This window comes from Bradyrhizobium sp. sBnM-33 (assembly GCF_032917945.1).
Taxonomy (GTDB): Bacteria; Pseudomonadota; Alphaproteobacteria; order Rhizobiales; family Xanthobacteraceae; genus Bradyrhizobium.
In genome coordinates this window covers 7,536,720-7,591,929 of the sequence record NZ_CP136624.1, presented here as the reverse complement: position 1 = coordinate 7,591,929, position 55,210 = coordinate 7,536,720, and the positions used below count along the sequence as shown (strand labels likewise).

The following is a 55,210-nucleotide window of genomic DNA, read 5'->3' as shown; positions in this document are numbered from 1 at the left end:
CTCTTTGGCAAGGACTGTACGTCGCTCCAGACAGTACAAACGCCCCAAACCCAATTCGACGCGCGCTTTCAATATTCCACGCTCGCTGAACTGATTGTTCTCGCCCGCTTTCTGAAGCAGGCGTTTGATCCGTGCCCGTCCAGAAAATCTGACACGTAGCAGAAAGACTGCGTTTCTTAGAATTATTTGGAGTGGCGGCCTCTGCTCACTCGATAGCGTCTCCAAATAAACTTCAGCCAGATTGATCCTTCCCCAGTCCGCGGCCATTTGATAGCCGGCAGCCTCTTGCTCACGGACGTATTTTTCGCAGAGCCGTTCACCTCGGCTGAATGCCCCGGCCAAAATAGTTGCCATGCTCAGAGCCAGATCTGTTCCGCTGAGATTGTAGCGCCAGTCGTTTGCAAGAAAATCATTGCGGAGCGGACGGAGTATCGCCAATCCCTCGTCAAGCTTGCCAGTGAGCACCAAGGCAACTCCTTTGACCTGCATCCCGATACTTCGATCCATGGGCGTCAGAGCAGTGCGAATAGATTCATCGGCATGCGCCACAGCGAGGCCATGCCGCTCGTCAACGATATCCACCCAACCGAGGAGCCATAGGCCCAGCGCGGTAGCTCTGGGATCGTCATGATTCCGCGCGGCAGTTAGGAGCCGGTCGCCGTATTGCCGGGCCTCGCGCGTCAGGCCCCGCATGAGGTAATCCCATGCCAGGACAAAGAGCACCCAGGCTCGTAGGTAAGTGTCATCGATCTTGTCGCTAAGCTCCAATGCCTCCTGCCCCAGCTTCTCGAAGGCTTGAAGCGGCAACGGTGCCACAACGCTCGAGGTCTGAATAAAGCCAGATTGACCGTAGGCCATTGAGCGATTGTCGCTCAGTCGCTCTGCCACTTCCATACAGCGACGGCCGACCTCGTGCGCAGCTCGAAATTGCGCCCTGGTCAACAGGGCCCACGAATAGTGGTGCAAAACGAGAACCAAACAACCGGTATCACCGGCGGCCTCAATCCGCGACAAGTGACGCTCCAGTACGTCGGTCAGCTCTTTGACCCGCGCATCTAAATTGAGAAGCCGAGCGAAGTCGACCAGCATGTCGGCAAATTCCAGGTCCGATACACAGCCCGCGTCCGCTTCCGCGAGCTGGAGGGCTCTTTGAAAATACCGCTCGGCCTCCTCGAGGGCATAGATGTCGAGGCTTTTCTTGGCTGCCATTGCGAGGTAACGAAAGGCTTTATCGGCCGACGCTGTGCATCCGTAATGATACGCGAGGGTCTCTGCCACCTCGACAAGCCGATTGGCGCTGCGCCGCTCGACTTCGGCCGCGACCTTCTGATGCAGCGCCATGCGTGGCCCGCTCAACAGGCTGTCGTACAGTGCATCTCGCACCAGCGCATGCTTGAAGACGAGCTCCCCGGATTTCTTATCCTCGTATACCAAATCTAACGCCTGCATCGCCAAGAGCTGTGCGCCAACATCTGGGCTTGTTCCACTTATTGCGGACAACAGGTCGGGAGCAAATGAACGTCCCACGACGGCTGCTGCTTGCAGCAACGCTCTATCCGGTGGTGCAAGGCCGTCAACGCGGGCGGTCAGGAGGGCCTGAATGCTCCCCGGGAGTGCCGCCGCGACCGTTGCGGCATTGTACTCCACCACGCCGGCGCGGGCTCGCACCATTCCGTGCTCATTGAGATAGCTTGCAATCTCCTCTGCAAACAGGGGATTCCCTTCAGCCCTGTTCGTCACCAGCTGGTTGAGCGTGGTTGGCAGGTCCGCCACCCCAAGCCGCTCTCGAACGATAAGCGAGGTATCCGCTGCCGATAGCGGCCCAAGCAGAATCTCCGTGACGCTGTTCGGCTCCATCCCCGGCAGCCGGTACTCTGGACGACGTGTGTAGACAATCAGAAGCGGGATTTTCTCCTCATTATTGACCAATCTCGCGATCAGCTCCTCGGAGACACTATCGATCCAGTGAAGATCCTCGAGGATCATGACCGCAGGTGTAATTCGGCAGCGTTCCTGGAGGAGGCGGATCAGGAGGTCACGCGTACGCAAGCCGATGAGCACGCCATCCAATCCCTTCAAGGCTCCTTCTTTCGTCTTAAGTCCCAGCAGGTTCAGCAGCAATGCCAGGTTCTGCTCGCTAACAAGACCGAGCACTTCCAGTCCCTTCTCCAGCTTTCGCGTTATGTCGTCTTCAGTTTCCTCCTCAACGAGTCGAAACGAGCCGCGCACAATATCAATGAATGGCAAAAACGGCGTCTGCTGGCCGTCCGGCGTGCAACTTCCGGACAGCACGAACAGCCGTTCATCTGCCAGGTGACTTCGAAACTCGTGGACCAACCTAGACTTGCCGATACCCGGTTCCCCGACCACGTCGACCACCACCATAGCGTCTGTCGCTCTTTCAAGAGCTCGATTCAGGGCTTTCAGCTCACTGCTGCGCCCGACATAATTCGTGAGCCCTCGGCTCAATGCTGCATCGAAGCGTGCCGCGCGTTGCCGAATCCTGTCTAAGGGAAAGGCCTTTTGCCTCTCGGTCTTGCCTTTAATCTCGTACTCGCCCGCGGGCCCGCACCGCACCAGCCCTTGCACCAGGCGATGCGTCGCCTCGCTTAGTAGCACGCTCCCTGGCTCGGCAAGTGATTGCAAACGCGAAGCGAGGTTCACGGTATCCCCAATCGCGGTCACGCTGGTACTCGCGCCGCTGCGCATTTCGCCCACGATCATTGGCCCGGTGTTGATGCCGATCCTCATTAAAGGCCGCAGCCCGTACTTCGTCTCGATTTCGGCGGCGGCCGAGCTAATTCGCCGTTGGATGTCTAGTGCTGCCCGGCAGGCTCTCAGCGGAGCGTCTTCCAGTGCAATCGGCACTCCAAAGAGCGCCATTATACCGTCGCCCGTGAAGCTCCTCACGGTGCCGCCCTCCTCATGGATGGCATCGGTCATCAGCGCTGAAATGTGCTGCATCAGGGAGTAGGCTGCTTCTTCGCCGGATCGCTCCGAAAACGCAGTAAAGCCTACCAAATCTGCAAACAGCACAGTTGCCTGTCGGCGCTCACCCAGCCCGCCATAGCGATCGGATGGGGTGCTGGATGAAATGTTGTCCGCTGGCCGTTCCACCTTCTCGGGCATCCTGGTTCCCCACAATGTCCCTTAGCGGCAGGCGAGCATCATAGGCTTCGAGTGCCATCCTTGGTAGTTGGTTCAGCGGGGCGAAGGGAAAATCTTTCAATGTCCGGATGCTTTTAGTTCGCCCCCGAACGCGCGCAACGGCTCTCGCGCGTCCTAGCAGTGCTGGGACCTTGCCCCATATCCGTACCGCCGCTGGCAAGGAACTGCTTGTCGTCGAAGCGATCGAATGAAGTCGACCGACCTCCGCTCGTGGCACTTTTCGGAAGTGATGGTCCAGAAGCGTGATGTCCGCAGTTGGGGGAAGACCGGAAGTAGTCGGCCGACGACCAAGATGACGCGATTGACCCACAGCGGAAGTGTCTCGTTGAGCGCGGTTTCAAAGATACGGATTATGCTACACTTTCCATCGGACCGCGCCTGATGTTGTTCGCGAGGTAACGAATGAAAGCGTATTTGGTGCTTGACCTATCGGTAGATGACTTTGGCGGCTTCAAAAAATACATCGCTGAAATTCCTGCATTCATCGAAAAGCATTCCGGGAAATACATAGTTCAGGGGGTGCGACCAACGACAATCGAAGGTGATTGGAAACCCGAACGCATGGTCATCATCGAATTTCCAGGACGTGAAAAAGCAGAAGCATTTCTAAGTGACCCTGAAGCTCAAGTCCTGTTCAAGGTGCGCCATGATACCACGACGGGTAACTTGGATTGTCGATGGGTGCACGTGATCGCTTGCCTGCTTCTGGCACCTTTGAGACACGCCCGCCTATCCTGAGAATGTCCGTTCACCGGGGTAGACCGGAAGTCGTCGTGGTCCGGTCAAACTGACGCGAATGACCCCGGAGCGAACATTCTCGGAGCGGAAGCAAGCCGATGCGCCGACGCTTCAGACAAAAACTGGCGGCGGATCCACTTGCCGGCGTTGACGTGCGCGTGTGGTTCCCAATGAAAAAGGGCGCGAGGCGTCAGCGATTGAGTGTCATGGTCGGGGCCATGGTTGCGGAGTTGTCGTTTTGAAGGCCATTGAGCAGCACATAACCGCCGAATAGGATGACGGCCAACAAGCCATATACAAGGTAGGAAGGCCGTCCGGACCTGAGAGCGCTCATTTAGCTGGATCCTATCCTGGCGAACCGACCGCTCAGCTCTTTGTGGCCGTCTTTGAGAGTTCAGCTTCTACGCCGACTGCGCACGCCCTGGCGAATGAATAGTCCATACTCGTGGAGGCAACGGTCTTCACAAATTCGCCGATGACGTTGTCCCTAGAATATGAGCCCGCCGCCTTGAACTTGGCGACGGCGCCGTCAGCCGCCGTGAACTGCGCGACGCACATCGGGACCAGGACAGACATCCGACCGCTGCTTTCTGCTATTGTGCTCATAGTTCTGGCAGTGCCGCCGGTGACCCAGCCGCCCCACGTAAATCCGATCGCCATCACCGCAACAGCGCCGAAAGCGATACCTTGGAGGAAGCGGGTTCGCGCCTCACCCTGCAAAATTGCGGGTATTCTCATGATGGTCTCCCTTGTTTGCACATAAGCGCGTTCGCAGCCGCAGACGCCGTTTGCATCCGCGCTTGGTGAAAGTATCCAGCCTGTGAGATTGCGCCTACCGATGGCACTCTAGCTGCCGCTACGACGAAGAGCAGCGACTTCGGACATCGCCGCTTCATGGACAGCTTCAAGGTGAGCAACTGCTCTCTGTAGTTAGACGGTAGACTGTTGTCCTGCTGCTGTACAGCATGTTCTTAGTCCAGTCCGAAGGTAGCAGGGCCGTCGTCTCGGAGGCGCGGTCTCAGGCCGTGATCGCAGCTATCAGCGGCTGAACCGAAATGCTTCCGTCCACTGCTGGCACAATGAGAAAAGCCCCACCGTGAGAGAGCGACTTTCTGCATTTGGCAATCTTTGAGCGCTACAGCAGGAAGCCCGGGGATTGCTTTGTCCCGCAACGCCACCAAGCATTATTTGGCTTGGCGGCGTTTGCGTTTAGTTGTCCTGATTTGCCAGAGTGGATGTCGGGTAGGACAGCACCGCTCGACCCGCAACGGCCTGCTCCGCAGGCCAGGAAAGTCGGCACTGAACTCATATCCATGACATCCTCCAGGTGGTGATGGCTTGCAGTTTCTGTTCGCGACGAACGAGCACCTGCGCCCGGTCTGCCACGTCGTCTCGGTTGATCAGATCAAAGTGTTCGTCTCAAAAATTTGCGGCAACCAGATCGTAAGAGCCCCGGCTTCCACGGACGTAAACCTTCGCAGCCGCCGCGCATATCGCATCACGGTTGCAATCGAACGCGTTCAGGAAACTGGACTCGTCGGGACGGGCATCTGGTTGAATTCGCCTCAATGCGCCTTCGTCTATGAAGAATGTCGCTTCCAGCGCGCTGTCGTGGCCCCAGAACCGCACGGCTCGCCGGGTCTGGTCATATGAGCGGCTATGATTTGGAAACTCAATCATGGGTTACCACCGATCGGACTGTCAGCCGACAAACCTTGCGTCTCACCGGCTTTCACACGACCTCTGTCGAGGCCTGGCTCAAAGGCCGCGGGACGCGCACATCGAAGCGTTGTGCGGTTGGTCAATATCGTTGACGAGATTTGGCGTGGCTAAGCTTCGCGCTGCCGTAAGGGCGATGCTGAAGCAATACGATTGCGCTGCCTTCCAAGTGGCTACTTGGTGTCGCATTACAAGCCTGCCAGGCGGCCCCAGAAAACAAATTGCGATTATCCTCGCTATTCGGCAGATAGTCGCTATATCTAGGACATCACCGCGCGCCCCGGGCTGTTATCGGTGACTGAGAGCGTTATATGCTCCCGCCTCAACCAAAAGGGCGGTCATATGTCAAAATTCCCCGCGTTCAATCTTCGTGAGTGGCTGGTGCCTCCGGTATTGATGCCGATCTTTCTTGTGCTGCTGGTCGCCGCTGCGATGGTTATTCAATGGTGATCGAGCGTAGCGCGGTTTCACTGCAGGACGGGCTATCTTCGATTAAACAATCGCAATCGCCACTGGCGCACCATCTGGACGCCAGGGCGGTGATTGCCCTGGACGAGGCTCGCGAGATGCCGCCGGGGGATGAGCGCACCGAGGCTACTCACAAAGCAATCGTCCTTCGAAATGCCGTTGAGATTTATGAACTGCTCTGCGGCAAGCGCGGCGTGCCGGCCGCATGACGGCGGCTTATCTCCGCAGAGTTATTGTGTGATTTAAACCAGCGGGGGATCATATGGGCCGCGAGGCGCTTGTCCCAGATCGAACGCTTTCCCGATCGACGGCCGTTGCCCGCAAGCGTCGCTCTAATGATGGTACTTGATAATTCAAGCATTCCCGCCGTCGTTCTCATTGTCGAGGACGAGATGTTGGTCCGCATGCGCGCGGTCGACATGGTGGAAGACGCCGGATACACGCCACTCGAGGCGCTGGATGCCGCCGAAGCCGTCGCCATCCTGGATCCCGATCCGACGTCGCGCTGATGTGCACCGATATCCAGATGCCTGGCCAAATGGACGGCATCGGACTTGCGCATGCCGTGCATGAGCGTTGGCCTAGGATCAGGTCATCGTGGTATCGGGGCAATTGGACCTGCCGCACCTCGATCTTCCCCCCGCAGCAGGTTTCTCGGCAAGCCGCTCAATGCCGCGGAAGTGATAGCCGAAATGCGCGACATGATCGGCTATGCCTGAGACGTCAGCAATTTTGACGCCGAGTACAGCCCAAATCGCGTGATGGCATAAACTGAGCCACCGGAGATCAGTGCGGTACCCAATTCATGATGATACGATCAATAATGTCTGAAGGCGATCGCCGGACGGAACCGCGTCCCGCAAGCAGCACATCCCCATACCAAGACGAACTGGCGGCAGTCAGCCTGCGGCTTCTGCTCGCGCAGGCCGAGATCAATGCGCAGAGTTTGCTGGCCGCGGCCGGCATCGACGCCAGGGAACGGGAGGCGGCCGACAAGCTGCAGAAGCTGATGCTCGAGGAATTGGCACCACCGCATCAAGAATACGCTCGCAACCGTCGCAGCGCCTGGAATTACCGGACTGGGCGAGCGATTGCCGGGCGCCCTTGTTCCACTGTCGCCGATGCAACGCTGGCCGGAGACGGTGCCGTGCTGCTACGGGCAGACGAGGGCATGATTCTGACGGCCGATTAACGAAAGCCACGAAGGACAATCGCGTGCGTATCGCCATGCTAGCTCCGATCTCCTGGCGCACGCCGCCGCGCCATTATGGTCCATGGGAGTTCGTGACGAGCCTGTTGACCGAGGCGCTGGTGGCGCGCGGCATCGACGTCACCTTGTTCGCCACGAAGGATAGCCGGACGGCCGGCAACCTGGCCGGTGTCTGCCCGGCGCCCTATTCCGAGGACCCCACGATCGACGCCAAGGTATGGGAGATTCTCCACATAGCCCATGTATTCGAGCGCGCCGGTGAGTTCGACCTCATTCACAACCAGGCTGATTTCGTGCCGCTCGCATTCTCGCGGTTGGTGAAGACGCCGGTGGTGACGACGATCCATGGCTTCTCCTCGGAACGCATCCTGCCCGCCTTCAAGGCATACGAGCATCGCGTCCATTATGTCGCGATCAGCGATGCCGATCGCCATCCGGACCTGCGCTATGCAGCAACAATCCACCACGGCATTAGGCTGGAGGACTTTCCCTTCGACCCGCACGGCAGCGAAGACCTGCTCTTCTTCGGCCGCATCCACCCGGACAAGGGGGCGGCCGAGGCGATTGCGGCGGCACGTCGCGCGGGGCGGCGGCTGATCATGGCCGGCATCGTCCAGGATCAGGAGTATTATAACGAGCAGGTCGTGCCCGCGCTGGACGAGCGTTCCGTGGTCTATCGCGGCCCGGTGGGCGGAGTGGCCCGCACCAACGCCCTCGGCTCGGCGCGCGCGCTGCTCCATCTTATCAATTTCGACGAACCGTTCGGACTATCGGTCGTGGAGGCACTCGCCTGCGGCACGCCGGTGATCGCCTGCAACCGCGGATCGATGCCCGAGCTGATCGACGATGGCGTGACTGGCTTCTTAGTCAACAACGTCGATGAAGCCATAAAGGCGATCAGCCGTGTCGGCGAAATTGATCGCGCCGTATGCCGAGCAGCGGTGTCCGAGCGTTTTACGGTCGACCGGATGGCTGATCGATATCTGGACTTGTACCGATCGCTCCTTGGCTGAGGACCTTCTCGGCTTCATTGCCTAGCTTCGTCTGCGTGTGGCACCTTCGAGACTTGCCGACCGGCTCTGGGAATGTCCGCTTGTCGTGGAAGACCGGAAGTGAGCGGCGCACCGTCAGAACGGCGCGAAGACCCAAAGCGGTCATCAGTGCCACACAGCGGCACGGCGCTCACGAGCTTCCTCAGAACTTGCCGATCTGGCGCTCGGTCCAACTGCCGATAAAGAAGATTTCATCTGCGATCGGGTGGAAGCGCCCGGCGATGAAACCCTTACGTCCAACCGCGCTCTGATCGAGTCCACCGCCGCATGAGGTCGGCTCGGCATGGACTTGGACGATCTGTCCGTCCGCAGTGCCTCGGACTGATTGCAGGACGTGTGCACGAGCCACATGAAAGGGTCGCAGTCCCGGTAATTCGCGGATGTGCACCTCGACGATTTCGACCCTGGCGATGACTTCGCTCCCTTCCGCTGCCGGTGGGATCGCATCGAGTAGGATCGTCCGATGGAATTGGCGGCCGCGGCAAGCCAGGACCGGCGCAGTGAGAACTAGCAGCGCAAGAACGGCGCCCGCGGCTGCACGGATGCTTACTGCGAGACCTGCGCCAAGGGCCATAGGTACCACCTCCAGCTTGATCCTGAGATTGGCGGAGGTGTGTTAAGGAAAATACGAAGTTAAACGTAAAATTGAAGGCTCGATGTCGCCTTTTGGCACTTCTGAGACTTGCCGACCCGCTCCGAAGATCTCTGCCATTCGGTGAAGAGCGGAAGTGGCCAGCCTTCGGCCAAAACGTTGCGATTGGACCCAGAGCGGAAATCGGCGCGCCCGGCGGGCACGCGCCGTTGCTAGTCAACATAAGCCTGGCACTCGATCTCGACTTTCATTCGCGGATCGACCAATCCCTTCACCTCGACGAGCGTCGAGACCGGCAGATTTTCGCCGAAATACGCGATGCGGCGGGGGTTGATTTTCGGTCGTTCCGTGATGTCGGTCATGAAAACTTGCACCTTGACGACATGCTCGGGCCCAGCGCCAGCCGCCTTCAGGCACTTGTCCATCACGGCGATGGCGATGTCGAATTGGGCAACAACGTCGGACGGTATGCTGCCGTCCTGCGCCTGGCCAACGACGCCAGCGACCCAGACGTGGGGGCCTGCGCGGGTCACGTGGCAATAGTGGCTGACAGGCTTTGGGATGTCGGGAACAATGATGCGCTGGATTTTTGGCATGCCTGGCTCGCGAATTGGGATCGACGCCCAGAGGCTAGCTGCAGTTTGCCCTGTCGGCCAGCACATCCTCTGCCGCTCTCCGTGGTTTCGCGGTTTCGCAAGGGTTGGCTTCAATGCTTAGTAGCGCCGACAAGGTAATCAACGAACTGGGTACCATGTCCGTTTGTGGCAGATTCCGTTGAAGAAGTCGGCCCGCGAGCGAGGCGAGCCGCAAATGCGGCACAGCCGACCGCTTCTCAGGCCGGATTTGGCTGCGGCATTGGGACCAGCTTGGCTAGTTTCCGGAGGTTCTGGGCGGTTGCTGCAAGGAGGAACTCGTCGCGAGCCCCGTTTGGTCCACGTAATCGCAGTCGGTCGAGCTTGAGAATGCGCTTGAGGTGAGCGAACAACATTTCGACCTTCTTACGTAGCCGTCGCGATGCTCGACCTTCCCAGGATTTAGCAATCGCCCGCGCCATGTCGCGGGCTCTCTCATGGATCGAGCGAGGCACCTTTCGAGCAGGCGTGTTCGGGCAGCAGTGTGGCCTCAAGGCGCAGGCGTCACAGTCAGCCTTGCTCGCTCGATAAAGCAACGTCTCGCCATCATTCACACGCGTCCCTGTTGTGGTCAGCGTCTTGCCGCCAGGACAGATATAGACGTCGCTGACTGGATCGTAGTTGAAGTCCTCCCGTGTGAAGGTCCCATCCTTGCGCGCTGATTTGTCGAACACGGTCACATGCGGCTCGATGCCGTGCTCATCGACCAGCCAGCCCAGCATGTCGGCTGAACCATAGGCGCTGTCACCGAGAAGCCTGGACGGGTGAAGACCGAAGTTCTTTGCGGTCCGCTCGATCATGCGCTTGGCAGCGAGAACTTCTGCCTGCCGGATCGCTGTGGTCGGCTCAACGTCGACAATGATCGCATTTTCCACATCGATCAGATAGTTCGTGGAGTAGGCAAAGAAAGCCTGTCCGCCATGGGCACCGGTCCAGCGCGCGGCAGGATCAGCCGGTGAGATGAACTTGGGGACGATCTCGGTCGCGGCCCCAAACGCCGCATCGTCCAGGACAGCTAGATACTCGTCGACGGCACGGCTTGCGGCTTTTGGCGGCAACCCCTTTTCGCCCTCGACGCCGTTCTGCCGGTTAGCATCGGCCTTGATCAGGCTAGCATCGACCGCAAAGCCTTCTCCGCCAACCAGACCCTCGTCGATGCAGCGGCGCAAGACGTCTTCGAACAGCCGTCGCAGCAGATCACTATCGCGGAAGCGGCCATGTCGGTTCTTTGAGAAGGTCGAATGATCGGGCACGTCACCATCGAGCCCAAGGCGGCAGAACCAGCGGTATGCCAGGTTGAGGTGAACCTCTTCGCACAGGCGCCGCTCCGAGCGGATGCCGAAGCAGTAACCGACCAACAGCATCCGGATCATCAGCTCGGGCGCGATCGAGGGCCGCCCGATCGTGCTGTAGAAGGGGGATAGCTCTCGCCTTAACCCATCGAGGTCCACGAACCTGTCGATCGATCGCAACAAATGATCGGCCGGAACGTGCCGCTCGAGCGAAAACTCATAGAACAACGCGACCTGCTCAACTCGCTGATGTCCCATCATGATTCAGTCCTCTCGCAACGACTGAATCAGCGAACATCAACCAGCGCAACCGAAGACTTTTTCAACACAATCGGGCACAAAGCGGACGTACTTGCGGCTGAGGTCGATGTCTGCTTATGCAACTGAAACGGACAACCTCGGCCTTCCATTGCTAAGCAAATTCCATATCGCCTATTTTGCGAATCCGCCGGCTCATCACGCCTCCCGTCGCGTCGCCCTATTTCGTCACGGTCCCCTGCAATAGCTTGATGCCATGCGCGAGCGCGTTTTGCATCAACAGCGTGTCGACGCCGTAGGCGATCATGCGAAAACCCTTGGCACGGAAATCGCGCGCCCACTGCTCGTTTCCGGCGAGAAAACCTGGCGTCTTGCCGTGGTTCTTGCACGCCTCGACCAGGCCATCGACAGCTGCATGGAATTTCGGATTGTCGAACTCCCCGGGGATACCGATGAAGTTCGTCAGATCGTAGTGACCAAGCCAGACCACGTCGACGCCGTCGACCGCTGCGATCGCATCGACATTTGCAATGGCCTTTGCTGTCTCCACCAGCGCGATGACCATCGTGCGCGCGTTCGCTTGAGTGATTTTGTCGGTCTCGGGCCCCCTCGAATAGTCATCGTGCGCCGCCACGTTGAAAGCCGCGCCACGCCGCCCTGCCGGCGGATACCTGGTGCAGTTAACGATCGCCTTTGCCTGCTCGGGTGTTTCGACCATCGGCACCATGATGCCCATTGCACCAATGTCGAGCGCACGCGCAATGTGATGATAGTGGTCCGACGGAACACGCACGAGAGGCACCAGATCAAGTCCACGGCAGAATGCGAACTGGGCCTTCATCGTCTCGAAGCCGACGCCTGAGTGCTCCATGTCGTAGAGGATGAATTCAGCGCCCGCTTCCCGGCAGATCGTCGGGTAGCCGGGCGTGAAGAATTCGAACGCCATCGTTCCGAACGCGCAACCGCCGGCCGCAAGGCGGGGTTTCAATTGATTTCGGCGCAACGCATTTTCCCCGAAGTGGTGATCACCGGAGTACGGCGAAGATGGTGACGAGCGTCTTGATACAAACATACGTAGGCCCCTAGTTTTGATCAATTCCGCTCTACAGGATCGAGGGGAACAGCGGATCGATGCCCGGAATTGAAGGCCGCAACTGACGATGTCCCGGAGTTTATTCATTGGCATCGAGATATCGCCGATCGAAGCCTTCCGGCCCGACTGGAAGCTGATTTGAAGCGCAAAGCCGCGAATTCGGAGGCACTGTGGTGACGGACAGGCGTGCCTCCACCGTGTGGGAACTTCTGATGTCAAACGAGAGATCGGACGCTCTTCGCGGCGCGACCGGCGAGTGATTGAAAACAGCGCGACGCCGAACGCTAGGGCCGGGGAATCTATTGCTCTACCGCGCCTGGATCCACGCAAACGGAAAGCCCTCCGACTGTTCGGGCGATGCAAATGCTCTCCTTGATGAACTCCAATGCGGGGTGTCAATTCACAACGAACGGTGGCCTATCCCCCTCAGTCGCGCGGATGGCTCTAGCGAGGTTTGGGCGACCCACGCTAACCCGTCAATCTCGACCACCTCACTGCACAAAAGGACTGCACAAAAGGAATGAAATGGTTGCAGCCACCCGTGAACTGCCGGCCTCTGGTTACGCGCTTGAAGTGGACGGCCGACTCAAAGCCGAATTTGCTACCAAAGACGGGGCAGGGCAGGTGGAGAAGAACTAAATAGGCGTTTTCCCATGCTTCAGATCAGGATCTATGACGCGCAGACGATGTGTGCGAGGAAATTTAGTCTAAGCGGATTCTGCTTGTGAGCATCCGCTAGCCGCGGACCGGGCTCTCGGGAACCGGGTACGGTGTCGCTCGCCGGAGGCTCTCGATGCTGGCGCGGTTCATGGCGACGGACCGCGCTTTTGCAAGATCACGAAGGACGTCTCACGGGGCCACCGGACCGAAGGGATAGCGCTCGGCAAGCAATTTTAGGAGATTTTGGAGGGCAGGGTTTTCATTGTCTCCCCGCCAGACCGCTGAAAAGCCGATGCGACTCGGCCCCGTTCCGTCGCGCAGCTCACGATAGACGAGACCGGAAAAGTTGGCACCTATATCGGATTCCAGTACAAGGCTTATGCCAAACCCCACGGCGATCAAGCTCTTGATGACGCCACGGCTGACGTCATGGCGTTCGATACGAGGCCGGTGTTCAGGGGAGATGAGCTTTGCGTTCAGGAGATCCTCAAGCTCGCGCCCGGGATCATAGTGACTGAGCAAAACAATCTGATGCTGCAGATCTGTCCAGTAGATGACTTCGCGCGCAGCCAAAGGATGGTCACTCGGCAGAACGATTAGAATTCGTTCACTCCAGAGTGGAGTGATCTTGCTATCGAAGGGCTGCGGGTCGCCTGTTATGATGCTTATGTCGATAACTCCGTTGTGGAGCGCCGTTGCAAGCCGCGTTCTAGATCTCTCGACGGTAACGAGTTCGACCTGCGGGAATAGCTTCTTGAAATCGAGCAATGTCGCGCGCAGATTGCCTGCCGTCAGCGAGGTACAGAACCCGATAACGAGACGACCGGCTTCGCCAGATCCCTTCGCTCTTGTTGATGCGATAAGTGCCTCGATCTGTTCCAATATCGAGCGCGTCATGCGCAGAAAGTGACGACCCGCCGGCGTTGCGCGAACGCCACCGCTTGACCGTTCGAAGATGACGACGCCAATCGAGTGCTCGAGAAGCTGGACAGAACGGCTGAGTGTCGATTGCTTTATCGACAACGCATGGGCAGCTTGCCGAAAACTCCCGTAATCTGCCGCAGCGACTGCGTGTTGAAGCCGACTGAAAACAATAGTTAAGCGTCGGCCTCCGACAGGCAGGCCGGCAAAATTCGTTTCGTCCATATGATCAACACCATTATCCTTATGCTGCGTCGCCCCGGGATCGTGCAGAACATTAAGACAATTTCGGGTTGTGATGCCGCCCATTTCGTGGATAACGGAGCAGGCGATCCATCCGCGGCGCTCGAGATAAGGCAGAGCAGACCCTTTTTCGGGTCGGCAAATTCGATGCTTACGCCGATAGCCCCCAACACAAGAAAGGCCGCAGTGGGCGCCTCGTCAGCAGGAATAGATTCGCCATACGGACGTGGCGTTATCGCGTGTCGTTTAGGAATGCGAATGATATAATTATTGGATGTAGCCCAGCCAGCGCCAGAACGTCGTGCTGCGTGGAAACATTGATCGTCGCAGTGCGGGTTTGGCTGGTGGCGGCTGCGGGTGGCATTTGCTATTTCTGATCGGCGCGGGAGATGTAGAGTACGACTTCACCTCACATGGGCCGCCGACCCACGATGAACATGCTGCTATTGATGCTCGACCTAATCGGGACCTTTGTCTTCGCGCTCAGCGGTGCCACCGCTGCCGTCAAGCGCCGGCTCGACCTGTTCGGCGTTCTGGTGCTGTCGTTCGTGGCGGGGAATTTCGGAGGTATCACCCGCGATCTGCTGATTGGCGCGGTCCCGCCCGCAGCGATCAGCGACTGGCGATATCTGCCGTTTCCCTTTTGGCGGGCGTGCTGACCTTCTGCTGGCTTCCGGCGTCGACCGGTGGCGCAACTCCGTCCTTCTGTTCGACGCTGGGGGACTGGCGCTCTTCGCCGTGTCCGGCACCCAAAAAGCGCTGGCCCTCGGCATGAATCCGGTTATGGCGGCACTCCTCGGCATGGTGACGGGGATAGGCGGAGGCATGGTGCGCGATGTCCTTGTCGCCGAAATTCCAACCGTGCTGCGCGCCGATCTTTACGCCGTTGCCGCTTTGGCCGGTGCGGCGGTGGTGGTTGCAGGCGCCCTGCTGCACATTCCCTCAACCGCGACGACGATTGCCGGAGTCGCACTCTGCTTTGGACTTCGCCTGATGGCGATCCGCCGTGGGTGGCAACTCCCGACTGCCCGCCCTCGCAAGCATTTCGACAAAGAGCCTTGAGATTCGGGACACGGGAACCAAACGTTGGCCAGAAGCAAGGCGGCGGTTTATTGAGAGTGCTGCTGACCATTGAATATCTCGACTTGTCCGAGAGACAAAACAACGCATCATTCTCACCCTGCAATGAGACCCAAACATGGGATCCAAGATCAAGCTGACAGGACGTTTGATTGCGGCCGCGCGCGCCTTAATGGGAATTAGCCGCGAGGACTTCGGGGGAACTGCTGGAATCCTGCCGAAACCAAAACCCTGATGGAGGCGAACGGCAGTGTCTGGCTCCACTCGGAAGGCGACGTCCAAGCTGTAAGCCGCGCCTCGAGAAGCTCGGAGTCGTCGTCGAAGAGGATGCCAGTATGGGGGGCCGGTGTCCGATTGAAATTCACTCGCCAAGACGTCAAACAGATCAATCGACTGTAAGGCGAAGGCCGTGCGTTCGGACGACGCCGACGCGCCCTGACGTCTGGTTCGTGATGGGTGAACCGAGCTGCGCGGCTGGAAATGCCCGCGGAACATCCGTTGGCAGAGAGAGTTCGGGCCTTGCCTTTGGGTCTGACAAACGAATTCAATTAGCTCTTTGCTGCGGTTATTTTGTTCTGGGAAAAGGAGGGCGGGGATAGGACAGCGTGCCGTCTGGTGACAGTATAGCCCCTCGAGTGAGAGATGCTGGCACAACGTGGTTAGTCCCTAAAATATGGAATACCGTCTCGCCGGCCGTGATGAGGTAGTCGGCAATTATTCTTCGATGGCATCGCCACCAGACGGTCTCAGCACACATTATTGCAGAAGTGGTCCCGTGCCCAAGTTTGCAAAGCTTGGCGAGGCCGGACCGAAACTCATCGCTCATCGCGTAGTCCGCATAATCGTGAAAGCTCCTATTTTCCCAGAATGCATTCACGTCCGCGGGCACGTCTCGCTTCTTGCCACGGAAGCCTCCCAGCTCGATGATATGTTCATAGCCAATTTGTAACTCGGACAGATCGTTAGCGAACCGCGCGGCGTTGTACTGGGGGTTGGTCAGTGAGCGCGGAATGGTTCGAACGTCGACGACAAGCTTAACCTCGTGCGGTCTCAGCAAATCCACGAACTCACCGACAGAGCGGGTCGAGTGCCCGATTGTAAAAAATCGATGCGCCATGTTTCAAATCTTCCGTCCGACTACGGTACTCCTTTCATGGCCATCCCTTTGCCGAACTCGCACTTCAAGAACCGCGAGGCTACGCTCTCTTCCTTGCTCGGTCCAATGGATCGACTGCCCCGGTCCAAGACCGATCAGCGCAGTTCCTATTGGACTTAGCACTGAAATGCAGCGGCCGCGCAGTGTCTCTTCCGGGGAGACAAGTTGAGCTTGTTGAATACGTGCATCTGCGTGATCGACGAATTTTACGTCACAGCCGAGTCTTACGACCGAATTTGGTGCGATATCGTCTGGTGCAACATCCGCGCGCTCGATTTCCTCGCGAAGAAAACAGGCGGTCTCCATGTCGACTGTCGTTCGCGCGGCGCCAAGCAGCGCGAATAACCGTTCACGGTCCGATGCCGTCAAGACGATGGACGGCCGCTTCTCAGCATCATTTCGCTCGACGTCGCTCATGGTTGCTTCTTTCACAATGATCGTTGCGGTCACTAGTTTACGAGAAGGCTGATCGAGCAGACGGGCTTTATCTCGCCAGGCATACGATCTCAGCCGGCCTGTTTCCAAACGACGCAATGGTCCGCAACAGCGGGAGCACACCTTAGAGAAGGAGCATTCGAAGGGATGAAGTGTAGCCTCCGAACGACGACGAACTACGGTGCGAGCGCGAAGCGAGCGAGAACGAGGGCGTCGTGGGATGCTCCGGCCAAGCAGGATTCCTCTCAGAACGACCGCATCGTTGTTAGCCTCATCATGCGCTGCAAAAACGAGTGTAATCCGTCGCTCCTTGAGCGAGGGTACGAAGTTCGCCGAGCTGGTCTTGATGCCGATCTATTTCTTCCGAGTAGCGACGTCGAAACGTACAATCCTTGGCCCACAAATCGATCGAGCATCTGCTTTCCCGACCCCGCGCGGCCACAGCCGGTCGACCAGTATTCTAGTGCCGTCACTTGAACCAGCGCAGGATCGTATGCCCGCTTTAGCTTGATGTTCTCGGCAGTAATCCTCTTACTCATCGATACTTCTCCAGTATCGCCGATATCTTAGTCCGCTCCAATCCCTCGGGACGATCGTGTCACTGCGTGTCCATGTGCAGCCATGCTGACGCTGGTGGCCGGAGCGCTGGAGTCACTGGTCGACTTCTGCGTGTTGTTTCCCGATATGGCGACTGACATAAATAGCATCCAGCCGACCATCCAAAACGTCAACCCGCCAGTGTCGTCGCGGGCCCAGAGTGGGCTGGCGTGGAGGCGACTGTGCGAAGGCAGAAGCTTGATCAAACGAGCCGCCAGGATGCTCGCCTCAGATGGCGTCCATCGCTCGCTATTCGATTTCCATATCTTCGCGGCGAGGCTGTTTATCGCCTGAGCCTTCGGAAGCTGTGTAAGGCGAGCCGCCTCCTGCCAGGGATCAATGTCCTGACGTGCGAGCAGGGACAAGACGCTCAATGTCATCCCATCTGTCTCGGAAAGCGAAGCGAATAGGAAAGCGCCATACTGGGTTTCGAGACCAGAAAGTTCGGTCATGTTGCCTCCCACTCTCGAAGGAGATGTCTGGTTGCGGTTGCCCTATCGGGTCGTCCAGCATCTTGCGAGTTCTCGGCAACATCTGACAAGCGATAAATAGTGCCGATTCATATTCAAAAAATTGGTAGACGCTTCGCTCGGACCTTCCGTGGAGCGACGTTCTTCTTTGTTCGATCCGCAGCGCTGGGGGACCTTGCTGAAAAGCGAGTTATCTTTGGCGGATCGCTTGCTGGGAATGTGGCCTCCAGTTCCTCATCCAACTGACGGTCAAGTTCTCTCTTTTCCCGTTCTGAGGAAGTTTCCTTTGCGGTCATTGAAATCTCTCCATCCATTTTCATACATCTAGTGCCGTATGATGTGCTTTGGTGGGGGCGGTCATTGGATTCAACGCTGGATTTGAAGCGCCGTTCCGTGACCGACCATTCCGCACCAAAACTAGACGGAAATCATGAAGATGGGAGTCGAGCGAACTAGGTGAGAAACGTCTCAAGCTGCTCGACCTGTTTACGGTGTAGCAGCAGCAGGTACATAAGTTTGGCATTTAGTTTTGAATCGAAGATGTTCAGGACGGCATCCTCGATCAAATCGGCCAGCCTAGTCTGATTGCGGATTGCGAATGCGATCATTCGTCGGAGGCTGCATTCTACGTTCGGACGGGCGGTTCGCCTATTGTGACGAAGCATGCCGGCTCCCGTTCTCGTGGCAATTTCCTTTTTGAGAAGGATGCAAATTGCCCCCTGAGCGAGCTCGGACTCAAAGGCGAGGTCTGCAACATGAGAGTCAGCCGCGCGTCCGATCGCTGCATATGCAGTGACACCGATGCGTTCACTTTCAAGGAGCTCCTTGAGAAAAATCAGCACCTCTTCTTTGGACCATAACCGAAGTAGCTGGGGTCACCTGCATTTATTCCGCGCGAGAGGATGCGCATGTCTGGATTGTGTCTTCATCTAAATAGCCTTGTTGGGGTAGCCGGGCTTTCCGCATGATTTCGTTTCCCTGCAAGAGCGAGATGAGGATCGGCAGCCTGATTCTGGGCCCCTCTATTGCTTGGCGGCCGCGCACAACTAGCTGCTCCTTAGTCAAATCTCACAAGCGAAAATTATTGCCACTTTGCATCAAGAAGTTGTTGCCTAAAAATGGATCGGAACAGCGCTGTTCGTGACAGTAGGCGTTTTCGATCTCGGTACCTGGGCAAGCGGGCGTGAACCGGTCGGTGGCGCTAACTATCCATCCGTGATGAGGTCAGGTCCGTACCAATTCTGTGCCCAAGCAATCTTCGTATCAATAGAATCGATATTAAGTCGCGATACGTTTCTTTGTCAGAATCACTTGCGAGCATACGTTGATGACAACGTTACGTCCCCGATCTGTTCACCGGGGCCAGGGCGCAGGCGGTGGAGAAGATGACAAAGACATCCTTTCGAAGATCCGGCAAGTTCTCCGCTCAGGACGTAAGCGAGGCCATGGGCGTTCTTGAAAGTGTCAGCAACGATAGGTCATCGCTTCTACGGGCTCGCGCCTGTCGATGCCGGATGCCCGATCATATCCGGTATCCGTCGCAGTGGCCGCCGGTGCCGTGGCAGAGGGCGCAACCATCTGCTTCAAACGTAAGAGAGAGGAAACTCGCATGTACCAGAAGAGTCTGCTGGCATTCGACGGCTCACCTGACGGCCGCGAAGCTCTGGTTCAAGCCGAGAGCTTGGCATCAGCATGTGGTGCGACGGTTCATCTTCTCGCGATCATCGACCCGTCGGAAAGCATGCTTGTCGTCGAGGCAATGCCGTTCATTCCCGACAATCAGCGTTTTGTAATCCAGACCGTACTTGATGAGGGGGTGAAACGTTTGCGACGCGCTGGATGCACTGCAACCAGCGAACTCAAATACGGCAAGCCAGCGGAACAGATAATTCTGTCCGCAAGAGAGATAGACGCGGATTTGATCGTCGTTGGCCATCGGGATCAAGGGACGCTTGCGCGCTGGTTGAACGGCTCAGTAGGCGAATCGATCTTGCATCAACCTCCGTGCAGCCTGCTCGTCGCCGTAAAGTCCGAGCAAGGAGCGAGTAACGTCACGCCGATTCCGCAACTGAAGGAGCGGGGGAAAAGATGATGAACCTCACGCTGGAAGGCCCAGTTATTCGGCGCGTTGGTGGTACGACGGTGAGACGTCTGAACGACGCAGCACCGTTTTCGACGTCAGTAATTCCGGGAGTACCTCAAAGCAGTGGGGTCAAATTGGATCGAGCGGGATGCTGGATATGGGCGATATGGGCAACGCGTTCGTAGTCATACGCCTAGTCATGGTCTTCTTCACGGTCATGCCGGCCATAATCGACCATTTGGGTAGTGCGGCGACGTGACGACGGGTGATGGCCCTGTTGGCTGACGCTGAGGGCTGTCATTGATCAGCAAAACCGGGAGGCTACTCGGCGGGCGGCTCCTCCCGCCTTGTCCTGAACGGATCGGCTGCGTCGTCGTGACCGCTGCGGCTGCTGAAGAACATCAGGGCCATCAATCCGCACCCGACGAGGAGCGAAAAGAAGGTTCCGAGACCAAGGGCGATCCAGCCATGCTTATCCATCACGGCGTCGCCAGTCGCGTTCCATACCGACGTAGCCCAAAAGCCCGTGAGCATCAGCAAGGCCGTCAAAACGACGATAAGAGCGATCTGGCCAAGGCTAAGGCTTCGCATGGGTGGCGCCCTTTCCGTTCTGTCCCCAAATAGGCGAGCTGAGCCATCAGGGAAAGCATCCGTTCCTCAGGGGCGCGCTCGCTCGACCAACGGCTTCTGACGGTCAACCTTCTCACCCAGCGATGTAGCATACAAACGAATTTAATTGACGCTTGAGTGCATTTTTCATGTTAGATAGGTCATGGACATCGAACTGGCCCGGACGTTTCTGGAGATCGTCTCGACAGGGAGCTTCATCAAGGCTGCCGACCGACTGCATGTCGGTCAAACGACCGTCAGCGCTCGGGTACGCTTGCTTGAGCAACAGCTTGGGCGCCCTCTTTTTATCCGGAACAAAGCCGGAGCGTCTCTGACTCCAGCCGGAGAGCAATTCCTACGTTTCGCACCAAGCTTTGTGCAACTCTGGCAGCGCGCGCGCCAGCAAGTGGCCGTGCCCGCCGGACATCGCGCGGTCCTTACGGTGGGTAGCGAGGTCAGCCTGTGGCAGCCTCTCTTGCTCAATTGGGTTCGGCGGATGCGACGCTCACACTCGGACATTGCTCTTCGCGTACATGTTGACGTCCCACAGGATCTAATCACTCACGTAGCCGCGGGGATGGTCGATATCGCAATAATGTATGCGCCTCAACACCGGCCAGGACTTAAGATCGATCTGATAATGGAAGAGGAGCTTGTCCTGGTGACGACGGATCCAAAGGCAGATTCATTGGATACTTCGCGATATATTCTTGTTGAATGGGGACAGGAATTTTCTCTTCACCACGACGTAGCTTTTCCCGAGATTACGCCAACTCTCGTGACAAATCTTGGCCCTTTGGCTCTCAATTACGTCCTTTTAGAAGGAGGAGCCGGGTATTTCAGAATGCACGCTGTGAAACCGCACCTGATATCTGGAGAACTCCACGTCGTGCCTGGAGCGCCTAAGTTTTCGTTTCCGATTTACGCCGTTCATTCTGCAAATGTTGATGAAGCTACACTTGCTTCAGCGTTAGCGGCGCTACGGGAAGTCTCGACGGCTGAAGCGAAGGAGTGAGGAGGCCGAACGTGTCGGCGACCATTCCAGACGCAACGCGTAGCATGGCTACCGTTCCTCTCAGGTCGTGCGGGCTGCGGAACGCTCTCGCTCGACGCGGTCCGTGACGTCGCGTGCCATGGCGACCGAACCCAACACTTCGCTTTCGTCGCCTTTGACGACAGCGAAGGTCATCTCGACGTAGAGTTTGCGTCCGCTTTTGTGCAGCGCCCGGGTCAGCGTCGGACGGCCTTGACGCTTCATTACGCCCTTTGTCATCGCCGCGTTGAAGCCGCTCCAGTGCGCAGCGCGCAGATGCTCCGGAATGATCAGGTCGAGACTTCGGCCGAGTGCTTCCTCCGGGACGAAGCCAAACAGACCGATCGAAGCGCGATTCCATCGGACAATTTCGCCCGATCGGTTCGCGTAGATGACGGCATCGGAAAGTTGATCGACAATTCTCTCAGCCAAGAGCCGGTCTTCCATGGGTAGCCTCGCGGGTCGGGTCAACACCATCTGTTGCCGGCATTTACCTCACATGGGCCTTTCGAGTTGCGCTACTTGCATATCGGCGAGCGTTGGCGACCTGGCCGCGCTCGGCGTGGAACGAAGGACAGTTACACTGCGTCGATCTCCGCTTGCGGTACACCATTCGATCGAGGAGCCTTCCGATAGTCCAATCAAGGCTGCTCCTAGCGGGCTCAGTACCGAAACCGCGTTCGGTTGCGTGGACGCTCCGTCTGGTAGGACGAGGACTATTCGCCTGTTCGCGCCGGCGACGTTGTCGCGCACATCTACATATGAGTTGATACCCACAACATTCGCTGGAAGGTGATCATTAGGGACTACTGTCGCTCGATAGATCTCCCGTAATAGGTTTGAGGCAGCCGGCGCCATGCGACCATGCGTCAGCGCGGAGGTGGCAACAGCATACAGCTTCTCTCGATCCGCCTCTGAGATAATGACCGGGGGAAGTCTCACGGGATGATGGTAGTCGGGGGTATCCATTTTCCAGACTCCTTTCATATCCGCCACGCAATTCTCGCTTACCATTCACTTTCTGCAAGCGAAAAAAATTGCGCCTCAGGATCAAAACAGTTGATGCGATCCTCGAGACCGGCAGGTTGATCGACGATCAGAAAGCGTTCAGATTGGCCGCGAAGCCAACCTCAATGCACTCGGCCAGGCTATGCATCCACAGCTTCCGTGCGACGAGTTTACAACGTCGCACGGAAGGCATCGCGTCAGCGCCAATGGAGCTTGCGGACCGAGACTACGGTAAGTTGCCGCGTCTCTCCGAGGGGCGTTTTCCACGTGATCGAGTGTCCGGTCCGCAGGCCAATTAGGGCTGTTCCGACCGGGGTCATCACGGAAATCTTCCCTTGTGAGATGTCAGCTTCGTCAGGATAGACGAGCGTGACCTGGCGGACACGTCCCGCTGTATCATCGCGAAATTCGACGTCGTCGTTCATACCCACGAAGTGGTCCGCTATTTCGTTCCGGCTCAGCACGTGCGCGCGGCCGATCTCCTCGGCCAACTCAGACGCCAGATCAGGCAGCCTGTTCCGTGCCGCATGTGCAAGCGTGGAAAGCCGATTGTAGTCCTTTGCCGAGAGGATGATCGCAGGCTTGACGTAGCTCCTCGACGTGGTGACTGTCTTCTCAGTCGTCATCTCAATCTCCCCAATCCATGCTCGCCATGTCGCCGTTCGTGCTGCATAAGCATTGACGGTCGGACGGCAGTAGCGGATTCATCCTGTTCCTTCATCTTCCTTGAGGCGGTCTGCTCTCACCGGGCGACCTGTGCGGCGTCTGGTGTTTGCTACCGGCTAATGGCTTGTCGAGCGTTGGTCCGACGATCAGCAGTCAGCGCTTTGGACTTCGCCTGCTGTGATTCCGACGAGGTCTCTCCGCGCCAAATCCATCGGGGTCAAAAAACAAGACGAGGATTAGCCATAAAATCAGGACAGTCGCTGTTAACATTAACAACATTGATATCATCACTCCTCTTTCGCGCGAGCTACGACCGTTCCGCCCCGGCAGGCGTACAGCGCACGCGTACCGGCGGATCGAGTAGGAGGCATTGGAAATTGGATAGAACTGTCCCGGCCGGCGTAAGCCGCCCGGGCTACCTGCCAGCTTGCAGCAGGCCCGCGCAAGATTGTAAGTGGTGCGCTTTAGACATCGTCATACCCACGAGCTAATCATGAAATCAGAAAAGTCAATTCTGGCGCTCAGATGCCCTCAGTTCGTGCCCTGACAAGAGGTGATCACGGCGACGAACCGTATTTCACTTCCACGCTCGCACAGATCGTCTGTGCCGAAGATCAGGAAAACCTACCGGCAAATTGCTTTGCTAGAGCGTCAGCGGTAGCATCGGCAATTTGGTAGATGTGGTTTTTCATCTCTTCCCAGGTGTGAGCCTCGGCTTCATACTTCCGATCCTTCAATTCTTGGATCTGCTGGATGTGATGACCACCATGGGCCAAAAGAAGGTTGTTCACTGCATCCTTCGGCAAATGAGGATTGGCCTTGCTTAAGAAGCCGGCAATCTCCTCGGCGTTCGACGTCAGAGACTGAGTTGCCGTGCCTTGCTTGACAGCGTCGTTTGCGACCGTCGCCATAAGATAGGCCTTTACAGCACCATAGTGACCCGCGAGGAGTTTGAAGAAGGTGTCCTTCGCGGCTGCTCCGTAAAATGGTTCGATGGTCGCGGCGATCGATCGCGCGTTGGTGACGGCTTGTTGCTCTGCTATTTTTGCGGCGTCGTCGCGCTTTTCGATCGTGGTTATCGAAACTTCTCTTACCCAGAAGATGTGTCCGACCCAAAGATCTCGAAGAACCGCTGCGGTCTCGAACGTTTTATCAGTCCGTGTCTTTCTTTTGGCGGAGTGAGAATGTCTGCTGGCCGCGAAGGCACTTCCGGAGAGCGGCACCAACGCTGCGATAGCCGCACCGACGGTTACAAGCTCGCGACGATCGGTGAGGGCGTATCGTATTTCGTTCCGTGACATTGAAGCCTCCTCAGGCGGATCAGCACCGTTTGGCTTGAGTGGTTTAAGAGACTGTATTTCACCAAGGGTAGGATCGGACAAACGAATTTAATTGTGATTTCAATTCATGATTGTTGCTAACCCTCGCCCAAAGACGCTGCTGAAGCGCCGTGGCACGGGTCGTGGCGCCGAGCATTTTGGCCACGACGACCAGAAAACTAGTAGTATGGTCGAAATCCAGAAAGGCGTCGCGAGTTGTCGAAGCCGACATGCCGCGCAACTGCACGTGCAAACTGCCGCATAGGCAATCTGCACGCCATGCCAAGAAGGCAGAGCGACAACGCGTCTTGTCGTCTCGTAGAAAGATGGCGTCTAGAATCGGACGGACCAACTTATACGAAGGGCAATCAACAGGGTGGCGCTGCGTCTCTTGATGGGTAGACCTCGGCAATCTTCGTTAGGAGCGATCGTATGAAAATCCTGGCAGCAACTGATTTTTCCACACGGTCCCAGCGGGCGTTGCGTCGAGCTGGCCAATTGGCTCAGGCCGAGGCCGCGGACCTCGCCATCATCCATGTAGTGGATGATGATCAACCGCAGGGTCTCGTCGAGATGGAGGCGCGGGAGAGCAAACGCATGCTTGCGGAATTGATCAGCGCAGTGTCAGAATTGCGCGACGTGCGATGCCATCCTATGGTCGTGATGGGCGATCCCTACGCGATCGTGCGGACGGCTGCGGCCCAAGCGGCTGATCTTGCTGGCGGAATTCTTCTTCCATATCGCGGATCATCTGCGCCGTGGAGCCGTGTGGGAACTCTTTCGCCAGCTCGCGGCATCTGGCGAGTTTGGCTTCTAGCGTCTGCTTTTCCCGAATCCGATCCATAACTGTAGGACGGCAGGACAGGGCGAAAGTTCAAATCAGGCGGCTGTTAATTTCAAACTAGGTCAATTGCGTCCATGAAAGAGGCCGCCAACTGGCAGCTTACCTCGCCAACGAAGGGACAAAACGAGGCGGCGAACAGTTCGGCGGGTGAACTTCTCAACGTGATGACCGACGAGAAGGTGAAGCGACAACTAAAGCTTTGGTTCTCAGCAATTCGCGACGATCACCGCCCCCGTCATGCCAAGGCAAATCCGCGGCCCGGCCGGCAGCGACGTGTATCCGTGAGCGCGAAAAGTAAGATGATTGGGTTGGCTGATCTTAAAGCGCGAATGGAGCGGATATTCCTCATCGGGCTGTTCGCCACCTGATACTTAATTCAGCGATCTCTTTCGAATGCTTCAGGAACATGGCGCTCCGCTTGCTTGTGAATTCTGCAGTGACACTGAGAAATTCGAGGGGCGACCTAATCGTCGCGAGCCTCTCAGCGAACTCAAAAGCAAATTGCATGTTGGCTTGTGCCACCTCCAGCAACTTTGCTTGAATTGCTCGCACGTTTGCCGTGGCTGAAGAAAAACCAGATCCTTTCGTTGGGTGGTTATTGCGCTCATCTTGTAAGGCTGTCGCCGGCTCAAGGCGAGCCTCTTGTTGAAAGGCTGTCGTCGAATCACCCACGAGAGCCTCTTGTTCGTTGTGTCGCTCTGGGACTGATTCAGTCGAGGCTGCCCCAACTGAGGGCAGACGGCTGCCTTTCGGACTTCTAACAACAGCCTGAGCGACCCGCTGGGCCTTAGCGGCTATTTTCGGGTGGCGGCTGTGCTTTGACTTCGCTGCCGGTTTACGCTTACTCATTTGACACTCCGAGGATTGATTGGTCGACCACGACGACGGTCATTCGTGTAGGGTCAGTATCCTGTACGTTCCAGACCCAGGGTATGAGCTCCGCATCCCTAAGAGTAGGGGAACCAGCGGCGGCGGCTGAACATCAGCGGTCTTGGCTGAGGCCGTTGAGTTATTTCCGTCGGCGCCTCGTTCGCTTGAACGCACGATTTCGGCTTCGGCCCGAATCAAGCTTGCTCAGCCGCTTCGCATTTACCGCTACATGCCGCCGATATTGATGGACTATTTCATCACCCGAAGCACCAGCCATTAGACTGGCGGTAGCTTCGAAAGCAGCACGTATCTTTTCGCTGACCATTAGTTCAGCTTCGCGACGAGCTCTTCTGCCGCCGCGCATCAGTTTCATCATCCGCAGCGCAACTACGCCATTTGCGTCGACTGCCAACATCATCAACGAAGTGAACATCCGCCGATTGGTCTGATGTGGTTTGAAAAGCGGAGCTCTGTACATCTGACTAGTTCGGTCACCAACTTTCGAATTCATTCAGCAAGCGAAGTAGGCACTAGTGACGCGCAACTTGAGTGCGGATCGTCGGTTTAATAGGCGCCTCGGATATCTCGCGGCCGCTCTCATCTCGGACTGAGATATAGTTCCCTGGCTTTGCGAAAGTCGGCCGCTCGGTGCTCATGCGATGAGCGATGAACTGAGCGTGGTCCTTCGCTTCCTCGCCGGACTTGCATTGGCGCCCCACGACGTCGTGGGCCGGAAGCTCTCCGGCTAGGTCAAAGAAAAACTTCTTCATAGGCGCATAACCCAGCACTGCGCCGACTGTTCCTAATCGCTACCACAGAGTGGGATTTGCTATGGGTGCCTGTAGCCATAAGGCAGGAGCACAACATGGTACGTTACCGAGAAACTGCGTAGATTATGCAGTGATGATCGTTAACCGCGCAGGCTTGTCGATAAATCATCAATCGGAAGATGATCGAGCCCTCGTTTCCGATTCTCGCGCTAGCCGCTCTGCCTTGAGACGCTCGCGGTTTTCGTGGAAAGATTTCTGTGCCTTTTCGTGATCAGTGAGGTCATTTCTGACCTCTCTGAACGCCTTGTGGGCCTGTCGCTCGGCCGGCGTCGTCTCCCGGCGCATAAAGGCGTCATCTCTAATCATTTTCACCTCGACGAGTTAGCTTACTCAACGCGGCGCGCTGATTTTTGATCCAAAAGCTGGCGAAATCAGAGGGGCAGCCGCCTTAAACCCTCTTCGCGGCATATGAGCGGGAGTCATCTAGCTCTCGACTCCGGACGTCCACGCGAGCCCCGGCGATTCCTGCGGCTTTCTTAAGGAGGTCGCTTACGACTGGCCTGATCGCCGAGGTTTGCTGGGGTGTGGTGAGTGCCTTCCCGCAGTTAACAGGTCGAAAGGGCGACGAACCGTCCGAGATAAGGGGCTGACTCGATCCAATGTTGCGGGCAGCAAGCCAAGGAAGCTGTAGTGGAGATACCAAGAGATTGTTGCGCAGGGACCGCGACGTCCGGTTCGGGCCGGACCACGGCGACTTCCGGTCTATGCCGGCGACGGACATTCTCAGGGTGGGCGGGCATGTCTCAAAGGTGCCATGTATGGACGGCGCCCGCGGTGCAAGAGGAATCTGACGTTTCAGCGAAGCGTTCGGGTGCAGCCATGTATTCGGCCTTTGAATGCAGCCGCTTTGGCCGCTGGCCTTGATGTGATCCGCTGATCGGGTCCCAAACAAAAGCACGCGTTCTTTCCTCGCGTGGCACCTTACGGGTTTTCCCAATCGACGGTCTCGACCGTTTCGCATCAATGTCGTCTTCACCCCTGCAGTTCGTGAACGCACGGACGCAACCTCATCCTCCCATTGCCGAGCCCTTTGTTAGATTGCCACAAGTTGGGGCGCCCGGTAGGTCCCACCCCTGGCCAGCAATGCCCAGGCGATCCGCGCCATCTTGTTGGCCAGCGCGACGGCGACGACCTTGAACGGTCGCCGAGCGAGAAGCTGAGTGAGCCAGGGATACTTCTCCGGCTGCTGGCGCGCACGTCGCAAGACAGAATGGGCTCCGACAATAAGAATACGCCTGAGGTATTGGTCACCCTGTTTCGAGATCGGCCCGAGCTTCTGTTTGCCGCCAGTCGAATCCTGCCGCGGCACGATCCCGATCCAGGCCGCAAAATCACGACCCGACCGGAATGCCTTCGGGTCCGTGACGACGGCGGTGATGGTCGTCGCGCCTACGACGCCGATACCGGGGATGGTCTCGAGCCGCTGACTTGCCTCGTTCGAGCGATGCTGCGCAACGATCCGTTTCTCGATCGATCCGATCATCGTCTGCACAGCCTGAAGCTGCGCCGCTAGTACGGTCAGGCTGGCGTGGGCGTCGATCGGCAAGCGCGAACTCTCATCCTGTGCGACGATCGCCAACAACTCTTTGATCCCTTCGCGCCCCTGTGCAGCCGTAACGCCGAACTCGGCCAAATGCGCCCGTAATGCATTGATCAACTGGGTGCGTTGGCGCATCAGCAGGTCGCGGGCTCGATGCAGCATCAACTGGCCCTGCTGCTCGGCCGACTTAATCCGCACGAAACGCATGGTCGGGCGCCGCACCGCCTCACAGATTGCCTCCGCGTCGGCGGCATCGTTCTTATTGCGCTTGACGTAGGCCTTCACATCCTTCGCTGGCATCAGACGGACCTCGTGGCCCAGCTTCGTCAACTCGCGCGCCCAATGGTGCGACGTGGCACAGGCCTCCATGCCGACCAGGCACGGCGCCAGAGCTTCGAAGAACGCTATAATCTGGCCGCGGCGAAGTTGCTTTCTGACGATCACCTTCTCGGCCGCGTCAATGCCGTGAACCTGGAACACGTTCTTGGCGATATCCAAACCGATCGTGGTAATTTGCATGTGGACGGCTCCCCTCATGTGATTCGTTTCGACGAACCACCCTATGGCACTGCGATGCCGGGAGCGGGCGCCGTCCACCACATCAAATTCAGACGTTCGCTCCCTTTGAAGCGCCGGGTAAAAGGCGGCATTGCGCCACGTGCTGCTTCACGTTGATTGCAGCTGGCTCACTTCGCGATGCGGTCTTTGCCGACGGCTTCACGGCGCATCTGGGAGTCCGGCGTCAGCAGTGGTGCCGCCAGAACGGGAGCGAAGTTCATCGCTTCATCCTTTTCTCTGCGGTTGCAACTTCACACTACCACCTCAAGATCGCGCGCGAAAACGCACGCAATCGGAATTGGAAGCTGGAAGGCTATTTACTGCACTCGCGGCGGCTACAAGAGCCCGACGGTCGGCTTGAGGAGTCGACAGAGGAGTCTACCGTCGGGCCTTACCACGCTGGATGCCGGACCAACGCGGCTTATTCCAACCTCGCAATGCCCGAAAAGTGCCTAACTAAGATCGGAGGTGAAGCCGGCCGGCATTGCGGGGACGTCGTCGGGATCGGCCGGATTGGTTTTGTTGCAGACGGGGCATGGTGCGCCGGCGCCGCCGCAGCCGCAGGCCCTGCCACCCAAGAGCGGCCGGTCGAGATGAAACCACCGCGTATTGTCGCACCGGGGGCAGTACCGCATCGACGAGCGTCCTCCAGCAAAGGAAAATCAATGTCGGTGCAGGCAGTGGGTTCTAGGGGCTTAGAGTGCGACTAACTTATGTTGTAGAGGCGACGGCTGGCCAATGCTGCGATACCGGCGCATCCTTGGTGACGGCTGCTTTCAGCTCTGCCGTCCCCGGAGCTCGGGCCTTGGCTTAGGCAAAAAGATCCGCATCGCTCTACGTTAAATTCAAGAACGTTCCGCTCTCGTGCCGGGCGTGCGGATGGGGGACGATTTATCCTGGTTTCGCAGTTCTTGCTCCGCTTGCTGCCAGAACTCGTCTTCCTTGCCGTTTGGCCTGCCATGGCGCTCCCAGATCTCATAAGCGCGCTTCTTGATTTCTTCTTCGGCGTTACCCGATGCGCCGTCATCCCTGTTCGGGGATCGCGCCAGTTCCGTCCAAACCTCAGCGAGCCGAAGCCACGCCGCTCTATCAGCGTCGTCAGTTACCGTCCTCGCGTTAGCGCGGCACTCCTCAGCCTTTCGGCGATACCGTTCTGCATCTGCAGGTGTCATGCCCTATCATGCGCGGCGGGCCGATCCGTTCCTGGCGATGAGCGCGACGCTCATGACATTGCCTCCATGACCCGTTCCATCGCGGGATGCTGGCGGTTCTTGACCTTGACCCAACCGGGCGAGCGTCCGCTACGATAGCGGCTATCAGCGCGCTTCGACACAAGCCCCTCGAGCCCCATCAGGCAGGCATGCCTGAATAAGTCGGGGCCGATCTCTCCCTGTTCAAATCACTCAGGAAGATGCCGTCCACCCGCCGCGCAAGGAGTCTGGCCAAGTTCGACTTTCGCATCGTGAGCGGCAGGTTACAGATATCGTCGCCGTCGCTCGCCAACATGTCGAAGGCATAGAACTGGACCTCCTCGTCGTGCTGGCGCGAGTGCAAGCCGTTGAAGTCAGATCTACCATCGACGCCGAGCAGCACGGCTTCACCGTCGATCACAAACGAGGTCTGACGGTTTCGTAAAGCGCCCTGCACGATCAGCGGGAAACGGTGGCTCCAGTCGTACCCGTTGCGGGTGAACAGCCGAACGCGCTATGCCTTCACGTTGAACAATTAGCCGATAACCGTCGTGCTTGATCTCGTGGAGCCATTCCGGCCTACCAGGGACCTTGACCCCGCGCGTCGGAATGCAGGGGTCGAACGCAGGCTTCGGCATGCGGGATAAATAGGCAACCGCAGATGAAATGCGAGTCGGATTCAGACCAGCTGAAGGGTCAACTGACGCCGATCTTGGTCCTCGTGCCGTTCGACAAAATCAGAAATCGCAGCGGGCAGTTCGCGCATCTGCAGATCGCAGCGACGGCGCAGCTCGCGGGCGACGTCTTCGGAAATGTCTTCCGACCAGCGCTCGGCGGTATTGAAGGCGACGATACGGATAGGGTTGCTATATTGGCCGGTCAGCAGACCCTGAACGACAGTCTCAAGATCGGTCGCCTCGTAATCGGCTTCGCGCCAGGCGCGGCCCAATCGACCGAAATCATCTGCCACCAAGTAAACCGCCTCATCATTGCCGCTCGGGACGATCGACGGCGTCCAACTGAACCTGCGCATGATGAACTCCACGCGATGCGGATTCAAATTGACCTGAGCTGAATCGTTCCGTTGGGAAGAACTGGAGCGGGCGCCATTATGACGCGTTGCCGTGCAACAGGAGGTGTCGCGGGATGGCAAAGAAGCAATCGAGCCGCGGGCGTAACCAGGACCGGGCGCGGGTCGGCGGAGGACAGGACCACGAAGTGCGTTTATGAGGCCAAGAAGGATATCGGCGGCTGCCGTGAAGAAGGCGGTCAAGAGAATCGGCAGCAGCCGCAAGCGGGTCGAGCGCCGCCGGCCGATGACGATCGTCACCATGCATGTGGCCACCTACTGCGACGGCTCTAGTTTCTGTGCCGACTGATTGCGAAGGTGAACTTGACTTGTAATACCGGTCCATCGTCATCCCGCACGTCGATTGCCATGTCGTGTCCCGCGCCGCGTGGATGTCTTCGGACCGTGTCCCTGGCCATGTCGGCAAGCGCACGAGGCGCTTCCTCCTGCACCGCTTCAATGGTTAGTTCCATGCCCTCCTCATCTGGAGCAATATCGTCACCCTCTCGCAAGCCGAAATAATAGCGCTTCTTCATACGCCCTAGATTCAGCCCGACTGGATCGTTCCGGCCGAAGCGCCGGCTCGAACGTTAGGAACCGCCCGCGGAGGGGCGGATTAAAATGATAGTCGCACTTTCCCCGATGCGACACCTAAGCCGCAAGGAAGGGCCCCAGCGCCGCGCTGGGGCCCTTTCCACTAAAAACGAAACCGCCACCGAGCCGAATAATGCTCAGTGGCGGTGCGCTGGAACTGGAAATCGCAATCCTCCAGTAAGCTTATGTCGGCGCAAAGTGCGGCTAGGTTCATTCGGCGTTACTCTGTGCTGGCGATCCAAGCCTGCTCTCCGCATGAGCACTGATACGTACGGACCGTTTGATCCTTCCGAGGATCATGAACCTTGTGAACGAGCTTAGGTTCAAGGCCGCATCGGCACCTGACCGGCTCTTTGCCTGAGATGACCTTTGGAATTGATGGTGGAGGCATTGTCGCTCTCCGACGAGGCGGGAGCGCAGTAGCGTCTCTCTGTCACCGATAGCTTACCGATTTGATCGCGCGGTGATTGATCGACCTTAAAGGAAACGTCGAGTTCGAGATATAGGAATCATTTTTGGCTGTGTCGGATTGCTGAACCGTGATCGATCGGTCGTCTTCAATGGCGCCCGTTCCGATCAGCCATTCTCGCTCCTTTGCGAGCAGACGATAGCAAGCCGCGATGTCGTCATATCACTTTCTCAATACATCAACGGTAGCTGACGCAGCCAGTGCTTCGAATTCCGCCGCTCTCTCCAAATATTTCCTGACGCAACGCACCTTGCCCTCGTCATTCCGGGGGTCGCAAACCGGGCGACTTCAGCCACTCGTCGATATGGGCGCCGGTCTCGGCCTGACGGGCCTTACGTTCGAGGTCATGCCGCTCCGTTCCGGGCGGTAGTTTCTCGGCTTCCGCGCGTAAGCGTTCGGCCTCTCGGGTAAGGTCATCGGGAAAGGACACCACATGTTTGAAACGGCGTCGCTGCATGGCGCTGCTCCACGCGAGGTTGGCGGGAGCGCGACCGGCGTTCTCATCACCGATAACTGCCGTCGGACCGTGCGGTGACGGGAACATTTTGCGCCCAGCTAGGAGCGGCTGGCCGCAGGATTATTTCGTTCCCTCCAAGGAACTTTTCGGTTTTTGGCTCAGGTACGTCACTTGAGTAGGGTCATCAGTGCGCCTCCAAGTTTTGCGGAGGTGAATTAACGCGCTCAAGGCCAGGGTCGGCTTTAGGCGAAGGTGGACTTGTGGCGGCGTTATCACCGGAACGCCTTGCTCCTTCGGGAGTCCTTTGCTGGGAGCTGGGAGGACCTCAAATGCAAGCGGCCATTGATCGTGTAATGCAAACCTACGGCATGATGGTCAACCTCACACCGACACAAGAGGCCGAAGTCCGGGAGGAGGTCTCCCGCTTCTTGAAAGAAAAAGACGGCGATGAGCACGGATTGGCTGTCGAGGGCCTCAAGCATTTACTTGGCCACACTACAAAGCGCCGGCGTCGCGCTCACTCACTTCAGGACTGCGTCAAGTAGCTGCTGGGGCTCATAGGGCTTCATAAGAAAGTGGGTGTCGTGCGGCACGTAGGGCGGGCCATGTCCAGAAACCAACACGACATTCAGGCCCGGGAACCGACGCTTTGCATACTGCGCAAGTTCTACCCCGGACATCTCACCACCAAGCTCTACATCGGTCACGAGAGCCCGCAGTTCAGGGCCGGTTGAAGCAAGCACCAGTTCCGCGACCTCTCCATTGGCACACTCCACCACCTCGAGACCTTCGCTTTTCAGGAGATCGGCGAGGCACTCGCGCTGGAACGCATCATCCTCCACAACAAGGGCTATGAAATTGGACATCATTGCCTCCGGTCAATGACAAATCCCGGAATTCGCAATGGTTCAATCGCGGTCCGCGGCCGGCATAATCTTCGAATGGATCGGTTGTGCTGGGCTGACGCAGCTAAGCGAATAACTCCGCGCCGGCGGGGGTGAAAGTGACGAAAGTCCCTGACTCATGCAGCGTGAACCAGCCGCGGTCGATCGCGAGCTTGAGGCCAGCGCCGTACTCGGCCGGGCTGCCGCCATCTCGAAAAAGAAACGGCTCATTGAGTTTCTCGATGTGGATACGCCCTTGAACCGGCTCGACCGCGTTTGCGATCTCGAGGATCTTGCGCGCAGCTTTTCCCAGGTCGGCATAGGGGGGCATCGGCGTATTTCATGCGGCGGCCTTGTCTTCCTTGTCAGCGCCTCGAGCGACGATCCTGATGGCATGTCGGGCAACGGCCGCTGCAGCGCCTTGGCCTCATCCCACGGCGCGCGCATCCAGACGTCGCGTTCTTCGTCCGTCATCAGGATGACCGGCATGGCTTTCGCATGGATCGGCTCGACGACGGCATTCGGCGAGGTCGTCAGAAAGCCGTAGACCTGGTGCGGGCCCGGAATCGGTTTCGATTTCGTTCCGCGGTCACCCTTGAACTCGATCCAGATGCCGCCAAAGCAGGTCAGCGGCCGATCATCGTTAATCGCGAACCAGACGACGTCCTTTTTCTTGGTGTCCGGGTTCGGCTCCGGCGCATATTCCGCAAAGCTGTTGAACGGCACCAGGCAGCGGTTTTCCGGCTTCAGCCAGCCGCGCCAGTGCGGCGAGGAGGTGTTGCGGATATTGGTCAAGTCTACGTGAGGGCGCTGGAGCGGTTCGTATTCCAGGAGCGAAGCAGCTCCTGGAGCGGCTGCGGGACGTCGTCATGGACATGAACGCAATGGTCCAGGTGCCGTCCTCGCACACGCTGAAGCATTCAGCGAAGGCCCGGGAAGCTGCGACTATCCTGAAGGAGCTGCTCGGGAGGGAGGAGGCGTGACGGAGGGGAAGATGGCTGGAGCCTACTGCCGCTCCCGGAAACGCCGCACCTTGGCCCGATTACCGCAATCGCTCATGCTGCACCAGCGGCGCGCCCGGTTCTTGGACGTATCGATGAAGAGCCAGCCGCAGTTTTCGCCAGCGCACTGGCGCACGCGGGATAACTGATTGCTGGCGAGCAATTCGGCGGCGAACCGGGCGACGGGCCAAAGCATACGGTCGAGAGCATCAGGCGCCCCCTCCCATGTCCATTCGAAGGCGCTGCCCTTTTTGGCAATCCGCGCGTGGACAAGACCTTCAGCCAAGGAGCGGTTCAGCCGCTTGAGGGCGTGCTGCGGGGCTGTCGTGTTCTCTGCATGCGCGGCAAAGATGTCGTGGAGAGCTTCCCGAAGCTCTTGCGCCCGGTGCAAGACCCGGTCGGCCTCCCGAGGCCGCGCTACACTCCGGGCGCGCATTGCCTTTTCCTGCGCGAGGCCGATCAGTCCGGTCCGCAGACTCCAGGCTAGGAGCGCTGAGTAGTCGACAAGGTGCTCTTTGAGCACCCTGTCCGATGCCCACGCTGCCGTGTTGGTGAAATCAAGCGCCGGATGTCCGGCGACCAGCGGCAAGTCGGCTATGGTTGCTGCCTCGGCCATTGAACTATCCTGCGCCAAAAACCCGCAAAAGTCACTTCGGCGGTTACGGAACCGCGAAGCCTTGTAACCGTTGTTCTGCCAGAATGATGGTTACAAAGAGAACTGTCATGCGCTGCGCATCCATTCCCGCCCCGGCCTCTTACCTCGATCGTTGCAGCCTCAAGCTGGTCGCCGCCTTCGCTGCTGTTTATGTCCTCTGGGGCGGGACGTACCTAGGCGTTCGTCTGGGCCTGGAGACTCTGCCGCCCTTCTTCCTAATGGCGGTCCGGTCTGTAGCCGCCGGCGCCGTGCTCCTTGCCGTGGCTTGCGCGTGGGCCACTCCGTTTCCAGCTTGGCGGGAGTGGCGCGCTACGGCCATCCTCGGAACTCTCTTCTTTGTGTTCTGTCACGGCGTCCTGGCTTACGCGCAGCAGCGCGTGCCGTCTGGTCTCGCGGCGTTGCTGATGGCGACCATCCCGCTCTGGGTGCCGCTCATCTCATGGGTGCGTCCCGCCGGACATCCCCCGAGTGCCAGAGCCATACTGACCGTCAGCGTCGGGTTTGCCGGGGTCGCTCTTCTTCTCGCAGCGCGGCAGGCTCCTCTAACGGGCGCCGTGGAGATTTTGTACATCGCCGCAGTGTTGTTCGCAGCCATCTCGTGGGCTGTAGGCATGGTCGTTTCGCGCGAGCTCGCCTTACCCGCCTCGCGGGTGCAGACGGCGGGTATGGAACTGCTCATTGGCGGCGCCCTTCTTTTCATTATCAGCATGACCATCGGCGAAATGGCGGTCCTCGACCTGGCTGCAGTGTCGGCGACGTCCCTGGCAGGGCTCGGCTACCTGATCCTGTGCTACTCGGATTTAGCGCCTATGTCTTTTTGCTGCATGCAAGTACGCCGGAACGCACCGCCACCTATGCCTACGTCAATCCGGTGGTCGCTCTTGTGCTCGGCTGGGCGGTGCTCGGGGAGCCGGTGACCGCGACCATGCTGGTCGCGGCACTGATTATCCTCACCGCTGTCGCGGGAACGATTACAGAGGAGGCTGGAACGACGCCTCCGAACAGCAGACGCGGCACCACATAGATGCGGCCGGGCAGGTTGCCTCTCACGTTATCCCTGCCATGAAGCAGGAGATGGCAGAGGGGAAGGACCGCCGGTGCGCGGTGGTGGTGGCATGCCCCAGCGCATCAGGACGAGCTCGCGCTCTGCGCCGGCGTTCCGCACGACTGGCGCGGAGCATCGGCGGCAGGTTGCCGAGATAGCGGTTCATGACGCGGAAGAGGGCGGCAATCGCGCTTTGATTGGTGGCAATTGAATTGGGCGAGGGCGGCCCAGTGCGCAGCCGTCCCTCGTAGTCGCTCGGGCGAAAGAAAACGATACTCCCCGGCCATCGCGCTTCACCATGGTTGTCACAAAACGCGACGGCCAATGGATAATCGCACATCACCATTTGTCGCCGCTGTCGGCCTCACGCCCGTAATCGGAAGCTTGGGAGAACCGCTGCGACGTCATGCACATTTGAAGCTGGGGATTACTTCTTTCGCTATCGTCAGCTTCTGGCCCCCAAACGGATTTCGCCGTCGTGTCGGCGAATGTCGGTTTTCAGAGCAAGAGCGGACGAGAGCAGGGCGCTGCTAGGCTTTCCGCAACTGGCCCGGGACGGGCATTCCTACCAGCCGGTCGACATAGGGCGGACAATAGAGATTGGCTCGGCGTGTCCCACGAGGGCGGCGCGTTTCCGAGGTGAAGCCTGATAGCAAACCATCCATCCTGGTCGCGGGACGCTCAATTGGCGGAATCCGCCCACTGTTAACGATCTCTTAACCATCGCAACTTAACTTCCGGTTACTTTTCGGTTAATAGACCGCGCGGTTCGTTCCAGACTGGATTGTTTGTGCGACATCCTGGCCCAATATGAACGTCTTTTGGATGGGCTTGGGATCCTGTAATCTTCTTTAGAACTGCTTTTTGACACGGGACGTGCCGACGTCTCCGTTCGAGGCGAATGGCAGCGGGGAATGCCGTCGGCGGGCATCGCACTCTCAATAAAACCGACCATCTTTTTTGCCGGTCTATCACCGAGCACTCGCCGTGCGCATGAGCACGCGAAATGCTTGATTTGACCGCAACGACGGAGTGCCGCTCATGGTTAGAAAAACACATCCCGAAACAGGCGATCCGGTGGCGGGCAATGGAATTCTAAGCCGCCGTATCTTTCTTGAAGGCGCGCTCGTTGTTGGTGCGACGGGCGCGGGCCTGTCCTGCGGATCGGCAGAACCGCTTACGGTGCCGCCATGGATGAAAGTGCCGGGTCGGGGATTTGCGGGCTACGGCCAGCCGTCACAGTTCGAGAGCAAGGTCGTCAAGGTCTTTCCGCCGCCCCCCAGCCCGGCCGGCGTCGGCGCGTCACGCACGCCGCTGCACCTGCTCGAAGGAATGATCACGCCATCCGGACTGCATTTCGAGCGCAGCCATTCCGGCATCCCGGACATCGATCCCGATCAACACAGGCTAGTGATCCATGGACTGGTGAAGCGCCCGCTCGTGTTTACGGTCGAAGCTCTATCGCGCTACCCGATGCTGTCGCGTATCGCCTTCATCGAGTGTGGCGGCAACAGTCAGGCGCTCAACGCGCCGCAGGCGCAGCCGCTCAATGTGACGGCTATTCACGGGCTGGTGGGTTGCTCGGAATGGACCGGCGTGCCGCTCTCCATGCTGCTCGACGAAGCCGGCGTCGAACCCGCGGCTCGCTGGGTGATCGCCGAGGGCGCTGATGCCGCTTCCATGAGCCGCAGCATTCCCCTTCCCAAGGCGATGGATGATGCGCTCGTCTGTCTCTATCAGAACGGCGAGCGAGTGCGGCCCTCGAACGGCTATCCAGGCGGCTGCTGCTGCCTGGCTTTGAGGGCAACATGAACGTGAAGTGGCTGCGCCGGCTCAAGGCGACTGCCGGCCCCGCCATGACCAAAGACGAGACCTCGAAATACACGATCCTGCTCAAGGATGAGAAAGCCTGGCAGTCGTGTTCCCGATGGAGGTGAAGTCCTTCATCGCGCGTCCCTCGCCGGGACTCGCGCTGAAGGGACCCGGGTTCTACGAAATTTCCGGCCTGGCCTGGTCGGGCAACGGCAGCATCCGGCAGGTCGAAGTGTCGGCTGACGGCGGACGAAGCTGGTCGCAGGCAGCTTTGCAGGGCCCGATCCTGCCAAAGGCGCCTGTGCGCTTCCGCGCAGCGTGGCAATGGAACGGCGGTCCCGCCGTGTTGCAGAGTCGCGCCACGAACGACACCGGCATGGTGCAACCAACGCGCGCGCAGTTCGCTGACGAGCGCGGCTTGCGTGGGGTCTATCACTACAACGCCATCGCAAGCTGGCGCATTGACGAGACGGGGGAGGCCAGCAATGTTTACGCTTAAACCCATTGCAGTCTGCATATCTATGCTGACGAACGCATCGGCGGCCCTGGCCCAAGCCCCGCAGTTCGGGCAACCGATAGCGCCCGCCGACATCGCAGCGTGGGACATCAGCATCGGACCGGATGGCGTAGGGTCTGCCGCCTGGTCGTGGCACCGCAAGCGAGGGTGAAGCCATCTATGTAGCGAAGTGCCAGGCCTGTCACGGCGAGAAGGGAACCAGGCCCGATGTCGCGCTCGCTGGCGCGTTGGTCGGCGGCATGGGCACGCTGGCACCGGACAAAATACCGATAAAGACTGTGGGAAGTTTCTGGCCCTATGCAACAACACTGTTCGACTATGTCCGTCGCGCAATGCCATTTCAAGAATCGAAATCGCTCACCGCGGACGAAGTCTACGCAGTATCGGCCTATATCCTCAATCTCAACGGGATCGTCGGGTCGAACGATGTGATCGATGCGCAGTCGCTGCCCAAGGTGAGAATGCCGAACCGGGACGGGTTTATCCCGTTCCCGCGCAATCAGAAGTAGCTTCGGGGCCGGGCCTTAGTCCGCTCGTGGCACCTTTGAGACACGGCGACCGGCCCTGACGAGGTCCATTTTCAGAGGAGGACCGGAAGTAGTCGGCCGACGAACCAAAATGACGCGAATGACCCATCTGAAAAGCAATGGGAGAAAACAATGAACCTGCGGTGCGCATATCTGACTCTCACTGCCTGTACGGTGGCTTGGACTGCCACGGCCTACGCTCAGACCAGCGAACCCGTTGTCAAATTGCCAAGTGAAATCGAGTTCAAGGCACCTCTAAGCCCGGGATCGCAATCCGCAGTCTTGTACGGCGACCCAACAAAGCCCGGTGTGTATGTTCAGCGAACCAAATTTCCACCAGGCACTAAGGTCATGCCGCATTGGCACCCAGACGAGTGGCGTACCGCTGTGGTCTTGTCCGGAACACTGTATTTCGGTGTCGGCGAACAATGGGACGAAAGCAAATTCAAGGCCTATCCCGCGGGCACGTTCTATTCAGAACCGCCCAAGACGCCACACTACGTCTGGGCGAAAGATGGTGAGGTCATCATCCAAACCACGGGCATGGGTCCAACGGGCACCACACCTATTCCTCAAAAACAATAAAAATCGACAGTGGCCCGGCAAGACAGTTGTTGCGTTTGCTAGTTCGCGGCTGCCGCTGTGCTCGGCCTGCAGCCGATTCTGCTCGCCCGGCGCTGACGACGTGGACGAGTGAGCGTGACTGATGTCTGCAAATGGCACTTTGAGACATGCCGATGGAAGCTGAATGGTCCGCTTATCGCGGTAGATCGGAAGTGATCGAGAGACGGTCAAAACGACGCTTTTGGCCCCAGCCGACGTGCCTATTTTGGCCACCCACGTCGGCTTTCGGGTTGAGAGCTGACTAAGCGCGGCTGGGTCGGCGAAGTCGCTTTTTGACCCGGAGCAGATATCATGGTCGAAGCAGAACAGGAGATCAACCGAAGACGCGCCTTCTGATCGCGCATCGAATTTGCGCAGCGCGGCAACAAGTTTGCGCTGCCATCAGGCCGACGGTTGTGCTCTCTTTGGCTGCGCGACCTTTCGCTGATCATTTCAGCCCCAGCCCCTTGGTCGGCTCGAAAGGGAGCGCTGCCCGGGCGTTGATCCCCACGATTCGAGCCGGTCGCCTTGTTCATGAGTTCACCTGGAGTGACAGCCATGGTGCAGAACCTAGTAGCGGGATTGGTCGTGGTGGCTTTGATTATCATGGGCGTGCTTGCCTACGCCCACAAACATGAGGGGTGCTTGCACGGGCGCTCGCTCCATACCTTCAAGCCCTGCGGATCAGTTAGCGTTGACCTGTAGCGCTGGCCGCGACGCTGCGGCCGACCTCGCGCGATTTCGCGCCGCTTCATTCAAAGTTGAGCATTCTACGTGTCTGCTATTGGCCGATTCCGTTGAAGAAGTCGGCCCGCGAGCGAGGCGAGCCGCAAATGCGGCACAGCCGACCGCTTCTCAGGCCGGATTTGGCTGCGGCATTGGGACCAGCTTGGCTAGTTTCCGGAGGTTCTGGGCGGTTGCTGCAAGGAGGAACTCGTCGCGAGCCCCGTTTGGTCCACGTAATCGCAGTCGGTCGAGCTTGAGAATGCGCTTGAGGTGAGCGAACAACATTTCGACCTTCTTACGTAGCCGTCGCGATGCTCGACCTTCCCAGGATTTAGCAATCGCCCGCGCCATGTCGCGGGCTCTCTCATGGATCGAGCGAGGCACCTTTCGAGCAGGCGTGTTCGGGCAGCAGTGTGGCCTCAAGGCGCAGGCGTCACAGTCAGCCTTGCTCGCTCGATAAAGCAACGTCTCGCCATCATTCACACGCGTCCCTGTTGTGGTCAGCGTCTTGCCGCCAGGACAGATATAGACGTCGCTGACTGGATCGTAGTTGAAGTCCTCCCGTGTGAAGGTCCCATCCTTGCGCGCTGATTTGTCGAACACGGTCACATGCGGCTCGATGCCGTGCTCATCGACCAGCCAGCCCAGCATGTCGGCTGAACCATAGGCGCTGTCACCGAGAAGCCTGGACGGGTGAAGACCGAAGTTCTTTGCGGTCCGCTCGATCATGCGCTTGGCAGCGAGAACTTCTGCCTGCCGGATCGCTGTGGTCGGCTCAACGTCGACAATGATCGCATTTTCCACATCGATCAGATAGTTCGTGGAGTAGGCAAAGAAAGCCTGTCCGCCATGGGCACCGGTCCAGCGCGCGGCAGGATCAGCCGGTGAGATGAACTTGGGGACGATCTCGGTCGCGGCCCCAAACGCCGCATCGTCCAGGACAGCTAGATACTCGTCGACGGCACGGCTTGCGGCTTTTGGCGGCAACCCCTTTTCGCCCTCGACGCCGTTCTGCCGGTTAGCATCGGCCTTGATCAGGCTAGCATCGACCGCAAAGCCTTCTCCGCCAACCAGACCCTCGTCGATGCAGCGGCGCAAGACGTCTTCGAACAGCCGTCGCAGCAGATCACTATCGCGGAAGCGGCCATGTCGGTTCTTTGAGAAGGTCGAATGATCGGGCACGTCACCATCGAGCCCAAGGCGGCAGAACCAGCGGTATGCCAGGTTGAGGTGAACCTCTTCGCACAGGCGCCGCTCCGAGCGGATGCCGAAGCAGTAACCGACCAACAGCATCCGGATCATCAGCTCGGGCGCGATCGAGGGCCGCCCGATCGTGCTGTAGAAGGGGGATAGCTCTCGCCTTAACCCATCGAGGTCCACGAACCTGTCGATCGATCGCAACAAATGATCGGCCGGAACGTGCCGCTCGAGCGAAAACTCATAGAACAACGCGACCTGCTCAACTCGCTGATGTCCCATCATGATTCAGTCCTCTCGCAACGACTGAATCAGCGAACATCAACCAGCGCAACCGAAGACTTTTTCAACACAATCGGCCCTTAGCCGAACATCGCTCAGATCTTCATCACGTCGCTTGTCAGCGATAGAGCGGACATCGGCCCGCGCACAGCCTCACCGCCGCTTTTGACCCTAGGCAGACATTCGCGTCCGATCTTACCCGAGGTAGCCGAAGCACCGTCACAAGAATTTCAACGCCGTCACGACCAGCAATCCGCAGCAGGCCTGATAGAGCCGGCGCTGGTCAGTCTCACCGCTGCTGTGGGTCTGAAGATGAACTGCGACCCTCTGCTCCCTTTGGGGCCGTTCGCAATATGAGAACGTACTAATCTCAACAAATCATTGTGCCGGTATCGAACCTTGGCGCGTCGGCCCAGCACATACTTGCGGTGTTCCGACCAGATGATTCAATCAGATAGGAAAGTATTGCCATGTCTCCTGAAACCAAAGAACTTCTCAAGTCGACCTGGGCAAAGGTCATTCCGATCAGCGATGTCGGCTGGTTTGTTCTATGAGAGGTTGTTTACGCTCGATCCATCGCTGCAGCGATTGTTCAAGAATGCGGATATGAAAGAGCAGCGCCGGAAACTGGTCCAGGCATTGAGTGCCGTGATCAACAGTGTCGATGACTTGCCGTCGTTGATACCGACGCAAGAGATCCTTGGGCGAAACCATATCCGGTATGGCATAGAGGATCGGCATTACGACACGGTTGGCGCAGCCTTGCTATGGACACTAGAGCAGGGGTTGAAAGAGGCTTGGACGCCGGCGGCGAAGTCCGCCTGGGTGGTGGCATACAGCACCGTGTCCGGCGTCATGCGTGATGCGGCAGCCGCATCGCGAGAGAACGCGACCGCACAGGCAGTTTGAATCTGGCATGTCGCCTCTTGGCCCGTTTGAGACATGCCGACCGGCCCTGGCGATGTCCGTTCACCGGGGTACACCGGAAGTCTTCGTCGGACGGTGAAAACGACGCTTTTGACCCGGACCGGACCGTTTGTATTGGCCTTGTGGCTGGCCTGTTTCGACCTCATATTGGTCGACTTCTCTCCCGTAAAGGCGCGCCGTTCCTGTGACGCTTGAACTGAAGCATCCGAACGTTTGCGTAAACCTTGATCGCTGCGTGGGAATTGCCGATCCCTTCGTATGACCGATCGCGCCTGCCGCATTTTCGGAACAAATCAACGTGCTCGTGCGTCGCGATGGTGACATAACGCCGTTGTTTATCGTGCCTGCCCTTTAGGAGCGAGGAGGAGCCGATCGATGAAAGCCGAAGACGCCGCCGACATGATGGATCAGGAGAAGGAGAACGACCGTTTCAAGCAGCACGCCGCGGTCGGCATCGCCATTCTGGCGATGCTGCTGGCCATCACCGGGCTTGGCGGCGCCAACGCCGGCAAGGAGGCGACCAACAACAACATCTATGCCGCGAACCACTATGCCTTCTACCAGGCCAAGAACATCCGCCAGACCGACTACAACCTCGCGGCCGACGCGATCGAACTGGCTTTCCTGCAGGACGGAAGCCTCAATGCCGAGGCCAGAACGGCCCTGAAGGCAAAAGCGGAGGCCTATCGCAAGACGGCGGCACGCTACGAGTCCGAGCCCGAGACGCAGGAGGGCAAGAAGGAATTGATGGCGCGGGCCAAGGACTACGAGAGCAGGCGCGACCATGCGCTGAAGCAGGATCCCTACTTCGACTATGCCGAAGCTCTTCTGCAGATCGCCATCGTGCTGATCTCGGTCTCGATCGTCGCGACGCTGCCCTGGCTTGCGATGGTCGGCGGCATCGTCGGTGCCGCGGGTGGCCTGCTGATGGTCAACGGCTACACACTGGCGGTCGAGATACCGTTTCTGGCAGCATAGAGGTCCCCACGCGGATGGTGGTGTAAGTGCTGTTTGGCAAGGACGAGGGAGCGACGACAATGTGACACAGGCAGCGCATTCCTCGGTGTTGGCTTTTAGCCAACATATTGGTCGCGTAGCCAATGTCCGCTTCTGACTCTCAGCAGGGGGCCGACTTCGTGTAGCGCGCAAAATCAAATGCCATCGCGCGCAAGATCATTTGTCACCCTCGGATTTTGGCTGGAACCCCGGTAACGGCCAAGGCGTGGGCCGTGCACTCGCCGCAGTCCCAGCGAGCGTACTTTTCGGCCGTCCAGGTTTGCTGATGGCGCCATTTGGCCCTTAGCTGAAGATCAGAACCTACGCCGCAGCGTCGGCTTTCTGAGGTGGACCGGACGTAGCTGCCGTTAGGATCGACCGCCGCACTTGACCCCTAGTGGACATGGCGCCGAGCTGGCGCGAAGTCAACTTGTGGCCCAACGGCGGCATGAAGGGTCCACATCACTATTTCCAAATCGCCGAATGCAATGCGTACCGTCGATCAGCGAGAAGCAATGGAAGATGCAACGGTAATCCAAACATAAGAACGGCGATAGTAGCGACTGGCATTCCGTAGTCGGGCTTAGCCGCTGCAAAGCGTATGCTGGCAACAATGAGCGTTGCAATTAAGTTGAGCACGAATACCGGTAAAGCTATCTGCCAAACCCGCTCAGACAGTATCGGTTGCCTGAATGCGTAGCCATACAAGCCGACAAGCTGAGCGACAGTCAGTCCTTGAATGATGTAATCCGCCACGGGATAGATCGCGTGCGGTCCCTCGACGACAGTCAAACCAATACTGTGCACCATAAAAAGGCTCATTAGTCCAAAGTAAAGTTTCCAGAGCACCCGGCGCTGCTCCCCTAAACTTCAACGCCGACCCGTTTTGCGATCTCATCTAGCCGGTCCAAAACGCGAGCAGATACGCAATAGAATACATAGTACAAAAAGAAGAGGTTGATCAGCGGTATCAAGCAGAGGATTGCCCACAACGCTCTGCTTTTTCCCAAGCTTGGAGCAAGAGCTGCGGCGCAGATCGCGACGGGAATGCTCATGATCAAAAAGGGAAGAAGAGATATCAACATGCTATTGCCGTCGTTCATCGTGAGCCCATTCCGCTTTGAATGTAATGTCGCTCTTGCACGTAGTATAACCGATGCGGGATAGCAACCTTAGAGTGATTATAAAGCAGGCGAGCCGATTGCTTCCGAGCGCTTGGCGATTGTCCTATGCGGCATGCATTGGAACGCGAAGTTATGTCTGCTTCTGGCCCGTTTGAGACGTGCCAACGCACCCCGATGAAGTCCGTTCATCGGGGCAGACCGGACGTGGCCCGTCTCTGTTCAGAGCGACGCGATTGACCCTAAGCCGACCTTATCTGGCGATTTGACGGAGCACATGAATATGGGTGCGCTTCCTGCGCTCAGGCGCGAGAAACGCCGCCCGGGTTGAGCGACCGCGCAATCCAGGGATGCCCTTAGCCGAGGCGGCTCCCGGAATTCGTTTGCTTGATCCGGGCTACTTCTATTTACCCGCAAGATTGGTTCCGAGACGGTATCACCGGTGTCGCTCCGCGGGCAGCGGGTCGCTCTTGACGGCATTGACCGCGACCGGGAAGAAGACCAACGCCGTCGTCTCTGCCGCCCACGAGTGAGGATCAGGACGTGGCGGGCCGGACCACCGCCCCGGCACGCGCTAATGGACTCACTGCTGAGCCCCTGGGCTCATCGCGGGGGCTATCAGAAAAGCGCGCTGCGACAAGAACTCGAATACGGCAGCAGTAAACGCTGCCGGATCCTGATGCGGGCCGCCGTGGTGGACATTTTTAAGAACGTCCAACCGCGCCGCTGGCACGCACTTGCTGATCGCGTCACTAATCAGCGCGAAGTATGGCTGCGTCTTGTCCCCCCGCATCACCAGCGTCGGGCGAGCAAAATTCTTCAGCATGTCGCACGTGATGGCTGGCGATGGCGGAGCTGCAAACGCCAGCGGGACCGTTCGAGCGTTATCGAGCACCCTCGTCTGAGTCGCTTGCGGCTCGCGGTCGAACCCACCAGGCCCGAGTTGCATCACGCCCTCCCTCAGTAGCTTGGCTGCCTGGATGGCGTCACCGGCCTTGGCCGCAGCGATGGCCGGACCAAAAATCTTTGCCCGATCTTCCCGCGCGGCTTTTCCCTCGACGCTCTCTTCGGAAAGCACCGAGACGAGGCCCGGCTCATACACAATGAGGCTGCGTACCAGCGATGGATTCTTCACCGCCGCGACCGTGGCCACCGTACCGCCGTAAGACCAGCCAACGAGATGAACAGGTCCCGCGTTGAGTGAGGTAATGAACTTGGCGAGATCATCGGCGTGGGTCGCGACGCTGAAGTTCTTTCCCTCGTCGGGCCATGGCCCGGTCCCGAAATATCGCTGGGTATAGGCGATAAAGCGATACTTCGCGGCGATTCTCTCTCTGAGTGGCTCCCAAGTGCGAAGGTCGGACGCGCCTCCATGCACGACGATCATCGGGTCCCCCGAACCCTCCTCCACATAGTGCAGGCGAACACTGTTGACCTCGACTTCCCTGGCCGATGGCCCGGACATTGCGGGCGACGGCAACACAAGGCATGTGGCAAAAGCGAGACAACAGCCAAGAAGGCCAATAGCGCCTAATCCTAATGTCACTGTGTAGTGATGTTTCATGACTTCCCTCCCTGATCATTGCACATACACCGCGCGCGCTGCCGCGCGCACGACCGTGCCATTGCGAATGCTGACAGCACCGGCGCAAAAGGAAGTCGGCAATTTCAGTGCGATGCCTGCCGACGGCATAACCGCTGCCCATTGACCTTGCGAAATTTCGGCTTTTCCCGCTCAAAGTGGCAGCTCTTTGAAGACTACGGGATCGTAGCATCTTTGAAATGCGGCTGATCGCCACGTCCTCAACCACAAGGATAGCCACTTCCGGAATTGGCACGTTTGAGACATGCCAGGGCGGTCAGATGATGTCCGTTGTTCGTGGAAGACCGGAAGAGACCGGCACGCAGCCAACCGGCGCGATTAACCCGAGACGGACCTCAGCGCGGTTGCCCCGAATGCAGCGCGACGCGACCAGCTCCCGCCGAAGCCGACCGCGTCGGTGTTACGGATCAGGTCTCGCCGCCGGCGAAGATATCCTTCTTGATGACTGCGTGGACGCCCCAATTTCCATCCACCACTTGGGTGATGCCGAAGTCGACGCCAATCGTAATCAAAGAGATCGCCTCATCCTCGGTGAGCTTTTTGGTCGTCATCAAAAACTTGCGCATCTTGCGGAACGCATCGCGCAAAGCAAGGTCAACCGACGATTTCGAGTAAATGTCCGACTGTGCCTTGTCACCTAATTCGGTGAGATAGTTGGCGAAGCTGAAGCCGTGCACCAGCCACTCGTCCTTGGTTTCCAGCATCGGATAATCCAGAGCTTCGAGAGCCGTACCGACGAGATCGTTTTTCTTGTGCAGGATGATCTGGAAGGTGCCGTTCAGCGAGCATTCGATTGCTGTACCGCACAGCTCGGAATCTCCCTGGGAAGCGTGCGAGTCGCCAACCGATAACAGGCCACCTTCGACCGCAACCGGATAATACATCGTCGCGCCCTTGCCGATCCGCCAATTATCGATGTTGCCACCGGTATAGCTCGGCGGAATCGAGTCGACGATATCGGCTTCCTTGGGCGCCAAGCCGATTACGCCGAAATGCGGACGTATCGGGATGCGCACGTTCTTCAAGATGCCGTGGTTCTCCTTGATCGTAGAGTGATCGACTGGAACGCCAGGATAGTCGATGGTTTTGTGCACCACCCCCGAAGGATCGGTCTGCGGAGTCCATCGGAAATTATACACGGCTTTCGCCCAGTTGCGTTCGCCGGTGGCGTCGACTTCGTAGATCGTGACCACTTCGCGCGGTTTTGGCTCGGTGAGCAGGTCCTTATAGTGAAAGCCCCACCATGCGGCCGCGTTGCTGCCGAAAGCCTTTCCCGGATATTGCGGATTGGCGCAAGGCCGGGGTGTGACGTCGATAATGCGTAACTCAATCACGTCACCCTCCTGGGCGCCGCGTACGTAGACCGGGCCGGTGCAGATGTGCACGCCAAGGCCCTCGCCGGCGCCGCGCCCGAACAGCGAGGCATCCATCGGTCCTGCGCCGCGTCGGTTTACGCCCTTCTTCTCCTTGGTCCACAGGAACACGCCTTCGGCGCCGGGATCGCCCTTCACCATGCGCTCGGCGTCGTCGTTGGCATGGTGGGTTAATGCCTCAATGGTGATGAAGTCGCCGGAATCGATCTCGACTTGCGGTTTCAGCTTCTTGCTGAAATAGCCCCAATGCACCGTGTCGGCATTCGCCGGCAAATGGTGATAGGACCGCTTAGCTGGTTGGTTCCTCTCGGCGGCAGCCGCCATCTGCGGCGTCACCAGAGAAATGCCGCCCGCAGTCATCGCCGCTGCGCCGCCGGCCGCGGCGAAGCTGGACCTCAGGAACGACCGGCGTTCCCGATCGAGCGTCTCCTTGAACTTGCGGTGGTGCAATTCGAATTCCGGACAGTTCTTGTCGTCACCCGCGCACATCGGATCTCTCCTGGTTTGAACGTGCATTTTACGCGCACCTTCATCCCATCGCAGTTCATCGGAACAGTCAAACTTGTACGTCATGTCAGTTCGACTGTTGGGCGGCGAAGGCCGCGTCGCCGCATAACGAAGCCTAGGATAATTAGACGCTCGCCTATTGCTTAAGCATTGTGTGCTCAAACTTTGAGAAATACGGACATTGCTTGAGCGCTAAGAGTGTCCACCGCTGCCATGCAATAAATTGTCAGCAATGGGGTGACTCTGAAGACCGCGAAAATGAGAGGTATTGAAGCTCTGACATCAATACTATTGCGCGCTGATAACGTGGTCGAATGATGGGCGATGTCTGTCATTGGCACGAAACTGACATGCCTGGGCGGTCCGACGATGTCCGCTCTTGAGGGGATACTGTTGGAAAAGTCGAAAGTTGCAGGGCTAAAGATTTTTCTCGAAAACACTAAGCAGCGAGCGATCGCTGATTCGTATGACCTCAATCGCGTTACCGACGTCGCCTGTGAATTTTGCGTGAGGTCGTGAGGTCCCCTCACATCTTGTACACGAATGCCGCGCCCACTGCCCGCAGAATTTTGGTCATCGGCGAAAATCGACTTTTGCAAACACTATCGAGGGTAGTACGGACAGGCCATTCGGCCTGGATCACTTCTGATTCTGACCCGGAGCGGAAGTCGACGGCAAGAGCGGCGGACGCAAATGATGGCCAGAGCGTTCCTTCGTTTCATGAAACGAAAGAACGCTCCGACAAGACTCTTTGGCACGCTTGAACCGCGCAGCCACCGTCTACGAGTGCATAGGCTTGATGTTCTGGTTGACGCTGAAGAAGTTCGTGGGGTCGTATTTGGCTTTCAATGCAACAAGACGATCGTAGTTGTCGCCATATGTTGCTTTGAGCCTACTGTCGTCCCCATCGTCCATCATGAAATTCACATAACCACCGTCAGCCGAGTATGGATGCACGGCCTCCCAATAGCCTTTGGTCCAGCGGGTGATTTCGCCCGCCTTTTGCGGATTGGGATCGATGCCGGCGATGACCATCGACCAGGTCGCGTCGCGCGTATTCCAGGCAGTGTCGCTCTTGCCAATGCGACGGACGGCGCCGTCGATCGGATAAAGATGCATGAGCGAGAGCGAGCTCGGCAGTTTCTGTGCTTGGGCGATATGGGCGTCAATCGCTTCGTCGGTCAGTTCTTTCACGAAATCGCCGCGCCAGTACCATTGCAGGCCTTTTGGAAAGAACGGATCGAACATGGACTGGAGAGCCGGATAAGGCATTTCGCCCATCCAGTTGAACAACGGCGGGGGCAGTTCAGCGAGCAACTTGGCCATGACCGCCTGGCCGTCTTCTGTCGGACCATTGTAGCAGGCGATGATGGCGCAGGCGCGCTTACCCTGATGCTCAGCCGGGAACGGGTCTACCGGCGGAACGGTCTTCAACCCGACAAAGGCCCCGAGCTCCTCGGGGGCGCCAGGCAGGAACCCGGTACGTCTGCATGACGGTCCGGGCATCTTTGAGATCCCAGAAGATTGGACCGGCATAGACCATGTTCACCGGATGGGCCTGGAACAGGAAGCTTGTGACGATGCCAAAATTGCCGCCACCGCCGCGCAGGCCCCAGTAGAGGTCAGCGTTCTCAGATTTATTGGCGGTGACAATGCGACCATCGGCGAGCACGACATCCGCCTCGAGCAGATTGTCGCTGGTGAGGCCATACTTGCGGGTGAGGTATCCGGTGCCGCCGCCGAGGGTGAGGCCGGCGATCCCGGTCGTCGACACGATACCCGCCGGCACTGCGAGCCCGTAGACATGTGCGTAGCGTGGTCGACATCGCCCTGCGTGCAGCCGGGACCAACGCGGACAGTGCGAGCGGTGGGATCGACCCGCACGCCCTTCATCATCGACATGTCGATCATCAGCCCGTCATCGACACTGCCAAGGCCCGGCCCGTTGTGTCCGCCTCCGCGGATCGCAACCTTAAGATCGTTCTGCCTTGCAAAATTTACGGCGGTGACAACGTCAGCGACGTCGGCGCATCGCGCAATCATTTCCGGACTCTTATCGATCATCCCGTTGTAGAGGCTGCGTACGGCGTCATAGTCGGCGTCCGTTCGCCTGATGACGGGGTCGCGCATGTTGCCGATGAAGGCTTCAGTGGCCATGGCTTGCATGATCTCCTCCTCTTTCACACGATGATCGTTCGATGAGGCCTGAGGTTGCTCCCATTGTTGGGCTTCCGATGTTGCTCAGCAAACCAGGGATCAGCGGACGTCATCGCAGAAATGACGTCTCTTGATGCGCAACGGACCTCCGCTAAAAACTCCGTCTACATTCACGTCAAATTTTCTTGCTGGCGACGGGCCCGTTGCAATAACGCGAGGGCCCCAAGCGCAGGACCGATGCCTAGGCGCTCGGCTTCGACCAGCAGGTCCCCAAGCTTCCATGTCGTCTCCTGTTCGGGACGACCCCGACCATGTGCGCAAACAGTGCGTCCGTATCGAACGAAGAAGTTGGCCAAGGGTAGCGGCTCTGACCGCGTAAAATCCTCGAGGGCAGCACTATAGCGCTCCGCGCCGTCCCAATCCTGAGAGTGCAGCGATGCGTCGATCGCGTACCGGAAGAACCACAAATGATTGTGGCTCACCGCACCTTTGCGAAGGATATCCTCGCCTTCCGTCAGCGCCGTTTGAAGTTCAACCGGATCCTCGGTTGTGACCGCGAGGTGGCCGAGGATCCACGGACCCACAAAGCTGACCCCGGTCTCGCGGCTGATCATCAAGGCACGGTGCAGCAGGTCCATCGCCTCCGCGCTGCTCGCCTCTGCGCGAGCGACCATGGCTAGATCGTTGAGGCTGACCGCCTCGAACCTTTTAGCGCCAAGCTGTCGAGCGAGGACCAGCGCCCGCTCGGCATGAATCTTCACACGCGCAAACTCGCCGGTCGTGCGAAACACGTTGCACGCCGCGTAATGGGCGATGATTTCCGCACGATGATGCCCGACCCGCGCCGCCAGTTCGACTGCCATCTGGCTCGTCGCGAGCGCCTCGGAGAAATCGTTGAGGTACACCTGGGTATGCGCGACCATACTGAGGTTGGCGACTTCGATGCGCCCGGCGCCAGACGCGCGCGACAGCTCCACGCATCGGCTGAAGTGCCGATGAGCGCTGGCCATTCGGCCGCGCGCGTATTCCGCATCGCCCAACCCGCCAAGCGCACGCGCCTCCAGCTCTGGCGAACTGGCTATCCGGGCGCAGTCGAGAGCGCGCTCATGTTCATGCAAGCACTCGACGAGCCTTCCGAGCGGGAAGCAGAGATTGCCACGCAGGTGGTGGATCCGCGCGCGCTCCGCCGCGAGGTCGTCGATAGCGGCGGTCGCGGCCTTGTCCAGCATCGCAAAAGCCTCATCGAAACGATCCGTCACGCGCAGGCCGGCAGCGAGCCCAAGCCAGGCTCGACACCGCTCGATGTCAACATCGGCGACTGCCAAGGCCTGCTCAAAAGCAGCAATCGATTCTGAGATTGAACCGAGGTCATGCAGGATTTCGCCCCGGAGCAGATGCAGCGCGCTTAGATCGGCCCGATTCCTGGCCAAGATTACGCCGCGCTCGACGAGACGCAGGGCCCGTTCGGTCCGGTACTCCGCTGCTTGCGCGCCTGCCGCTTCCAGGTAGGCGCGGGGAGCGCCATCGTCATCGCCTCGATCGAGATGCTGTGCGCACAACATCAGGTCTCGGCTCCTAAACCAATCTGCCGCCTGGCGGTGCAACTCGCGGCGCCGGCTCCTGAGCAGCGTGTCGTAGACGCCCTCCTGAATCAGCGCGTGGGCAAAAAGAAAGTGATCGCCCTGCGGGCGCACCAAGAGATGCCGCACCAGGCCGGCGCAATTCCAACCGGGCTGGTCGAGTAGGGCTGCCAACGCTTCGGCAGTAAAGCGCTGGCCGAGAACTGAGGCTGCTTGCAGCGCCCGCTTGTCGGGCAATGCAAGCCGATCCAAGCGCGCCTGTACCAAACTCCGGATCGACCCCGGCACGTTGCCCTCGGCGCTTTCCTCGGCATGCCGCAACAGTTGCTCCAGAAACAGCGGATTCCCGTCGGCCCGTTCGACGCAACGCTGGGCGAGCTCGCCTAGTGCGCCAAGATAGGCCTCGGCGAGCCCGTTGGCTTCGCTCGGCTGAAGCGGGCCGAGGTCGATCGTCACGATCGGCTGGCCGGCAATCGTCGGCCCCCAGATCTCATGGAGCAGGTCGCGCTCGAGCCGCGAGGTCATGACCAGAAGCGCCGGACATCCAGCGACCGTCTCGGCGAGGTTCGCCAGATGATCGAGAGTCATCTGATCAGCCCAGTGCAGGTCCTCAATCGCCAGCAACAGAGGACGATGGCCGCTCGCGTGGGTGACGAGTTCGGCGACCGTCGCCCGCTTGCCGCGGTTGCGGGCGGGATTGTCCATTGCATCATAGAGCGTACGCAGTTCAGTCGGCTGCGGCACGTTGAGGAGGTCGTTCAGGTACACTCGCCGCTCGTCAGCCAGCATGCCATCCGCGATGGTCTTCTCAGCAGCAGCAACAGCGATCTCTTCCTGGCTGCTCTCGCCCGACAAACCGAGCAGGCTGCGGACGAGCGAGCGGATTGCGTCCTGGCCGGAGCCCATTCCGAAGTCGAGCACCAGCCCGCTGTGACAGGCGAAGTTCTCCCCCTCGGCCATTGTCCGGAACTGCTCGAGCAGGCGGGTTTTGCCGATGCCGGCCTCCCCGCGGATGTAGATGGTCCGGCCGCGTAGCGTGTTCCGGCACCGGACAAGCGCCGCTTCGAGCTCCCTCAGTACGCGGTGCCGTCCAACAAAGGCTTGGCGGCTGGAGCGGGCCGGTTCGCGAAAGGCGCGCAGTCGCCACGCCCTTACCGGCTTTGCGAGCCCTTTGATGGCGAGCTCACCGACCTCGGAGCAGTCGACCCGTTCGGCCAGCGCACGGTAGACTGAATCCGAAATGAAGATTTCGCCCGTGGGCGCCTTATCCTTCAGGCGTGAGGCGAGGTTCACGGACTCGCCGGTGACAGTGTATTCAACGTGGCGTGCGCTGCCGGTGCCGGTGGCCATAACCTCGCCACTGGCAATGCCGATGTGCACGCCAATAGGGCGGCCGAGATCGGCCGCGACCAGGGGCATGCGGCTGCCGATATCGAGGGCAGCCCGGACGCATCGCTCAGGATCGTTGCCATATGCCACCGGGGCACCGAAAACAGCCATCACGCAATCACCGATGTGCTTGTCAACAGTCCCACCGTGATCGACGACGCTTGCGTCGGCAAGATCGAAGAAGCTTCCGAGGAGGGCGTGGACTTCCTCAGCGTCGAGTTCGTCGGCGAGCTTCGTGTAGCCGGCGATGTCAGCGAACAGCACTGTCACCTGCCGCCGCTCAGCCTCCGGAAGCGGCGAAGCTACCCCCGATGTCGCGGCCGGTGCGCTCGGGACTGGGAGAGGCGTCGGCGTCGGTCCGTCACGCAACCCCGCGATCGCGGTAAGCAGTTTGCGGCGGTGACCGACCGAGGCGACGCCAATCCCGATCAGATCGTCGGCGGTCAGGCGGGCAAGGACCGAAGCGTCGATGTCGTTCTCGCGGAACGCCTGTTCGTATTGCCCCAGCCCTAGACCGTGCAGCCAAGCCGCAACATTCATGGGCGCCTCCTGGCCGGATTCCTCCGCAGAGTACCAAGACCTTCAGTCTACCCCAAAATTTCACGACAGGCGCTGGGAAATTTCAGCGCGCCGTGAACGTGTAGCCGAGGGCATCTAGAGGCGATAGCGCCCCGCGCTGAAACGCTCCTTGACCAAGTGCTATTCAGCGCTTCGGGCGAAAGTGTTACGAGTGCAGACTGAATGCTCCAGTTATCGACCCCGGATTCAGTGCCACCGTCGCTCCGTTCGCTTCTACCGACGAAGGCGAAAGCTCGGCAACTGTGCCAGCGAATGCAAGTATACTCTTGGAAGGAAAGTGACATTTTTTGAATGTCCGACAGCCGTCTATCCGGGGCATACCGTCAGGTTCTCTGACAGAAAATGCCGCCTCAGTTGGGGCCTCTTGTTTTGGGCAACAATGGTATGTCGCCGATTGGCACGAAACAGACTCGCCCGCGCATTTCGCCGATGTCCGTAGTTGATGGGATACTGTTGCAAAAGTCCAAAGTTGCAGGGCTAAAGATTTTCGCGAAAACACTAAGTAGCGAGCGATCGCTGATTCGTATGACCTCAATCGCGTTACCGACGTCGCCTGTGAATTTTGCGTGAGGTCGTGAGGTCCCTCACATCTTGTACACGAATGCCGCGCCCACTGCCCGCAGAATTTTGGTCATCGGCGAAAATCGACTTTTGCAACACTATCGATGGCAGAGCGGACCAAGCGCGTCCGGCGCCGGAGGTCAGTTGATGACCCCAAGCCGACATTGGCTAACGCATGAGGGTCAATTATCATCTTCCCTAGCTTCATTTGCTTTGGGTGCTCTCTCAATGACTGGACGAAGCTT

Annotated in this window: 60 protein-coding genes and 5 pseudogenes (2 of these 65 only partly in view); 25 read left to right on the top strand and 40 right to left on the bottom strand. The window is 58.6% G+C overall.

Annotated elements, in window-relative coordinates:
* Nucleotides 1–3,129 carry the 5' portion of an ATP-binding protein gene (locus RX328_RS35565; RefSeq protein WP_213257169.1) on the bottom strand. The gene continues 99 nt to the left of window position 1, outside the view, so only the first 3,129 of its 3,228 coding nucleotides appear in the window; it begins with the start codon at nt 3,127–3,129; its stop codon lies off the left edge, out of view.
* A 441-nt stretch (nt 3,130–3,570) separates the two neighbouring features.
* Here RX328_RS35565 and RX328_RS35560 point away from each other — a divergent pair, with 441 nt between their 5' ends.
* Complete coding sequence (locus RX328_RS35560) at nt 3,571–3,906, top strand: DUF1330 domain-containing protein (RefSeq protein WP_213257167.1); 336 nt, start codon at nt 3,571–3,573, stop codon at nt 3,904–3,906.
* 366 nt (nt 3,907–4,272) lie between these two features.
* On the opposite strand, the gene RX328_RS35555 is transcribed toward RX328_RS35560, so the two are convergent.
* Together RX328_RS35555 and RX328_RS35550 are read right to left on the bottom strand one after the other, a co-directional pair.
* Nucleotides 4,273–4,644, bottom strand: coding sequence for a hypothetical protein (locus RX328_RS35555; RefSeq protein WP_213257165.1), 372 nt, complete (start codon nt 4,642–4,644; stop codon nt 4,273–4,275).
* Between the two features lie 681 nt (nt 4,645–5,325).
* Entirely contained in the window at nt 5,326–5,586 is a 261-nt protein-coding gene (locus tag RX328_RS35550; protein WP_213257163.1) for a DUF1488 domain-containing protein, read from the bottom strand.
* A 413-nt stretch (nt 5,587–5,999) separates the two neighbouring features.
* Here RX328_RS35550 and RX328_RS35545 point away from each other — a divergent pair, with 413 nt between their 5' ends.
* The 4 genes from RX328_RS35545 to RX328_RS35530 all read left to right on the top strand — a co-directional run bounded on the left by RX328_RS35545 (nt 6,000) and on the right by RX328_RS35530 (nt 8,316).
* Entirely contained in the window at nt 6,000–6,302 is a 303-nt protein-coding gene (locus RX328_RS35545) for a hypothetical protein (RefSeq protein ID WP_312018160.1), read from the top strand.
* A 126-nt stretch (nt 6,303–6,428) separates the two neighbouring features.
* The gene (locus RX328_RS35540) at nt 6,429–6,602 is read left to right on the top strand and encodes a hypothetical protein (protein WP_249727311.1); all 174 of its coding nucleotides are present in this window, start codon (nt 6,429–6,431) and stop codon (nt 6,600–6,602) included.
* Nucleotides 6,603–6,916: 314 nt separating this feature from the next.
* Entirely contained in the window at nt 6,917–7,285 is a 369-nt protein-coding gene (locus RX328_RS35535) for a hypothetical protein (RefSeq protein WP_312018159.1), read from the top strand.
* 23 nt (nt 7,286–7,308) lie between these two features.
* A complete protein-coding gene (locus RX328_RS35530; RefSeq protein ID WP_213257161.1) occupies nt 7,309–8,316 on the top strand; it encodes a glycosyltransferase family 4 protein in 1,008 nt (335 codons plus the stop codon).
* Between the two features lie 181 nt (nt 8,317–8,497).
* Here RX328_RS35530 and RX328_RS35525 read toward each other — a convergent pair whose 3' ends face one another.
* The 4 genes from RX328_RS35525 to RX328_RS35510 form a co-directional block, all read right to left on the bottom strand.
* Nucleotides 8,498–8,929: a hypothetical protein gene (locus RX328_RS35525; RefSeq protein ID WP_213257159.1), complete on the bottom strand. Its 432-nt coding sequence runs from the start codon at nt 8,927–8,929 to the stop codon at nt 8,498–8,500.
* 230 nt (nt 8,930–9,159) lie between these two features.
* Nucleotides 9,160–9,543, bottom strand: a complete 384-nt coding sequence (locus tag RX328_RS35520; protein ID WP_213257157.1) for a RidA family protein — start codon at nt 9,541–9,543, stop codon at nt 9,160–9,162.
* Between the two features lie 236 nt (nt 9,544–9,779).
* On the bottom strand, nt 9,780–11,132 hold the full coding sequence (locus RX328_RS35515) for a transposase (RefSeq protein WP_213257637.1): 1,353 nt from the start codon (nt 11,130–11,132) through the stop codon (nt 9,780–9,782).
* 217 nt (nt 11,133–11,349) lie between these two features.
* Complete coding sequence (locus RX328_RS35510; RefSeq protein ID WP_213256970.1) at nt 11,350–12,117, bottom strand: HpcH/HpaI aldolase family protein; 768 nt, start codon at nt 12,115–12,117, stop codon at nt 11,350–11,352.
* A gap of 898 nt (nt 12,118–13,015) precedes the next feature.
* Here RX328_RS35510 and RX328_RS43960 point away from each other — a divergent pair.
* Nucleotides 13,016–13,099 (top strand): hypothetical protein, encoded by an 84-nt coding sequence (locus tag RX328_RS43960; protein ID WP_213256973.1) that lies wholly within the window; start codon nt 13,016–13,018, stop codon nt 13,097–13,099.
* Here RX328_RS43960 and RX328_RS35505 read toward each other — a convergent pair.
* A complete protein-coding gene (locus tag RX328_RS35505) occupies nt 13,072–14,028 on the bottom strand; it encodes a LysR family transcriptional regulator (protein WP_213256971.1) in 957 nt (318 codons plus the stop codon). The genes RX328_RS43960 and RX328_RS35505 overlap by 28 nt on opposite strands.
* 431 nt (nt 14,029–14,459) lie before the next feature.
* Here RX328_RS35505 and RX328_RS35500 point away from each other — a divergent pair, with 431 nt between their 5' ends.
* Together RX328_RS35500 and RX328_RS35495 are read left to right on the top strand one after the other, a co-directional pair.
* Entirely contained in the window at nt 14,460–14,705 is a 246-nt protein-coding gene (locus tag RX328_RS35500; RefSeq protein WP_249727289.1) for a trimeric intracellular cation channel family protein, read from the top strand.
* 79 nt (nt 14,706–14,784) lie between these two features.
* Nucleotides 14,785–15,108: a trimeric intracellular cation channel family protein gene (locus RX328_RS35495; protein WP_312018155.1), complete on the top strand. Its 324-nt coding sequence runs from the start codon at nt 14,785–14,787 to the stop codon at nt 15,106–15,108.
* 583 nt (nt 15,109–15,691) lie between these two features.
* On the opposite strand, the gene RX328_RS35490 is transcribed toward RX328_RS35495, so the two are convergent.
* The 5 genes from RX328_RS35490 to RX328_RS35470 all read right to left on the bottom strand — a co-directional run bounded on the left by RX328_RS35490 (nt 15,692) and on the right by RX328_RS35470 (nt 18,626).
* Nucleotides 15,692–16,243 (bottom strand): DUF488 family protein, encoded by a 552-nt coding sequence (locus RX328_RS35490; protein ID WP_213256969.1) that lies wholly within the window; start codon nt 16,241–16,243, stop codon nt 15,692–15,694.
* Nucleotides 16,244–16,246: 3 nt separating this feature from the next.
* Nucleotides 16,247–16,699, bottom strand: coding sequence for a GreA/GreB family elongation factor (locus tag RX328_RS35485; RefSeq protein WP_213256968.1), 453 nt, complete (start codon nt 16,697–16,699; stop codon nt 16,247–16,249).
* Nucleotides 16,700–17,071: 372 nt separating this feature from the next.
* Complete coding sequence (locus tag RX328_RS43955) at nt 17,072–17,173, bottom strand: hypothetical protein (protein ID WP_409410917.1); 102 nt, start codon at nt 17,171–17,173, stop codon at nt 17,072–17,074.
* Nucleotides 17,174–17,283: 110 nt separating this feature from the next.
* A complete protein-coding gene (locus RX328_RS35480) occupies nt 17,284–17,766 on the bottom strand; it encodes a hypothetical protein (protein WP_213256967.1) in 483 nt (160 codons plus the stop codon).
* 470 nt (nt 17,767–18,236) lie between these two features.
* Nucleotides 18,237–18,626, bottom strand: coding sequence for a hypothetical protein (locus tag RX328_RS35470; RefSeq protein ID WP_213256966.1), 390 nt, complete (start codon nt 18,624–18,626; stop codon nt 18,237–18,239).
* Between the two features lie 767 nt (nt 18,627–19,393).
* Here RX328_RS35470 and RX328_RS35465 point away from each other — a divergent pair.
* Nucleotides 19,394–19,876, top strand: coding sequence for a universal stress protein (locus RX328_RS35465; protein ID WP_213256964.1), 483 nt, complete (start codon nt 19,394–19,396; stop codon nt 19,874–19,876).
* A gap of 312 nt (nt 19,877–20,188) precedes the next feature.
* Here RX328_RS35465 and RX328_RS35460 read toward each other — a convergent pair whose 3' ends face one another.
* On the bottom strand, nt 20,189–20,458 hold the full coding sequence (locus RX328_RS35460) for a hypothetical protein (RefSeq protein ID WP_213256962.1): 270 nt from the start codon (nt 20,456–20,458) through the stop codon (nt 20,189–20,191).
* Nucleotides 20,459–20,639: 181 nt separating this feature from the next.
* On the opposite strand from RX328_RS35460, the gene RX328_RS35455 reads away from it, so the two are divergent.
* Nucleotides 20,640–21,491: a LysR family transcriptional regulator gene (locus RX328_RS35455; protein ID WP_213256955.1), complete on the top strand. Its 852-nt coding sequence runs from the start codon at nt 20,640–20,642 to the stop codon at nt 21,489–21,491.
* A 60-nt stretch (nt 21,492–21,551) separates the two neighbouring features.
* Here the strand turns inward: RX328_RS35455 and RX328_RS35450 are convergent, their stop codons facing one another.
* The 4 genes from RX328_RS35450 to RX328_RS35440 all read right to left on the bottom strand — a co-directional run bounded on the left by RX328_RS35450 (nt 21,552) and on the right by RX328_RS35440 (nt 24,484).
* A complete protein-coding gene (locus RX328_RS35450; RefSeq protein WP_249727286.1) occupies nt 21,552–21,941 on the bottom strand; it encodes a PAS domain-containing protein in 390 nt (129 codons plus the stop codon).
* Nucleotides 21,942–22,004: 63 nt separating this feature from the next.
* On the bottom strand, nt 22,005–22,478 hold the full coding sequence (locus RX328_RS43950; RefSeq protein ID WP_213256951.1) for a GreA/GreB family elongation factor: 474 nt from the start codon (nt 22,476–22,478) through the stop codon (nt 22,005–22,007).
* Between the two features lie 236 nt (nt 22,479–22,714).
* The gene (gene rnk, locus RX328_RS35445; protein WP_213256949.1) at nt 22,715–23,143 is read right to left on the bottom strand and encodes a nucleoside diphosphate kinase regulator; all 429 of its coding nucleotides are present in this window, start codon (nt 23,141–23,143) and stop codon (nt 22,715–22,717) included.
* Nucleotides 23,144–23,797: 654 nt separating this feature from the next.
* Nucleotides 23,798–24,484, bottom strand: a complete 687-nt coding sequence (locus RX328_RS35440) for a hypothetical protein (RefSeq protein ID WP_213256947.1) — start codon at nt 24,482–24,484, stop codon at nt 23,798–23,800.
* 450 nt (nt 24,485–24,934) lie between these two features.
* Here RX328_RS35440 and RX328_RS35435 point away from each other — a divergent pair, with 450 nt between their 5' ends.
* Nucleotides 24,935–25,348, top strand: coding sequence for a universal stress protein (locus tag RX328_RS35435; RefSeq protein ID WP_213256945.1), 414 nt, complete (start codon nt 24,935–24,937; stop codon nt 25,346–25,348).
* Between the two features lie 72 nt (nt 25,349–25,420).
* Nucleotides 25,421–25,714 carry a hypothetical protein gene (locus RX328_RS35430; RefSeq protein ID WP_213256944.1) on the top strand — a complete coding sequence of 98 codons (294 nt, stop codon included), beginning with the start codon at nt 25,421–25,423 and terminating at the stop codon, nt 25,712–25,714.
* On the opposite strand, the gene RX328_RS35425 is transcribed toward RX328_RS35430, so the two are convergent.
* The 6 genes from RX328_RS35425 to RX328_RS35405 all read right to left on the bottom strand — a co-directional run bounded on the left by RX328_RS35425 (nt 25,692) and on the right by RX328_RS35405 (nt 31,379).
* Nucleotides 25,692–26,195 (bottom strand): phasin family protein, encoded by a 504-nt coding sequence (locus RX328_RS35425; protein ID WP_213256942.1) that lies wholly within the window; start codon nt 26,193–26,195, stop codon nt 25,692–25,694. The two genes, RX328_RS35430 and RX328_RS35425, sit on opposite strands and share 23 nt — an antisense overlap.
* A gap of 551 nt (nt 26,196–26,746) precedes the next feature.
* Nucleotides 26,747–26,986 (bottom strand): DUF6894 family protein, encoded by a 240-nt coding sequence (locus RX328_RS43945; RefSeq protein ID WP_409410916.1) that lies wholly within the window; start codon nt 26,984–26,986, stop codon nt 26,747–26,749.
* Between the two features lie 1,093 nt (nt 26,987–28,079).
* The gene (locus RX328_RS35420; RefSeq protein ID WP_213257643.1) at nt 28,080–29,105 is read right to left on the bottom strand and encodes an IS110 family transposase; all 1,026 of its coding nucleotides are present in this window, start codon (nt 29,103–29,105) and stop codon (nt 28,080–28,082) included.
* A gap of 884 nt (nt 29,106–29,989) precedes the next feature.
* Entirely contained in the window at nt 29,990–30,316 is a 327-nt protein-coding gene (locus tag RX328_RS35415) for a DUF2934 domain-containing protein (protein ID WP_213257175.1), read from the bottom strand.
* Nucleotides 30,317–30,494: 178 nt separating this feature from the next.
* Nucleotides 30,495–30,791 carry a hypothetical protein gene (locus RX328_RS35410; protein WP_312018161.1) on the bottom strand — a complete coding sequence of 99 codons (297 nt, stop codon included), beginning with the start codon at nt 30,789–30,791 and terminating at the stop codon, nt 30,495–30,497.
* Nucleotides 30,792–31,013: 222 nt separating this feature from the next.
* Nucleotides 31,014–31,379, bottom strand: coding sequence for a hypothetical protein (locus tag RX328_RS35405; protein ID WP_249727313.1), 366 nt, complete (start codon nt 31,377–31,379; stop codon nt 31,014–31,016).
* A 101-nt stretch (nt 31,380–31,480) separates the two neighbouring features.
* Here RX328_RS35405 and RX328_RS35400 point away from each other — a divergent pair.
* Nucleotides 31,481–31,638 (top strand): annotated as a pseudogene (locus tag RX328_RS35400) (DUF3606 domain-containing protein); the annotation flags it as partial.
* Nucleotides 31,639–31,693: 55 nt separating this feature from the next.
* On the opposite strand, the gene RX328_RS35395 reads toward RX328_RS35400, so the two are convergent.
* Entirely contained in the window at nt 31,694–31,939 is a 246-nt protein-coding gene (locus tag RX328_RS35395) for a DUF6894 family protein (RefSeq protein WP_213257177.1), read from the bottom strand.
* 786 nt (nt 31,940–32,725) lie between these two features.
* Entirely contained in the window at nt 32,726–32,923 is a 198-nt protein-coding gene (locus RX328_RS35390) for a hypothetical protein (RefSeq protein WP_213257179.1), read from the bottom strand.
* A gap of 329 nt (nt 32,924–33,252) precedes the next feature.
* On the opposite strand from RX328_RS35390, the gene RX328_RS35385 reads away from it, so the two are divergent.
* On the top strand, nt 33,253–33,468 hold the full coding sequence (locus RX328_RS35385) for a hypothetical protein (RefSeq protein WP_213257181.1): 216 nt from the start codon (nt 33,253–33,255) through the stop codon (nt 33,466–33,468).
* Here RX328_RS35385 and RX328_RS35380 read toward each other — a convergent pair.
* The 4 genes and pseudogenes from RX328_RS35380 to RX328_RS35365 all read right to left on the bottom strand — a co-directional run bounded on the left by RX328_RS35380 (nt 33,445) and on the right by RX328_RS35365 (nt 35,424).
* Nucleotides 33,445–33,789: a response regulator gene (locus RX328_RS35380; protein ID WP_213257188.1), complete on the bottom strand. Its 345-nt coding sequence runs from the start codon at nt 33,787–33,789 to the stop codon at nt 33,445–33,447. The genes RX328_RS35385 and RX328_RS35380 overlap by 24 nt on opposite strands.
* Before the next feature lie 103 nt (nt 33,790–33,892).
* The gene (locus RX328_RS35375; RefSeq protein WP_213257190.1) at nt 33,893–34,138 is read right to left on the bottom strand and encodes a hypothetical protein; all 246 of its coding nucleotides are present in this window, start codon (nt 34,136–34,138) and stop codon (nt 33,893–33,895) included.
* 9 nt (nt 34,139–34,147) lie between these two features.
* Nucleotides 34,148–34,602: pseudogene (locus RX328_RS35370) on the bottom strand (SOS response-associated peptidase family protein); the annotation flags it as partial.
* A gap of 210 nt (nt 34,603–34,812) precedes the next feature.
* Complete coding sequence (locus RX328_RS35365) at nt 34,813–35,424, bottom strand: CGNR zinc finger domain-containing protein (protein ID WP_213257192.1); 612 nt, start codon at nt 35,422–35,424, stop codon at nt 34,813–34,815.
* An 83-nt stretch (nt 35,425–35,507) separates the two neighbouring features.
* Here RX328_RS35365 and RX328_RS43940 point away from each other — a divergent pair.
* Nucleotides 35,508–35,927 (top strand): annotated as a pseudogene (locus tag RX328_RS43940) (EamA family transporter); the annotation flags it as partial.
* Nucleotides 35,928–36,250: 323 nt separating this feature from the next.
* Nucleotides 36,251–36,487, top strand: a complete 237-nt coding sequence (locus RX328_RS35360; RefSeq protein ID WP_312018162.1) for an EamA family transporter — start codon at nt 36,251–36,253, stop codon at nt 36,485–36,487.
* A 63-nt stretch (nt 36,488–36,550) separates the two neighbouring features.
* On the opposite strand, the pseudogene RX328_RS35355 reads toward RX328_RS35360, so the two are convergent.
* A pseudogene (locus RX328_RS35355) lies at nt 36,551–36,674 on the bottom strand (SOS response-associated peptidase); the annotation flags it as partial.
* A gap of 132 nt (nt 36,675–36,806) precedes the next feature.
* Here RX328_RS35355 and RX328_RS43935 point away from each other — a divergent pair.
* The 6 genes from RX328_RS43935 to RX328_RS35330 all read left to right on the top strand — a co-directional run bounded on the left by RX328_RS43935 (nt 36,807) and on the right by RX328_RS35330 (nt 39,949).
* Entirely contained in the window at nt 36,807–36,884 is a 78-nt protein-coding gene (locus RX328_RS43935) for a hypothetical protein (RefSeq protein WP_410734081.1), read from the top strand.
* A 665-nt stretch (nt 36,885–37,549) separates the two neighbouring features.
* The gene (locus RX328_RS35350; RefSeq protein ID WP_249727315.1) at nt 37,550–38,320 is read left to right on the top strand and encodes a molybdopterin-dependent oxidoreductase; all 771 of its coding nucleotides are present in this window, start codon (nt 37,550–37,552) and stop codon (nt 38,318–38,320) included.
* Nucleotides 38,317–38,445, top strand: coding sequence for a hypothetical protein (locus RX328_RS35345; RefSeq protein ID WP_283772462.1), 129 nt, complete (start codon nt 38,317–38,319; stop codon nt 38,443–38,445). The genes RX328_RS35350 and RX328_RS35345 overlap by 4 nt, the downstream gene beginning before the upstream one ends.
* Nucleotides 38,436–38,819: a hypothetical protein gene (locus tag RX328_RS35340; RefSeq protein ID WP_249727316.1), complete on the top strand. Its 384-nt coding sequence runs from the start codon at nt 38,436–38,438 to the stop codon at nt 38,817–38,819. Before RX328_RS35345 ends, RX328_RS35340 begins: the two co-directional genes overlap by 10 nt.
* A 134-nt stretch (nt 38,820–38,953) precedes the next feature.
* Nucleotides 38,954–39,346 carry a cytochrome c gene (locus tag RX328_RS35335; RefSeq protein WP_317258812.1) on the top strand — a complete coding sequence of 131 codons (393 nt, stop codon included), beginning with the start codon at nt 38,954–38,956 and terminating at the stop codon, nt 39,344–39,346.
* A gap of 150 nt (nt 39,347–39,496) precedes the next feature.
* Nucleotides 39,497–39,949: a cupin domain-containing protein gene (locus tag RX328_RS35330; protein ID WP_213257204.1), complete on the top strand. Its 453-nt coding sequence runs from the start codon at nt 39,497–39,499 to the stop codon at nt 39,947–39,949.
* 873 nt (nt 39,950–40,822) lie between these two features.
* On the opposite strand, the gene RX328_RS35325 is transcribed toward RX328_RS35330, so the two are convergent.
* On the bottom strand, nt 40,823–42,175 hold the full coding sequence (locus RX328_RS35325; protein ID WP_213257637.1) for a transposase: 1,353 nt from the start codon (nt 42,173–42,175) through the stop codon (nt 40,823–40,825).
* A 528-nt stretch (nt 42,176–42,703) separates the two neighbouring features.
* On the opposite strand from RX328_RS35325, the gene RX328_RS35320 reads away from it, so the two are divergent.
* The gene (locus RX328_RS35320) at nt 42,704–43,081 is read left to right on the top strand and encodes a globin family protein (protein ID WP_213257379.1); all 378 of its coding nucleotides are present in this window, start codon (nt 42,704–42,706) and stop codon (nt 43,079–43,081) included.
* Between the two features lie 393 nt (nt 43,082–43,474).
* Nucleotides 43,475–44,077 (top strand): DUF4337 domain-containing protein, encoded by a 603-nt coding sequence (locus tag RX328_RS35315; RefSeq protein ID WP_213257381.1) that lies wholly within the window; start codon nt 43,475–43,477, stop codon nt 44,075–44,077.
* A gap of 483 nt (nt 44,078–44,560) precedes the next feature.
* Here RX328_RS35315 and RX328_RS35310 read toward each other — a convergent pair whose 3' ends face one another.
* The 8 genes and pseudogenes from RX328_RS35310 to RX328_RS35275 all read right to left on the bottom strand — a co-directional run bounded on the left by RX328_RS35310 (nt 44,561) and on the right by RX328_RS35275 (nt 54,365).
* Nucleotides 44,561–44,944, bottom strand: coding sequence for a hypothetical protein (locus RX328_RS35310; RefSeq protein ID WP_213257383.1), 384 nt, complete (start codon nt 44,942–44,944; stop codon nt 44,561–44,563).
* Nucleotides 44,945–44,958: 14 nt separating this feature from the next.
* Entirely contained in the window at nt 44,959–45,198 is a 240-nt protein-coding gene (locus tag RX328_RS35305; protein ID WP_213257385.1) for a hypothetical protein, read from the bottom strand.
* Nucleotides 45,199–45,799: 601 nt separating this feature from the next.
* Nucleotides 45,800–46,780, bottom strand: coding sequence for an alpha/beta fold hydrolase (locus RX328_RS35300; protein ID WP_213257387.1), 981 nt, complete (start codon nt 46,778–46,780; stop codon nt 45,800–45,802).
* A gap of 446 nt (nt 46,781–47,226) precedes the next feature.
* The gene (locus RX328_RS35295) at nt 47,227–48,681 is read right to left on the bottom strand and encodes an acetamidase/formamidase family protein (RefSeq protein WP_213257388.1); all 1,455 of its coding nucleotides are present in this window, start codon (nt 48,679–48,681) and stop codon (nt 47,227–47,229) included.
* A gap of 798 nt (nt 48,682–49,479) precedes the next feature.
* Nucleotides 49,480–50,133, bottom strand: coding sequence for a BBE domain-containing protein (locus RX328_RS35290; RefSeq protein ID WP_317258571.1), 654 nt, complete (start codon nt 50,131–50,133; stop codon nt 49,480–49,482).
* Nucleotides 50,096–50,473 (bottom strand): FAD-binding protein, encoded by a 378-nt coding sequence (locus RX328_RS35285; protein ID WP_317258570.1) that lies wholly within the window; start codon nt 50,471–50,473, stop codon nt 50,096–50,098. The genes RX328_RS35290 and RX328_RS35285 overlap by 38 nt, the downstream gene beginning before the upstream one ends.
* A gap of 101 nt (nt 50,474–50,574) precedes the next feature.
* A pseudogene (locus tag RX328_RS35280) lies at nt 50,575–50,742 on the bottom strand (FAD-binding protein); the annotation flags it as partial.
* Nucleotides 50,743–51,026: 284 nt separating this feature from the next.
* Nucleotides 51,027–54,365, bottom strand: coding sequence for an adenylate/guanylate cyclase domain-containing protein (locus RX328_RS35275; protein ID WP_213257427.1), 3,339 nt, complete (start codon nt 54,363–54,365; stop codon nt 51,027–51,029).
* 828 nt (nt 54,366–55,193) lie between these two features.
* On the opposite strand from RX328_RS35275, the gene RX328_RS35270 reads away from it, so the two are divergent.
* Nucleotides 55,194–55,210, top strand: partial view of a serine hydrolase domain-containing protein gene (locus tag RX328_RS35270; RefSeq protein WP_213257429.1) — the start only. Its footprint extends 1,261 nt past the window's final position; only the first 17 of its 1,278 coding nucleotides appear in the window; the start codon lies at nt 55,194–55,196; the stop codon falls past the right edge of the window.

What these genes read in the sequence shown, in the direction of transcription:
- RX328_RS35560 (WP_213257167.1), top strand. Translation starts at nt 3,571, where the DNA reads ATGAAAGCGTATTTGGTGCTTGACCTATCGGTAGATGACTTTGGCGGC.
- RX328_RS35555 (WP_213257165.1), bottom strand. Translation starts at nt 4,644, where the DNA reads ATGAGAATACCCGCAATTTTGCAGGGTGAGGCGCGAACCCGCTTCCTC.
- RX328_RS35550 (WP_213257163.1), bottom strand. Translation starts at nt 5,586, where the DNA reads ATGATTGAGTTTCCAAATCATAGCCGCTCATATGACCAGACCCGGCGA.
- RX328_RS35540 (WP_249727311.1), top strand. Translation starts at nt 6,429, where the DNA reads ATGATGGTACTTGATAATTCAAGCATTCCCGCCGTCGTTCTCATTGTC.
- RX328_RS35535 (WP_312018159.1), top strand. Translation starts at nt 6,917, where the DNA reads ATGTCTGAAGGCGATCGCCGGACGGAACCGCGTCCCGCAAGCAGCACA.
- RX328_RS35525 (WP_213257159.1), bottom strand. Translation starts at nt 8,929, where the DNA reads ATGGCCCTTGGCGCAGGTCTCGCAGTAAGCATCCGTGCAGCCGCGGGC.
- RX328_RS35520 (WP_213257157.1), bottom strand. Translation starts at nt 9,543, where the DNA reads ATGCCAAAAATCCAGCGCATCATTGTTCCCGACATCCCAAAGCCTGTC.
- RX328_RS35515 (WP_213257637.1), bottom strand. Translation starts at nt 11,132, where the DNA reads ATGATGGGACATCAGCGAGTTGAGCAGGTCGCGTTGTTCTATGAGTTT.
- RX328_RS43960 (WP_213256973.1), top strand. Translation starts at nt 13,016, where the DNA reads ATGCTGGCGCGGTTCATGGCGACGGACCGCGCTTTTGCAAGATCACGA.
- RX328_RS35505 (WP_213256971.1), bottom strand. Translation starts at nt 14,028, where the DNA reads ATGGACGAAACGAATTTTGCCGGCCTGCCTGTCGGAGGCCGACGCTTA.
- RX328_RS35500 (WP_249727289.1), top strand. Translation starts at nt 14,460, where the DNA reads ATGGGCCGCCGACCCACGATGAACATGCTGCTATTGATGCTCGACCTA.
- RX328_RS35490 (WP_213256969.1), bottom strand. Translation starts at nt 16,243, where the DNA reads ATGGCGCATCGATTTTTTACAATCGGGCACTCGACCCGCTCTGTCGGT.
- RX328_RS35485 (WP_213256968.1), bottom strand. Translation starts at nt 16,699, where the DNA reads ATGAGCGACGTCGAGCGAAATGATGCTGAGAAGCGGCCGTCCATCGTC.
- RX328_RS35480 (WP_213256967.1), bottom strand. Translation starts at nt 17,766, where the DNA reads ATGACCGAACTTTCTGGTCTCGAAACCCAGTATGGCGCTTTCCTATTC.
- RX328_RS35465 (WP_213256964.1), top strand. Translation starts at nt 19,394, where the DNA reads ATGTACCAGAAGAGTCTGCTGGCATTCGACGGCTCACCTGACGGCCGC.
- RX328_RS35460 (WP_213256962.1), bottom strand. Translation starts at nt 20,458, where the DNA reads ATGCGAAGCCTTAGCCTTGGCCAGATCGCTCTTATCGTCGTTTTGACG.
- RX328_RS35455 (WP_213256955.1), top strand. Translation starts at nt 20,640, where the DNA reads ATGGACATCGAACTGGCCCGGACGTTTCTGGAGATCGTCTCGACAGGG.
- RX328_RS43950 (WP_213256951.1), bottom strand. Translation starts at nt 22,478, where the DNA reads ATGGATACCCCCGACTACCATCATCCCGTGAGACTTCCCCCGGTCATT.
- rnk (WP_213256949.1), bottom strand. Translation starts at nt 23,143, where the DNA reads ATGACGACTGAGAAGACAGTCACCACGTCGAGGAGCTACGTCAAGCCT.
- RX328_RS35440 (WP_213256947.1), bottom strand. Translation starts at nt 24,484, where the DNA reads ATGTCACGGAACGAAATACGATACGCCCTCACCGATCGTCGCGAGCTT.
- RX328_RS35435 (WP_213256945.1), top strand. Translation starts at nt 24,935, where the DNA reads ATGAAAATCCTGGCAGCAACTGATTTTTCCACACGGTCCCAGCGGGCG.
- RX328_RS35430 (WP_213256944.1), top strand. Translation starts at nt 25,421, where the DNA reads ATGAAAGAGGCCGCCAACTGGCAGCTTACCTCGCCAACGAAGGGACAA.
- RX328_RS35425 (WP_213256942.1), bottom strand. Translation starts at nt 26,195, where the DNA reads ATGAGTAAGCGTAAACCGGCAGCGAAGTCAAAGCACAGCCGCCACCCG.
- RX328_RS43945 (WP_409410916.1), bottom strand. Translation starts at nt 26,986, where the DNA reads ATGAAGAAGTTTTTCTTTGACCTAGCCGGAGAGCTTCCGGCCCACGAC.
- RX328_RS35420 (WP_213257643.1), bottom strand. Translation starts at nt 29,105, where the DNA reads ATGCAAATTACCACGATCGGTTTGGATATCGCCAAGAACGTGTTCCAG.
- RX328_RS35415 (WP_213257175.1), bottom strand. Translation starts at nt 30,316, where the DNA reads ATGACACCTGCAGATGCAGAACGGTATCGCCGAAAGGCTGAGGAGTGC.
- RX328_RS35395 (WP_213257177.1), bottom strand. Translation starts at nt 31,939, where the DNA reads ATGAAGAAGCGCTATTATTTCGGCTTGCGAGAGGGTGACGATATTGCT.
- RX328_RS35390 (WP_213257179.1), bottom strand. Translation starts at nt 32,923, where the DNA reads ATGCAGCGACGCCGTTTCAAACATGTGGTGTCCTTTCCCGATGACCTT.
- RX328_RS35385 (WP_213257181.1), top strand. Translation starts at nt 33,253, where the DNA reads ATGCAAGCGGCCATTGATCGTGTAATGCAAACCTACGGCATGATGGTC.
- RX328_RS35380 (WP_213257188.1), bottom strand. Translation starts at nt 33,789, where the DNA reads ATGTCCAATTTCATAGCCCTTGTTGTGGAGGATGATGCGTTCCAGCGC.
- RX328_RS35375 (WP_213257190.1), bottom strand. Translation starts at nt 34,138, where the DNA reads ATGCCCCCCTATGCCGACCTGGGAAAAGCTGCGCGCAAGATCCTCGAG.
- RX328_RS35365 (WP_213257192.1), bottom strand. Translation starts at nt 35,424, where the DNA reads ATGGCCGAGGCAGCAACCATAGCCGACTTGCCGCTGGTCGCCGGACAT.
- RX328_RS43935 (WP_410734081.1), top strand. Translation starts at nt 36,807, where the DNA reads ATGGTTGTCACAAAACGCGACGGCCAATGGATAATCGCACATCACCAT.
- RX328_RS35350 (WP_249727315.1), top strand. Translation starts at nt 37,550, where the DNA reads ATGGTTAGAAAAACACATCCCGAAACAGGCGATCCGGTGGCGGGCAAT.
- RX328_RS35345 (WP_283772462.1), top strand. Translation starts at nt 38,317, where the DNA reads ATGAACGTGAAGTGGCTGCGCCGGCTCAAGGCGACTGCCGGCCCCGCC.
- RX328_RS35340 (WP_249727316.1), top strand. Translation starts at nt 38,436, where the DNA reads ATGGAGGTGAAGTCCTTCATCGCGCGTCCCTCGCCGGGACTCGCGCTG.
- RX328_RS35330 (WP_213257204.1), top strand. Translation starts at nt 39,497, where the DNA reads ATGAACCTGCGGTGCGCATATCTGACTCTCACTGCCTGTACGGTGGCT.
- RX328_RS35325 (WP_213257637.1), bottom strand. Translation starts at nt 42,175, where the DNA reads ATGATGGGACATCAGCGAGTTGAGCAGGTCGCGTTGTTCTATGAGTTT.
- RX328_RS35320 (WP_213257379.1), top strand. Translation starts at nt 42,704, where the DNA reads ATGTCGGCTGGTTTGTTCTATGAGAGGTTGTTTACGCTCGATCCATCG.
- RX328_RS35315 (WP_213257381.1), top strand. Translation starts at nt 43,475, where the DNA reads ATGAAAGCCGAAGACGCCGCCGACATGATGGATCAGGAGAAGGAGAAC.
- RX328_RS35305 (WP_213257385.1), bottom strand. Translation starts at nt 45,198, where the DNA reads ATGAACGACGGCAATAGCATGTTGATATCTCTTCTTCCCTTTTTGATC.
- RX328_RS35300 (WP_213257387.1), bottom strand. Translation starts at nt 46,780, where the DNA reads ATGAAACATCACTACACAGTGACATTAGGATTAGGCGCTATTGGCCTT.
- RX328_RS35295 (WP_213257388.1), bottom strand. Translation starts at nt 48,681, where the DNA reads ATGTGCGCGGGTGACGACAAGAACTGTCCGGAATTCGAATTGCACCAC.
- RX328_RS35275 (WP_213257427.1), bottom strand. Translation starts at nt 54,365, where the DNA reads ATGAATGTTGCGGCTTGGCTGCACGGTCTAGGGCTGGGGCAATACGAA.